Raw genomic sequence first — 57,671 nt, 5'->3', positions numbered from 1 at the left:
CGGATATCATCATTGCCGTCGCCGCCGTTGATCAGATCCGCGCCGATGTCGCCAAAGATCAGGTCGTCGCCCGTGTCGCCCGTGATCGTGTCGTTGCCGCCGGAGCCGTCCAGCGTGTCGTCGCCTTCCAGCCCGCGCAGGATATCGCCGCCGAGCCAGCCGTTCAGCTCTTCCGGGGCTGCGGTGCCGATATGGGCCTCATGCGGGGTGGCGACGTCGGACATGTCGAAGATTCCGTCCTCGATCCGGAGCTGCCAGACCCCGTCGATGCCGGTATTGCCCTCCAGGTCCTCCCATTGGGCGCCGACCGGCATGAGACGCACCGGCAGGGAATAGTTCCAGTCATCATAGCGGATATAGGACGCGACACCGGAGGGATATGTCGGGAAATCGAGCGCGTTGAACCGGTAGATCACCTCCGTATCGTTTTCGCCGCGGTCGATGATCTCGACCTGATAGGTGATCGTGTTCCACACATCGTTGGAATATTGCCCGACCGCGTTGAAGGTGATCAGGACGGAGTCGCGGGCGGTGTTTTCCTCGATCCAGACGCCCTGATTGACGACCCCGTCGGGAATTGCGCGGATATCGGTGGAAGTGCTGTAATAGGCGTTGATCGAGGTGTCCTGCCAGCCGTCGCTATTGCCGAGCTGGATCTCGCCAGATGTGAAGACACGCAGCCCGCGATAGGTCTGGTTGCCGAGGGTCAGGCCGTCCTCGAAGATATTGCCCAGGTCGAACCAGCTGGACCATGCGTGAGAGGACGAGGCGGAGATCGGGGGGACCTGAACCGCGCCGGGCTGGGCAAAGGGCAGCAGAGAGTTGTCGGCGACGGGGGAATGGGCAAGGGCCATGGTTGAAACCTTCAAAAGACTTGGATGCCCGAAGGGTAAGATATCCCCGGAAATCCGTCAAAAAACATGATTTTTCTGCGGGAAGGGGCGGGTTTTAGCCCAGCAGGTCGAAGCTCGTCCCGCCGGCCGTCACGGTGATCGAGGCCTGGGCATCGCCGTCGACCAGCGCCCAGAGCAGATCGCCGCTCGGGATATGGGTGATGAAGATTTCCTGCACGCCGGCCGCGCCGGCGCCGGGGGTCGTGGCGCGCTGCACCAGGAAATCGTCCGCCACCGCCGCGCCGCCGCCATAGACCAGGCGATCGCCTTCGGCGGCGCTGTAGTCCTGGATCCAGTCCGAGCCGTGGCCATTGGCGCCGAGATGGAAGAACCGGTCGGCCCCGGCCCCGCCATTGACCCGGTCATGACCGAAGCCGCCATTGATGAAATCATCGCCGTCGCCGCCGAAAATCGCGTCCGACCAGGCCTGGCCGGTCAGCGCATCGTCGCCGGTGCCGCCGATCACCGTATCGGCGCCGAACCCGCCGGTGATCGTATCGTTGCCGGCATCGCCGCGCAGCTCGTCATTGCCATAACCACCGTCGATGCTGTCGGCGCCGGCGCCGCCATAGATCACGTCGCGCGGGTCGTCTGCGCTGTCGCCGCCGAAGAGGAAATCGTCGCCCTCGCCGCCGATCACCGTATCGGCGCCGTCCAGTGCCCGGATCGTGTCGCCCGCCGCCGTGCCGGTCATGGAATCGCTGCCATCGGTGCCGAAGATCTCCGGCCCGCCCGCGGGATCGGCGGAGGTGCCGAACCAGACATGGTAGATGCGCCCGCCATAGGGGCCGCCGGAGGTATGATACTCGATCCCGACGCCGATTGCGCTCCAGTCGTTGTCTTCCCAGATCCCCTCGTTGAGGATCACCGCGTCATGCCCGGGCGAGCTCTGCCAGCCGGCCAGTGCCGCCTCGATCGAGGCGAAGCCCGCTGCGGTGATCTCGTAGCCATTGGACGGGTAGGAGGTGCCGAGCCGTGACGGCGCGTTCCACATGACCTCGGCGGCGCTGTGATCGGCGTAGTAATAGGCATCCGACCAGCTGTGCAGGTTGGCGCCGTCGGGCAGCGTCACGCCTTCGAGCCAGATATTTTGATAGGTGTCGACCGCGTGGCGACCGGCGGTCAGGGTCAGGCTGGCGGAGAGCGGGATGGCAGGCAACCCGTTCGCGGCCCTGTAATCCATGAGAAGATGATAGAGCGCGAGCTCCTGGGCGCTGAGGGCATCGTTGTCGGTCGGGGCGTAGATATCGATCGGCATGCGGTCCCTGTCGCTGTCGTGCTGGCCGCCCCGGAGGGCGGCCAGAAAAGTGTGATGCGTTCGCCGTCCCCGGTCAAGCGGCCATGAGATCGTAGGTCACGCCGTTGTGCAGCACCAGGTTGATCTCGCTCTGTGCCTCGCCATCGACCAGTGCCCAGAGGATCTGGCCGGTGGGACGGTAGATGACAAAGGCCTCCTCGACCCCGGCGGCGCCGGCAGAGGGGGTTTCGGCGTAGTTGATCTGGAACTGGTCGATGCTGGCGATGCCGCCATAGACCAGCAGATCGCCCTCGGCGGCGTCGTAATCCTGGATCCAGTCGGAGCCGTGGCCGAGCACGCCGAGGTGATAGAACCGGTCGGCCCCGTCGCCGCCGTTCACCCGGTCGTGGCCAAAGCCGCCATTGATGAAATCCATCCCGTCGCCGCCGAAGATGAGGTCGGACCAGGTCTGGCCGGTGAGCACGTCGTCGCCGGTGCCGCCGATGATCGTATCGGTGCCGTGACCGCCGATCATCGTGTCGTTGCCGGCGTCGCCGCGCATGGAGTCGTTGCCGAAGCCGCCATCCATGAAGTCGTCGCCCTCGCCGCCATAGAGCACGTCGAAGAGATCGTCATCGGTGCCGCCGTCGACGATCGAGTCGTTCCCGGGGCCGCCGTTCACCGTGTCCTGACCGCTGCCGCCGTCGAGCGAGTCCTCGCCCTCGTCACCGGAAAGGCTGTCATCGCCCTGGCCGCCGAAGAGGCTGTCATTGCCGTCGCCGCCCGAGGCGGTGTCGTTGCCCTGACCGCCGAGATAGTTGTTGTCGCCCTCGTCGCCGGTATAGGTGTCGTCCTCGGCGCCGCCGACGCCCTGGACATACCCGCCGGAGACGATGAACTGCCACACACCGGAGACGCTGAGGTTGCCCTGGGCGTTTTCGAGGTTGAGCATGGCGGCTTCGTTGCCTGAGGCGGGCAGCTCGAAATAGGTCTCGCCAAGCGAGAAGCCGGCGCGCGAGGTCACGCCGCCAAGTCCGCCCTCGCCGCCCGAGGCGTCGCCTGCGGTCCAGGAGATGTCTTCATAGCGGAAGATGATTTCGACATTGCCGCAGCCGCGATCAATGAGCTCCAGCTGGAAGGAGCTGAGCAGATCGACGTTGCGGTTGTAATAGCCGACATTGTCCCAGGTCACGATGATCGAGTCGCGATCCTCGTTGAAATCCCAGTAGACATTGCCGGGGTTGCTGCCCTCGTTGGGGTCGCGCGTATCGACATCGGCCCAGTAGGGCGCGATGATCTCGCGGCCGGCGCCGGTGATGCCGCTGGGAGTGTAGGTGGACAGCCCGCCGCCGAAGGTGATGTTGCCGTTGGTGTTGACGTAGACGTTCGTGTAGGTGACGCCATCGATCATGAGGCCTTCTTCGAAGATCGAGGTGATGTCGATCGCGCCGGAGTTGCCGTCATCGTTGCGGTAGAGCACATTCGCTCCATAGGGGAGGAAGGCGCTGCTGGACACTTCGGTGAAGTCCAGCTCCTCGGTGGCCAGGCTGACGCGCTCGTCGCTGAACTGGGCGAATTCCACGTTCTGCATGACATCGGTGCCATCGACGCCGCTGCCGCCGGTATGGGCGATGGTGACGGTGCCGTTGTCGTTCTCGGTAATGGTGTATTCCGAGGAGGCGCCGGAATAGGCGGCGGTGTCGCAGCCGTCGCCGCCGTCCAGCGTGTCGTTGCCGCCCGAGCCGATCATCGTGTCATTGCCGTCCAGCCCCGCCAGGGTATTGCCCTGCTCGTTGCCGATCAGCATGTCCCCGGCCTCGCCGCCGGTGGCGTTTTCGATCTGCACGCCATAGGCGATCGAATAGCCGCCGTCGATGCCGGAATAGGTGCCGCCCGATTCCGTCAGAACCCGCGAGAAGAAGCCGCCGGCGTGATAATTCTGGTCGATGGTCTCGGTGCGCAGATCCGCGGCCATGTTGCCGTAGAAGCTCGTGTGTTGCAGCGCGGTGATCGCGGGCGCGGCATCCGTGGCGATGCCGGAGCGGTCGAGCGTGGCGTCGTTGAGGTTGATCAGGACCGAATTGTCGGTATTGCCGTAGCGGATCGTGTCGGCGCCGCCGCTGTCCCAGATCGAGGCATAGGCACGGCCGATGGCCATCGCGCCCTCGGCCACCGACAGATCGCCGCCCTGCGCATCGAACAGCGTGTAGGTCGAGTTGCCGGTGGCATAGCTTTCGGTGCCGTATTGCTGTTGCAGCGCCGCGATGTCGAGCGCCATCATCGTCACCGCATGGCCATAGGTCGTGGCCGTGGCCGAGCCGGTATAGGACATGACCGTGTAGCGCTCGTTGTCCATGGCAGAGCCGACACTGACCGCCGCGTCGCCCTGGAACGGGTGGTAGAGCCCGATCCCGTGGCCGATCTCGTGGATGATGGTCCAGTTGCGGTACTCGCCGCCGCCACGCTCGGGATCGGCGGTCATCACCGCGAGATCGCTGGAGAAGACGCCGATGCTCCAGTAGTCATTGGCGGCGCGGGTGGCGTCGCCGGGGAAGCGGAAGAACCCTTCCAGCCCGGCCTCGTCGCTGTTGGAGGAGGACACGACCAGCAGATCCGCGCTGCTCTGGGCGGTGGCGGAAGTGGTGACGCGGCTGAAATCCGTCGCGATGACGCTGTCGATCATCTGGAAGGCGCGGACGGTCTGCGTTTCGAAGGCAAAGCTCGCATCCGGGCTGCCGCTGTAATAATCGGTCGGCGTTCCGTTGTAGTAGTTCAGGAACTCGGTGTCGAAGGTCAGAACCTCGGGTCCGCCGAGATAGAATTGCAGCGATGCGTCATCCCAGACGTGATCGTGGGTGATGTCTGCCAGCATGGTCTGGCCGGTGGCCGGCAGGCTTGTGCTAATGGCACTTTCGGGCGTTGTATTCGCCATGGTCGGGTCCCCCTCTGGTTTTCTGTATGGGTCTTGTCGAAATCAGTTTCCCGGGACGGCCGGCGTCAGCGCGCCGGCAATCCTCGGATTGGAAACATGTGCTGGATCATGGTGTGGGTACGCTCCTCCTCTCGTTGCCGCAGACGGTTTGCTTGATGGCACGCATCCGTCCCGGGGGGACCTGTCCGAGATGGGTCAGCGATACGACCGTCGCGCCGTCGGCGCCGGCGGCGAGGCAGTAGAGCGTCGCGGTGACCGGGGCGCCGGGCTGATCCGGGGCGATATAGGCATGGAAGAAGCCGGGCAGGGCGGTGCCGGCCTGCACCGCCAGAAGCGCGTTCGGCAGGGTGTATTTCCCCGATCCGAACCGCATCTCGGCCAGGGCGCGCAGATCGACCCCGAGCCGCTGCGCGGCGGCGGCCTGGTTGCTGAGATCCTCGGCCGCCGGCAGCCCCGCCAGCGGCGCGACGGCTTCGGCTTGCCGGCGCACAGAGGCGGGCAGGCCCTGCGCCGGACTGCCGGGCAGGCGGGTGCGGTAGACGCGGAGAAATCCGGGATCCAGGGCGGTGCCGTCATCCCGCGCGGCAAAGCCCCGCACGGATCCCCAGTTGCCGGGGATGCGGAGATCCTCGGTGGTTTGCGTGTGCTGGGCGAACCCCATGGCGCTCCCCTGAATGGCGGTGCCGGCCAGACAGAGCAAGATGAGCATCAGCCGTAAAACCGGCGACGGAACGCGCTTGGGCGCTTCGGAAAAAAACCGTGTTTTCAACATGAACACATCTCGGAGAATCGGGCCGGAGGTTGCGTTAGAGCTTACAATCCTAGCCCGGATTCTGTCTATTGCTTTGATTTTGAGCAAATTGGGTAAATTAATTCAAACGCCACCCGGCCGGTCCGCGATCATGCCAGGAGGTCGTGGATCTGTCCGGCCAGCACCAGGTTGATCTCGCTCTGTGCCTCGCCATCGACCAGTGCCCAGAGGATCTGGCCGGTGGGACGGTAGATGACGAAAGCCTCGCGGGCGCCGGCGCTGCCCGCATCGGGAGTGGCGGCGTAATTGACCTGAAAATCGGTCGCGGTGGCGCTGCCGCCGAAGACCAGGACATCGCCCTCCGCCGCCGTGTAGTCCTGGATCCAGTCGCTGCCGTGATTGGCGATGCCCAGGTGATAGAAGCGGTCGGCCCCGGCGCCGCCATTCACCCTGTCATGCCCGAAACCGCCATTGATGAAATCGTTGCCGTTGCCGCCAAAGATCGCATCCGACCAGGTCTGGCCGGCCAGCTGGTCGTCGCCATCGCCGCCGATGATCTCGTCGACGCCGTAACCGCCGAGGATGGTGTCGTTGCCGGCGTCGCCGCGCAGCTCGTCATTGCCGTAACCGCCGTCGATCTGGTCGTTGCCGGCGCCGCCATAGACCAGATCGCGCAGATCGTTGCCGGTGTCGCCGGCGCGGAGGCTGTCATTGCCGGCGCCGCCGATCAGGGTGTCGCGCCCGTCGCCGCCATACAGCGTGTCCTGGCCGTCATCGCCCTGCAAAAGATCGTCGCCGGTGCCGCCGTCGAGACTGTCGTTGCCGGCCAATCCCCGCAGCGTGTCCTGGCCGCCCAGCCCGGTCAGGAAATCGTTCCGCTCGGTGCCGGCCAGCCGCTCGGCCGCCCCGGTGCCGCGTGCGACCCGGCCGTCATAGCTGCCGATCCCGCTCACCGAGCCGTCGCGCATCTCATAGATCCAGAGCCCCGCCACGCCGGTATTGCCCGGGCTGGCGGGCAGCTGTGCCAGCCCTGCGGCATTGTCCACGGCAAACAGCCATTCGGCGCCGGAAAGGCGGCTGGAGGACAGCCCGGCGCGGGCGCCGGCATCGTCCTGACCGGTGCCGATGGTCCAGCCGATCTGCCCGTAGCGGAAGACGATATCGAAATCGCCGCCGCCTCGGTCGAACAGCTGTAGCTGGAAGAGATTGGTGGCATCGGCGTTGCGCCGGTAGACGCCGACATCGTCCCAGGTGAGGGTGACCACATCGGAGACCGGGTCGATATCGACCCAGATGGCGCCGCTTTCGCGGCCCTCGCCGTCGAGCCGTGTGTCGGCATCGCCCCAGTAGGGGGCGATCACGTCATAGCCGGCGGCGCGGTTGCCGGCGGTCGGATAGGCGGCCATGGGGGTGAGGAAGGTCAGGGTGCCATTGGTGTTGGCGTGCAGGGTACGGGCATCGTAGACCACGCCGAAATAGTTCAGGCCATCCTCGAACACGGCGGAGAGATCCAGCCGCAGCGATCCGTCGTCGCTGCGCGGGACCATGATCTCGCCATAGCCCGCCGGACCGCCGAGGCCGGCTTGTGGGGTTCCGTTTCCGGTGATCGGCATGAGCCCTCCTCGTTCCGCCGCAGGATCGGGGCGGGTGGTTGACAGGTGGTTACCGTGCGGGCGCGGAATGTCGCGGCTTTTAGACAATGGTGGGACATTCCGCCGGGGCCGGCTCAGAACAGGAAATCGTCCTGGCTCCACAGGGCCGGATCGAGCGACCCGCCGCCCTCGAGATAGATATCGACCTGCTGGTCCTGCCAGAAGATCCGCCCGCCCCAGTTCGTGGCGGTGAAGCGCAGGGCGCTGATGTCGTAGACCATGCCCCAGTCGTCCAGATCGATGCGGTCGGTTCCGGGCTGGAAATCGGTGATCCGGTCGACCTGGCCGTCGGCGGTCAGCACAAAGACATCCGCTCCCGCGCCGCCGGTCAGCCGGTCGGCGCCGGGCCCCGCGAACAGCGTGTCGTCGCCGGCGCCGCCGATCAGCGTGTCGTTGCCCCAGCGCCCCATCAGCAGATCGTCCGACGCGCCGCCGGAGAGCGCGTCATTGCCGCCGCCGCCCTGTTGCAGCGGCCCGATATCGGCCAGCGGCATGCTCAGCCGGACGATGCCCGGCGCCGCGGCACCGCTGACGAATAGTTGCAGCTCGTTACCCAGCACCTCGGCCTGCAATCCCTGGATCGCGCCGATATCCCAGCCCGCATCCTGCACGATGCTCTGGTGATGATAGAGCGCGCCGCCCGGCAGAAGCTCGATCAGCGCCAGGCCGCCATCATTGCCGCCGGCGACGATGAAGCTGCGCCCGGCGGCCTCGAACGTATCCATCGCCCGGGCGCCGCCGAAGCGGGTGTCGAGGCTGTCGTGAAGAATGTCCTCGACGAACAGCACCCCCATCGGGTTGATCCGCACCGCGCTCAGGGTGCCGCTCAGCGCCGAGAGGCCGATGGCGAAGGTCTGGCCGCCCGCCGAGAGCAGCGCGACATCCTCCAGCCCGTCGATCCACAGCCCGTCCTTGGGGCCCAGCGTGTCGCGCAGTTCCAGCTGGCCACCGGTCACCGCATAGACGCTGAGCCCGTCCTCGGTGCCCGAGGCGCTCAGCACGAAGCGGGTGCCGCCCTGTTCGAAGCTCAGCACGTCGGAGATGCCGGTGGCGGTGGATTTGGGCGTGTCGGTCACGCTGTCCAGCAGGGTCGCCCGGCTCATCCCCTCCGACAGCCGGTAAAGCGACAGGCCCTCGCGGGCGCCGGAGGCGGCGGCCATGTAGCTTTGTCCCTGCTGTTCGAAACAGGTGAATTCCGACACCGAGAGCGGCCGGTTCGCGGCATCGGTCAGGGCGCCGCTGCCGGTCAGCCCGCCGCCCGGACCCACCGTATAGAACTGTGCCCCGCCGGCGATGCCCGAGGAGATCAGCATCCTGTCCTGCCCCGCGGCCACACCGTCCTCGGTATAGCTCATATCCTGCAACAACAGGGTCGCACCGCCGCTGCCGGTCAGCCAGGTCGTGCTGCGCAGCTGGGGCGTGCTGCCGTCGCGCAGGGCAAGGCCGAGCAGGCCGCTGCCGGAGCTGCTGCCGGCCCAGAGATGCACGGCGTCGCCTGTGACGCTCGTCCATAGCTGGTCGAAGACCATCGTGCGGCCTTCGGTCAGAAAAGACTGGAAACTCAGCCGGTCCATGGGCGCCCCTGTTTCCTGCGCGCCCCCACGGTCAGGGATCTGCCTGTCCGGCGCGGCGGAAAGCGGTGGCATTTTGCGGCGGCACCTTGGTCTTTGGCTAAACTCCGTCTTAAATTCCATTGGGTTCGAATTGCGGAAGCCCCGTGCGAATACAGGTGTGCCTTCCGGAAATCGGTGATAGAACCCGACCCGACCCTGCAAATTCAGGTTGATGACGGAGACTTGGTTTTTATGACGGCACCGGACGCGCAGAACGACACCTCGACCGCCCCCGGCGAAAAGACCCCGGAACAAAGCCATGGCGAGATCCAGCAATTGCTGCGCGCCGAGATCGACGGGCTGCGGGAGATTCTCGAGACGCGCTTTCGCGAAGTGGCGGCCCTGACCGGCCGGCTGGAAGAGATCGCCGGGGAGGCGCGCCGCGAGGCCGATCAGGAGATCGCCCTGCTCAAGCGCCGTCACGAGGTCGAACTGGCGCTGGTGCATGTGCGCACCGCCAGCTGGCAGAACGGCCCTGCCGATGGCGTGCCCGCCTTTGCGCGGCAGATCGAGATTCTCGGCGAGAGCCCGCTATTCGACCCGTCCTGGTATCTTCAGACCTATCCCGACGTGGTCGAAAGCGGCATGAGCCCGAAAGAGCATTATGTGCGCGCCGGCGCCTTCGAGGGCCGCAACCCGGGGCCGGAGTTCGATACCATGGCCTATTACGTGGCCAATCCCGACATCGCCCATGCGGGCTGGCCGGCGCTGGTGCATTACGCCGCGTTCGGCAAGGCTGACGGCCGTCCGGTCGCCTGAGCGAAGTGTGCGTGCACGCCGCCGATAGGCTGCCGCCCGGGACGGCTCAGGATAGCTTCGATGCGGTCTGGTATCTTCAGGCCAATGCGGATGTGCGGGCCTCGGGGATGGACCCCTGGGATCACTACCGCCGCGTCGGACGGGCGGAGGGCCGACCGGGTGCGCCGGTGCGGGCGCTCGAGCTCGATCACCTGCTCTGGCGCGGCTACGAGGCGGAGGCGCTGCCCGAGCTGGAGCGGCTGCTGGCCGAGGGCGCACCGCGCGAGCGCAGCGTGGCGGGCTGGGTGCTGGCCCGCTGGTATCTCGAACAGGGGCGGGGCGATGCGGCATGGGCCGCGATTCAGGCCTTTCACGCCGTGCCTGAGGGCCGTGGCACCCTGCGCCATCCGGGCCCCTATCTGCTTGCGGTTCAGCTGGCGCTGTCCAATGGCGATCCGGTCGCGGCGGAGTGGCTGATCGGCGAGGGGCTGGCGCGGTTCGGTCCGCTGCCCGATTTCGACCTGGCGGCGATCCAGCTGGCGCGGGCCCGCTATGCCGACGACTGGGAGATCGCCGGACATCTGGCGCGGCTCTATATCCGTCAAGGCCTGCAACCGGTGGGGATCGCCGAAACGGCGGAGGGCGCGCGGTTCGACCGGCTCTGCCCGCCGGGGGCGCCGCCGCCGGTCGAGGCTGCCGGCGCGCTGCCGCTGGTCAGCGTGATCGTGCCGGTGTTCAACGGTGCCGCCGGGCTGGGCCACGCGCTGCGCGGTCTGCGCGGGCAGAGCTGGCGCAATCTGGAAATCCTCGTGGTCGATGACGGCTCCACCGATGACAGCCGGGCCATCGCCGAGGCGCAGGCGGCTGAGGACGGGCGCATCCGGGTCATCGCGCTCGGGCGCAACGAGGGCGCCTATCCGGCACGCAATGCCGGGATGGAGGCCGCGCGCGGGGCGTTCGTCACCGTGCACGATGCCGACGACTGGTCGCATCCGCAGAAGATCGAGATGCAGATGCGCCCGCTGCTGGCCGAGCCGGGGTTGCGGGCCAGCGTCTCGCACTGGGTGCGCGCGGGCGACGATCTGGAGATGACGCGCTGGCGGATGGAGGACCGCTGGGTTTATCGCAACGTCTCCTCGCTGATGATCCGGGCGGCGTTACGCGACGAAATCGGCTACTGGGACCGTGTGACGGTCAATGCCGATACCGAATATTACTACCGCATCATCGCCGCCTACGGGCCGCAGAGCATCCGCGAGGTCTGTCCCGGCGTGCCGCTGGCCTTCGGTCGCACTGCGCCGGGGTCGCTGACCAACCGCAGTGCCACCCATCTGCGCACCCAGTTCCGGGGGGTGCGGCGGGATTACATGGAGGCGGCGCATTACTGGCACGCGCAGGCCGGGGAACTGGGCGATTTCCACCTGCCGCAGCACCCGGACCGGCGCCCGTTCCGGGTGCCGCCGGAGATTGGTCTTGGCGATCCCGAGCCGGAGCCGTCGGATTTCGATATCGTCTCGGCCTCGCCGCTGTTCGACGCGGACTGGTACCGGCTGAGCTTTCCCGACGTGTTGCGCGCCGATATCAGCCCGGCACGGCACTACCTGACCGGCGGTGCCCGCGAGAACCGCGATCCCGGTCCGCTGTTCAGTTCGGGTGGCTACCGGCAGGCGCAAGGGCTGGACGGCGACACCGTGCCGCTGCTGCATTACGAGCGTCAGGGCCGGTCGGCGGGCGCCGTGCCGCTGCCTGGCTTTGCCGGGGCGCTGGCGGGACCGGAGGAGGAAGGGCCTGTCCGGCTGGTCTTTGCCCACACCTCCGGCAAGACGCTTTTCGGCGCCGAGCGCAGCCTGCTGGGGGTGGTCGGGCGCATGGCGCAGCGCGGCGACCGGCCGGTGGTGGTGCTGCCGGCGCTGCGCAACACCGCCTATCTCGAGGCGCTTCTGGAGATCACCGCCGCGGTCGAGATCGTGCCGCAGATCTGGCGCCACATGCAGCGCCCGCCGCTGCCGGCGACGGTCGGGGTGATGCGCGATCTGATCCGCAAATACCGCCCCGCGGAGGTGCATGTGAACACGATCGTGCTGGACGCGCCGCTGGCGGCGGCGCGCCAGGAGGGGGTGCCCAGCGTGGTCTATGTGCGTGAGCTCTTGGCGGAGGATGTCGGGCTTTGCCGCAATCTCGGCGGCAGCGCCGAAGCGCTGCGGGCGGCATTGCTGAAGGAGGCGGACCGGTTTGTCGCCACCTCGGCGCCGGTGGCCGACTGGCTGGCCTGTCCCGAGCGCACGGTGATCCGGCCCAACTCCGTCGATCCGGCGCTGTTCGACCTGCCCTTCACGCCGGGGCGGGCGCTGAACGTGGCGATGGTCTCGAGCAACACCGCCAAGAAAGGCATTTCGGATTTCCTTGCGGTGGCGCGGCTGGCCGAGGCCATGGGGCGGCCGCTGCGGTTCCGCCTGATCGGGCCGCCGACGCCGGATCTGCACCTGATGCGCCCCTGGCCGGAGAATGTCGAGTTTCGCGGCTATGCCGAGACCCCGGCCGAGGCGATGGCGCAGGCCGATATCGTCGTCAGCCTGTCGAAATTCGCCGAGAGCTTTGGACGTACGGTGGTGGAGGCGATGGCCGCGGGGCGACCGGTGATCTGCTATGATCGGGGGGCGCCGCCGACGCTGGTGGAGAGCGGTGTCAGCGGTTTTGTCGTGCCCGCCGACGACCGGGAGGGCGCGGCCAATGCGATCCTGGCGCTGGAGGCCGCGCGCGCTCAGCTCCTGCGGATGAGCGATGCGGCGCGGCGCCGGGCCCGGGCGCTTCAGGCGCAGGCCTTCGGCACTCTGCCCTGAGCCGCGAACCTTCCCCGTGACCGACGATAGCTCTCCCCAGATCGCGATCCTGCTGGCAACCTATAACGGGGCCGACGGGCTGCGGGCCCAGCTCGACAGCCATGCGGCGCAGACCGTGCCTCCGTCGCTGATCCTGATCAGCGACGACGGTTCCACGGATGGCACACGCGCGGTCATCGGCGCCTTTGCCGAGGCCCATCCCGGGCTGCGCGTCGTGCTTTTGGACGGGCCCGGCACGGGTGCTGCGCAGAACTTCCTCAACCTGCTGCGGCACTGTCCGGACTGGGTCGACTTCGCGGCGTTTTCCGATCAGGACGACGTCTGGCTCGAGGACAAGCTGGCGCGCGGCCTGGCGGCGCTGCGGGCGGCGGGGGCGGGGGATGCCCGGCCGCGGCTGTTCTGCGGGCGCAGCTGGGAATGCGATGCCACGCTGCGCCGGCGCCGGCTGTCGCCGGGGCTGCGCCGCCCGCCGGGTTTTCGCCATGCGCTGGTGCAGAACCTGGCGAGCGGCAACACGATGATGCTCGACCGGGCCGGGCTGGCGCTGCTGCGCGGAGCGAGCCGCGAGGCGGGGGAGCTGGTGGTGCATGACTGGTGGGTCTACCAGATGGTCGCCGGCGCCGGCGGCGAGGTGATCTTCGATCCGCGTCCGCTGCTGCTCTACCGTCAACATGGCGGCAACCTGATCGGCGCCAATCGCGGGCTGCGGGCCAAGCGCCGGCGGCTGCGGATGCTGTTCGCCGGGCGCTTCCGCCGCTGGAACACGATCAATATCGCCGCGCTGCGCGCTTCTGCACACCGCCTGACGGCGGAAAACCGGGAGATATTGCAGCGCTTTGCCGACGGGCGCGACGGGCCGCTGCCGGCGCGGCTGGCGATGCTCCGCCGCACCGGGCTTTACCGGCAGGGCTGGCAGGCGCAGCTGTCGCTCTATCTCGCGGCGCTGCTGCGGCGGATCTGAACGCGGCGATTACCAAAAGATGAACGCCGCGGACGCTGCGGCAACACATCGCTCATCCCCGCGTCCTAGAACCTTGGGCGGTTCAAGGCCCGCCCGGGCCGTCACTCAGGGATGATGTCTCATGTCGCAACTCTCTCCCCGCATCGGTCTGCCCTTCCTCGCGCCGTCCCAGGCGCAGAAACACGTCACCCATAACGAGGCGTTGCAGCGGCTCGACGCGGTGACGCAGCTCTGCCTGGAGGGGTTTTCCGACACCACACCACCGGCGCTGCCGGCGGAGGGCGATATTCACGGGCTCGGCGCCGGGGCGACCGGGGCCTGGGCGGGCCATGACGGCGAGCTGGCCTATTGGGACGGCAGCGCCTGGCTGTTTCTGCCGCCGCAGGAGGGCTGGCGCGGCTGGGGCCGGACCGAGCAGGCGCTGCGGATCTGGCACGACGGGGCCTGGCAGGGGGTGACCGACGGGATCGACCGGCTGGGGGTCAACACCGCGGCGGACGGGGTGAACCGGCTGGCGGTGGCCTCCGAGGCCAGCCTGCTGAGCCATGACGGCGCCGGCCATCAGCTTAAGCTCAACAAGGCCACGAGCGGCGACACCGCGTCGCTGCTGTTCCAGTCGGGCTGGACCGGCCATGCGGAGATGGGGCTGGCCGGGCAGAACGGCTGGTCGCTCAAGGTCAGCCCCGACGGCAGCGCCTGGACCACCGCCCTACAGGCCGACGCGGCCAGCGGGATCCTGGACGGGGCGGCGGTGCAGCAGACGGCGGCGGATGTCACGCCGGGGCGGCTGATGCGTGCCGATTACGGCTATGGGCCGGGCAATCTGCTGGGCACGGTGGCGCAGAGCGGCGGGCTGCCCACGGGGGCGGTGATCGAGCGCGGTGGCAACGCCAATGGCGATTACGTGCGCTTTGCCGACGGGATGCAGATCTGCACCTTCGCGACCACGACCGGCAGCGTGACCGCCCATGGCAGCGGCACGGCGGGCGATCCTTACCGCAGCGCTTCGCTGACCTGGACCTTTCCCGCCGCATTCACCGGCACGCCGATCATCAGCGGCACGGCGGCACTGCCAGCGGCGGTCTCGGCCAATAACGGGCGCCGGTCGCTGAGCGTCAGCCCGTCGACCTCGATCTACAGCAGCGTGGCCTATTCCATCTTCATCACCCGCCACGGCTCGGATGCGAACCCGGACGTTCCGGAACTGTGGCTGACCGCCACGGGGCGATGGGACTGAGCCGATGGCGGTCTACAGTGCGATCCGGCGCGCCGCCCGGACCCGGTCCTCGGGGCAGGCGATGCAGACATTGGCGCGTTGCAGCAGCTCGAAGAACGGCTCGGGGAATTCCATCGCATAGCCGATCCGCCGCTCGGTGAAGCCGGGGTCGGGGCGATGGGCGAGACCGATGCGCCCGGGATCGCGCTCCGCCGCGATGCGCGCCATCTCCGCCAGAACCCGCGGATCGCAGCAATCGCCCAGCAGCAGCGTGTCGACCCGGTCGCTCCCGTCCTGTCCGGGCAGGATGGCGGCGGGCAGCATGGTCCATTTGCCGGCCTGCTGTTCCGGCGACAGGCCCTGCGGCGCCCGGGCGTGCCAGTAGCGGCAGATTTCGCGGTAATAGTGACGCAATCCGCCATAGGTGCTGCGCACATGGGTCAGCGGGTTGCGGGTCAGCGACCCGGCGTCATCGGCGGCGAAGGCCAGCGGCACATCGGGCAGGATGCGCCGCACCGAGTCCGGGCCGAAGGCGGCCTGGACACGCCAGATATATTCCATGTCGCCAGACACCCGGACCGCGTCCCAGCCGCCCAGCCGCTCGGCGACGCCGCGTCGGAACAGGAAGGAGGAGTGGCTCCACTGCATGAGCTGCGCGCCGAGCCGCCAGTTGGTGGTGATCTCCAGCCCCGGGCGCACCCGTGCCCAGTGCGCGATCACGCCGGTCAGCGCCGGATCGCCGGCCAGCTCGGCCACCTGGAGGGCCAGCTTCTGCGGATGCGACCAGTCGTCGGCGTCGTGGGTGGCGATGAAGTCGCCGCGCGCCTGCGCCAGACCGAGATTGCGCGCCGCGTAGGGTCCGCCGTTCTCTGCCTGCCGCAGCGGCACGATGCGATCGTCCTCCCGCGCCATGGCCGTCACCAGATCGAAGGTGCCGTCGGTGCTGGCATCGTCCACCACGATGATCTCGAGATTGCGGTAGCTCTGTGCCTGAAGGCTGCCGATCGCGGTGGCGATGCGGTCCGCCGCCTGCCAGGCCGGCAGGATCACCGAGACCCTGCCGTGATCGGTGGCCGGCTCGCAGGGATCGGCGGTGAGATTGGCCAGTCCGGCTCCCGCCGCGGGATCGCGCAGCCGCAGGGCCGCCAGATCCCGGGCGCTGAAGATGCCGTTGATCCGGTCGATGCGCGCCTGGCCCTCCTCGAGATCGGCCAGCGCCAGCACCCGGTGATTGTCGTGCTCTTCGGGGTGGATTGCGTCGAGCGCCTGTCGCGCGGCCCGGCGGCGGCCGTCCTTCAGGTAGAGCATGGCCAGCGGGATCAGCCGCGCGGCGGTGCGGGCGAAGCGCTCCGGCAGGCTTTCCATGCTTTCCAGAACCGCCCGGGCGCGGGCGTCGCGACCGGTGAAATCGTACCAGGCCGCGAGCTGGGTGCCGGCCTCCAGCCGGACGCTGTCGGGCTGCCCGAAATCGTCATGCAGCGCGGCCAGCTCCGTCTCCGCGCTGTCCTCCAGGCCGCCCCAGAGCAGGGCCTGCAACTGCCGGATCCGGGTCAGGCCGCGGCGGACCTGCGCGGCCTGCCGGGTGGGCTGCCGGCCCTCCTGCGCGCCATGCGACAGGAAATGCCACAGCGCGGCCGGTTCGCCGCCGGCCACATCCGGATATTCGGCCGCATAGAAGATCGGGTCGAACCCGGGGCCGGGCCGGCGCCCCAGCGCCATGCCATAGCGCAGGAAATGCCGCAGCGGATCAATCCCGGTCTGCGCGACATCGGGGTATTCGGCGGTGTAGAACGCCGGATCGAAGAGACCCGACCGTTGCAGCCGCGACCTCAGCCAATCGCGTTGTATTACATCCATCGCGGGGCTCAGGGCAATTCGTCGATCAGGTGATCGAGTCCGAGATTGCCGAAATCCGTGCGCACCTGCCGGGCCGAAGCGGCGTGATCGATCGGCTGGCGCGGATCGAGGCGGATCCGGATCCAGTTGCGGATCGCCCGGTCGCGCGCCTCGAGATAGGCCCGCTCGTCCCAGACCCGCGACAGCGGGATCCCCAGCGCTTCGAAGGCGCCGATCAGCGTCTCGGTGTCGTAAAGCGAGATCGCCCGCACGATCCAGGGCTTGCCACTGGGCCAGAGCACCGAGGCGGTGCCGCGGGTGGCCTCGACATAGATCAGTTTGGACACCCGCGGCTGCAAGGCCGACAGGCCGATCCGCATCCCGGGGCGGCGGTTCAGCACCACGACGGTCTGGTCGCGCCGGCCCAGAAGCTGACGCCCGTGCATCGCCGAGCCTTCGGCGAAGATCAGCAGATCGGCGCCCTGGTAATAGGCCAGCTGCTCGGCCAGCGGCATCGCCTCCGGGCGGATCACCGTCACCCCCAGTTGCTCCAGCGCCTGGTTGAGATACGGCTCCCCCGCACCATGGCCTTCGGCGGTGGCCTCCATCGCCGCGCGCGAGACATAAACGACGGAGTTCGGCTTCGGTGTCAGCCCCCGCGCCTCGGTATTGGCGTCCAGAAGATCAAGATAACCCTGGCTGGTGGGGACATGCGCCCATTGCTCGGCCATCGGCGCGGCCCAGAGTTCGGCGACGCGCAGCGGCTGGTGCACAAAGCGGACCTGTTCGCCCGCCACCCCGTACCAGGAGAGGGTCTGCCAGAAGAAGCGCGGCAGCTGCGCTGCGGTCTTGCCCCGTTCCAGGGTGAAGAGCATCACCTTGTCGCCATGGCTGCTGCGGGCCTGGAGGATCCGGGTGCCGTGCTCGGCGACGAAATGGCCGAAATGATCGACGCAATGCCCGCCCCAAGTGGCCGGTGCATCGAAGTCCGCCTGCTGGCCGGGCAGCGCGGGGGGGAAGCGGTCGACCGGCTGACCCGAGCGGTTGTGGCGCAGCGGGCCGGCGGCGCGCCAGTCGGGCCAGACCGGCCCGCCGCGCAGCACCATGCCGTTGTTTTCGGTCACCGGCACCACCGGGATGTCGGCGAACCGGGTCATCTCGGGCAGACCCTGGTTATGATAGGTAAAGATCCGCGGTCCACCGGAGATGGCTGGAGAAGAGCCCGGCCGGTCGGTCGCGCCGTCGCCGGCGGATTTTGTCATACGCATCGTGTCGACCCAGCTCATCCGAAATGTCCTGTCTGCCTGTCCGGCCCGCATTATGCGTCCGCCCGGTTTCCGATCCATGTGTTTGACCATATCCGGCCCCGGTTCGGCAAGCTGGCGCAGCACGCTCTTTTTTAATCGTTCCTGAAAGTCACAGGGTGAAATAAAGGCTTAAGATTAAAACGGTAAGTATTTTTTCCTAGGGCGGGTGGGGGATAACCTATATACAGCACGCGGGTTTTCCCGGGGCATAAAAAAGACTGAAAATCAGAGGGCAGTATGGCGGTAATCGGCGGAACGGGCGGCAACGACCCGCTGGCAGGCACGAACAATCCGGACACGATAAACGGTCTTGGCGGCAATGACCAACTTGTCGGACATGGCGGAAATGACGCCCTGTCCGGCGGGGCCGGGGGCGATACGCTGGTTGGCGGCGCGGGCAACGACACGCTCGACGGTGGCACGGGGTCCGACCGGGTCTTTTACTTCCGTGAGACTGGGCCTTCCGGGATATTGGCGGATCTGGAGACGGGTCGGGTCACGGATACCTGGGGCGATACGGACACGCTGATCGGGATCGAATGGCTTTACGGCTCGGCGCTGAACGACACGATCCGGGGGTTCAGCAGCGGCAACGACCTGATTTTCGGCAATAGCGGCAACGATTCCATCGACGGGCGCGGCGGCGACGATGTGCTGATCGGCGACCAGGGCAACGATACGCTGCAGGGCGGGGCGGGCTCCGACCAGGCGGCCTATTTCTTCGAGACCGGGTCGCTGGGGATCTCGGTGAACCTGATCGCCGGCACGGCGACGGATACCTGGGGCCACACCGACACGCTGTTCAATATCGAGCGGATCATCGGGTCGGACCATGCCGACACGCTGCGCGGTTCGGCGGCGGCGGATTATTTCCACGGCCATGCCGGTGCGGACCTGCTGGAGACCTATAGCGGCGAGGACACGCTGGTCGGCGGCGCCGGGGCCGACACGCTGCGCGGCGGCGGCGGCGCCGACATGGTGGGCTATTTCCTGGAGGGCGGCGGCAGCGGGGTCACTGTGGATCTGCGCGCCGGCACCGCCACCGACAGCTGGGGCGACAGCGACACGCTGGAGGGGATCGAATACGTCCACGGCACCGATCACGGCGACACGCTGCTGGGCTCTGACGCGCATGGCGACCGGTTCTTCGGCTATGCCGGCGACGATTACATGGACGGTCGCGACGGCAACGATCTCTATTACACCGGCGCCGGCAACGACACGATCGTCGTCGGCGGCACCATCGCCGATGCCCGCGACACGATCGTGGTCAACGGGGCGGGGCACAACACCGTCATCGGCGGCGATTCCGAGGGCACGCAATACGGCCATCACATCGTCTTCACGCTGAACGAGGCGGTGACGGTCAACCTGGCCACCGGTCTGGCCAGCTCGGCCAGCATGACCACGGATTTCAGCGCGGCGCTGTATTTCCTCGAGGTCAACGGCACGATGCATGACGACCTCCTGGTCGGTGGCAACCCGCGCTTCGACTATCTGGAATGGTATACCGGCAACCAGGGCAACGACACGATCGACGGTGGCAGCGGCACCGCCGACACGGTGGTCTATCAGCCCGAGGAAGAGATCGGGTCGTATAATTTCGATCTCGGCCGGGTCGAATACGGCACCATGGGGGTGGTGGTGAACCTGGCCACCGGGGTGGCACGGGACACGTTCGGCGACACCGACACGCTGATCAATATCGACCATGTGCGCGGCACGCGCTTTGCCGACGCGATCACCGGCAGCGCCGAGGGCAATGCCTTCTGGGGTCTGCAGGGCAACGACACGTTCAACGGCGGTGCCGGCGAGGACACCGTGCATTACGGCGAGGATTACCTGCGCGGCGGCACCGCCGGGGTCACCGTCAATCTGTTCAACCAGACCGGCATCGACGGCTATGGCAACACCGACACGCTGATCAGCATCGAACATGTCCATGCCACCGCGCGCAACGATTTCCTGACCGGGGACAATGCCGGCAACCGGCTGTTCGGCGAGGAGGGCAACGACACGCTGGTGGGCCATGGCGGCCGGGATGTGCTGGTGGCGGGCGCCGGCAACGACGCGCTACGCGGCGGCGCCGAGCATGACGAGCTGGTGGGCGACGCGGGCAATGACACGCTAGATGGCGGCGAGGGCGACGATCTGGCGCGCTACCGCGACGACCCTGCCGGGATCTCGGCGGATCTGCTGACCGGGCGGGTCGCCGACGGTTATGGCGGCACCGACACGCTGATCAATATCGAGGGGATCCACGGCTCGGATCACGGCGACACGCTGTCGGGGGATGCCGGGGCGAACGAGTTTTCCGGCTTCGGCGGCAACGATCTGATCGAGAGCCGCACCGGGGCCGACACGCTGCTGGGCGGCGACGGGCGCGACACGCTGCGCGGCGGCGGCGGCAATGACGAGCTCTGGGGCCAGGCCGGCACCGACACGCTGGACGGCGGCGCCGGGGTCGATCTGGTACGCTATCGCGACAGCGCGGCGGGGGTTTCGGCGAGCCTGGCCTCGGGCAGCGCGCAGGACGGGTTCGGGGGCACCGACACGCTGCTGAATATCGAGGGCATTCACGGCTCCGATCACGGCGACACGCTGACCGGCGATGCCGGCGGCAACGAGCTGTCGGGCTTCGGCGGAAACGATCTGCTCGACGGCCAGGGCGGCGACGACACGCTGCTGGGCGGGGCGGGGCGCGACACGCTTCTGGGCGGCACCGGCGCCGACGAGATCTGGGGCGAGGCGGGCGACGACACGCTGGACGGGCGCGGCGGGTTCGACCTTGCGCGCTACGGCAACTCGGCCTCCGGGGTGACGGCGGATCTGGCGGCGGGCAGCGCGCAGGACGGGTTCGGCGGCACCGATGCGCTGAGCAATATCGAGGGTCTGCACGGCTCCGATCACGGCGACGTGCTGCGCGGCGACGCCGGCGGCAACGAGCTGTCGGGTTTTGCCGGCAACGACACGCTGCAAGGCCAGGGCGGCGCCGACACCATCCTCGGCGGCGACGGAAACGACAGCATCCAGGGCGGAGCCGGAAATGACGAGATCTGGGGCCAGGGCGGCTTCGACACGATCGACGGCGGCAGCGGCAGCGACCTGATCCGCTATCGCCAGGACAGCGCGGGCGTCACCGTGGACCTGAGCGCCAGCTCGGCCCAGGACGGCGCCGGCAACACCGATGTGTTGCAGAATATCGAGAATGTCGACGGCTCCGATTACGGCGACGTGCTGAGCGGCGATAGCGGCGGCAACCGGATCTTCGGTTATGCCGGCAATGATACGGTGTCGGGCTTTGGCGGTGCCGACACGATCCGCGGCGGGGCGGGGCATGACAGCCTGTCCGGCGGCGACGGCAATGACGAGCTCTGGGGCGAGGCGGGCAACGATACCCTGTCCGGCGGCGCCGGCACCGACCTCGCGCGCTACCGCGCCACCACCGGCGGGGTCACGGTCGATCTCAATGCCGGCCAGGCACTGGACGGCTACGGCACGCAGGACAGCCTGACCGGTATCGAGAACGTGCACGGCTCGGATTACGGCGATGTGCTGCGCGGCACGTCGGGCGAGAACGAGCTGCGCGGCTTCGCGGGCAACGATAATATCTCCGGCTTTGGCGGGCACGACACATTGCTGGGCGATACCGGCAATGACACGCTGTCCGGCGGCGCCGGCGAGGACGAGCTCTGGGGTGGTGCCGGCAACGACACGCTCGACGGTGGTGCCGGGCGCGACCTGGCGCGTTACCGCGACGACACGTCCGGGGTCACGGTCGATCTGGCTGCGGGCCAGGCTCTGGACGGGTTCGGCGGCAGTGATGCGCTGACCGGAATCGAGGGCGCTCATGGCTCCGATTACGGCGACACGCTGCGTGGCGATGGCGGCGACAACGAACTCTTCGGCTTTGGCGGCGGCGACCTTTTGCAGGGCGGTACGGGCAATGACACGCTCACCGGTGGCGACGGCTCGGACACGCTCCAGGGCGGTGCCGGCACCGACCTGCTGAGCGGCGACGGCGGCTCCGACACGATCGACGGCGGCGACGGTACCGATGTGGTGCGCTACCGCGACGACAGCACAGGGGTCACGGTCAACCTGATCTCGGGCCAGGCGCTGCAAGGCGGTTCGGCGCTCGATACGCTCTTCAATATCGAAAATGCACATGGTTCCGATCACGGCGACCGGCTGACCGGTGACGTCGCGGCGAACGAATTGTCTGGCTTTGCCGGCAACGATACGATCACCGGCAATGGCGGCAATGACACGATCCTCGGCGGCGCCGGCAATGACAGCCTCTCGGGCGGCAGCAACAATGACGAGATCTGGGGCGAGGCAGGCGACGATACGATCGATGGCGGCGCCGGCAGCGACCTGATCCGCTACCGCAGCGCCGGGGCCGGGGTTGTCGCGGATCTGGCCGCAGGGACAGCGCAGGACGGCGATGGCGGCACCGACAGCCTGCTCAATATCGAGAACGCGCATGGCTCGGATCACGGCGACCGGCTCAGCGGCGATGCCGACGACAACGAGCTTTCGGGCTTTGCCGGCCGCGACACGCTCACCGGCAATGGCGGCAATGACACGATCCTTGGCGGCACCGGCAATGACAGCCTCTCGGGCGGCAGCGGCGATGACGAGATCTGGGGCGAGGCGGGCGACGATACGATCGATGGCGGCGTCGGCAGCGACCTGATCCGCTACCGGTCCGACACGGGCGGCGTCAGCGTCGATCTGACCGCAGGCAGCGCCACCGACGGCTCCGGCGGCAGCGATGTCATCTCGGGGGTCGAGAACGTCCACACCTCCGATTACGGCGATGTGGTGCGCGGATCCGCCGGAGCGAACCGGATCTTCGGCTTTGCCGGCGACGACACGCTGCGCGGTGAGGCGGGCAGCGACACGCTGCTCGGCGATGGCGGCAGCGATGTGATCGAGGGGGGCGATGGCGATGACGAGATCTGGGGCGGTGGCGGCGATGACACGCTGAGCGGCGGCAGCGGCGCCGACCTCGTGCGCTATCGCGACGCGATCGGCTCGGTCTCGGTGAACCTGGTCACAGGCGATGCGCAGGACGGGTTCGGTAGCGCCGATGTGCTGAGCGGGCTCGAGCATGTCGATGGTTCGGATTTCTCCGACAATATCACCGGCGACGGGGCCGGTAACCGGCTCTTCGGATTTGACGGCAACGATACGATCTCCGGCAATGGCGGCGCCGACACGATCCTCGGCGGGGCCGGAAATGACAGCCTGTCCGGCGGCAGCGGCAATGACCAGATCTGGGGTGAGGCGGGCGACGACACCATCGACGGCGGCGCCGGCACCGATCTGGTGCGTTACCGCGGCGCCACCTCCGGGCTGGTGGTCGATCTGATCCTAGGCACGGTCAGCGGCGAGGGCCGCGATCTGCTTTCCGGGATCGAGAATATCGACGGCTCCGACCAGGCCGACCTGTTCATCGGATCCAGCGCGGTCAATGTGCTGTCCGGTTTCGGCGGGGCCGATACCTTTATCGGCGGGGCCGGCAACGATGTGCTGTCGGGCCGCCAGGGCGGCGACCGGTATGAATTCAGTGCCGGCGACGGCTATGACGTGGTCAACGACCTCGGCGACGGCAGCGGCACGGACCGGGTCGTGTTCCACGATTACTATGCGCGCAATGCCACGATCATCCGCCAGAACCCCGCCAACGAGGCGATCCTGATCAGCTTCGGCGCCACCGGAGATGCGGTGGTTCTGGCCAACACGCTGAACGCCGGGCACAGCGGCGCGATCGAGCAGATCGAATGGGCCGACGGCACCGTCTGGACCCATGCGGATCTGATCGCCGCGCTGGGACAGCAGGGTGTGGTCGACAGCACCGGTCCGACCCATCAGGACAACCTGCTCAACCGCACGTCGGGCGACGATGTCACCGATGCGCTCGGCGGCAACGACCTGGTGCGCGGTCTGGGCGGTGACGACAGCCTGTCGGGCAGCGACGGCAACGACACGCTGATTGGCGGCGAGGGCAACGATACCCTGCGCGGCGGCGACGGCAACGACCGGCTCGAAGGCGGCCCCGGCGACGACGTCAAGGATGGCGGCGCCGGCACCGATACCGCGGTCTACGGGGTGACGCTTTCGGATGCGGTGGTCACGCTGTCCGGCGGGGTCTTCACCATCTCTTCGCATCTGGGCACCGACCGGGTCAGCAATGTCGAAAATTTCGTCTTCGAGGACGTGACCCTCGACACCGCGCAGATGACCGCCATCGCGCGGAACGCGGCGCCGGTCTCCTCCCTGCCCGCGACAATGACCAGCACGGAAGGCAGCATCAGCGTCGATTTCGCGCAGTTCTTCAGCGATCCGGAAGGCGCGGCGCTGAGCTGGGAGATCCAGGGCCTGCCGGACGGGCTAAGCGCCTCCGGCTCCGGGCTGACCGTGAGCGGCACCGCCGAGGGCAGCCTGACCCCCTATCTGGTCACCGTCACGGCGAGCGACCCGCTGAACGGACGGGTCAGCGCCACGGTGGAATGGACCATCCGCAACGTCAACGCCGCCCCGACCGGCGGGGTGCGCATCCTTGGCAACGCGGTCGAAGGCGAGATCCTGACCGCCGATACCGGCACCCTGGCCGATATCGACGGGCTCGGCGACCTGACCTATGTCTGGACCCGCGACGGCGTGGCGGTCTCCGGCGCCACCACCGCCAGCTATCAGCTGACCGCCGCCGATATCGGCCACGCGATCGGGGTCCGGGTGCGCTATACCGACGGCTTCGGCACGACCGAAACCGTGTCGGCGCCGGCCACCGCCGCGGTGGAAAACGTCAACGCCGCCCCGGCAGGCGGGGTCTCGATCTCCGGCACCTCCACCGAGGGGCAGGTCCTGACCGCGATGACCGGCAGCCTGAGCGACGGCGACGGGCTCGGCGCGCTGCGCTACCAGTGGCTGCGCGACGGGGCGGAGATCGAGGGGGCCAACGGCACCACGTATACGCTGACCGATGCCGATATCGGTGCGCGGATCACCCTGCGGGTGAGCTATACCGATGGCCAGGGCACTGCGGAAAGCGTGACCAGCCCCGCCACCAGCGCGGTACGCAATGTCAATGACAGCCCCACCGGCGGGGTGACGGTCGATGGCACCGCGGCCGAGGGCGAAACCCTCAGCGCCAACACAACGACCCTGGCCGATGGCGACGGGCTCGGGGTGCTGAGCTATCAGTGGCTGCGCGACGGGGCCGGGATTTCCGGCGCCACCGGGGCCTCCTATACGCTGGTGGCCGACGATATCGGCAGCCAGATCAGCGTCCGGATCCGCTATACCGACGGGCACGGCACGGCAGAGGGCCTGACCAGCGCCAGCACCGCGACAGTGACCAATACCAATGACGCCCCCGGCGGCGAGGTGGTGATCACAGGCGATGTGGAGCAGGGCGCCACGCTGACCGCCGATACCAGCACGCTCTCCGATGGCGACGGGGTCGGGCCGCTGAGCTATCAGTGGTTGCGCGACGGCACTGCCATCCAGGGCGCCACCGCGGTTTCCTATCATCTCGGGGTCGCCGATATCGGTGCCGAGATCAGCGTCCGGATCCGCTATACCGATGGTGGGGACACCGAGGAAACGGTGACCAGTGACGTCACCGCCCCGGTGATCAGCGGCAACGACCTGCCCACCGGCACGCCGGTGATCTCGGGCACCGCGGCGCAGGGGCAGACGCTCGGGGTGAACACCTCCAGCATCGCCGATGCGGACGGGCTCGGCGGCTTCAGCTATCAATGGCTGCGCGACGGCAGCGCCATCCAGGGCGCCACCGGTGCGACCTACACGCTGGTCACCGCCGATATCGGCGCCATGATCCGCGTCCGGGTCAGCTATACCGACGGCATCGGCACGGCAGAGAGCCTGACCAGCGCCAGCACCGCGACAGTGGCCAATTCTAACGATGCGCCGACGGGCCGGCCGGTGGTCACCGGCACTGCCACCCAAGGCCAGACCCTGACCGCCGATACCTCGGCGATCGCCGACGAGGACGGGCTGGGCAGCTTCAGCTACCAGTGGCTGCGCGACGGGGCGGCGATTTCCGGCGCCACCGGTGCGAGCTATACGCTGGCTCAGGCCGATGTCGGGCGGAGCCTGTCGGTCCGGGTCGGCTATACCGATGGCGGCGGCGCCGCCGAGAGCCTGACCAGTGCCGGCACCGCCGCGGTGGAGAATGTCAACGATCCGGTCAGCGGCGCACCCGTTATCACCGGCACCGCGACCCGTGGTGCGGTGCTGGGGGTCGACACCGGTGCGATCACCGATCCCGACGGCTTTGCCACGCCGTTCTTCTACGAATGGTACCGCGACGGCAGCTTTGTCATGGGCCAGCGGGGCGAGACCTATACGGTCACCGCTGCCGATGACGGCGCCGCGATCAGCGTCAGTGTCTATTACACCGACGCAGGCGGCACGGTCGAACGGGTCAGCAGCGCCGCGGTCACCTCCGGCGGCGGCAACCGCGCGCCCACCGGCGCGCCGGTGATCTCCGGCACGCCACGCCCGGGCGAGACCCTGACTATGGCAACCGGCAGCATCGCCGATGCGGACGGGCTGGGCACGCTCTATTACGAATGGTGGCAGGACGGCACGCGCATCGCCGGGGCCTTCTCGCAGAGTTACACGGTAGGAGCCGACGACCTCGGCAGCGCGATCATCGCCCGCGTCGTCTATACCGACGGCTACGGTACGGTGGAGCGGGTCGACAGCGCCGCAGTCACCATCACCGCCAGCGGCGGCACCGGAGTGACGCGCAGCGGCGATGCCGGCAACAACCGTCTCGAAGGCACGGACGGGGCCGACAGCCTGAGCGGGCTGGCCGGCAACGACACGCTGATCGGCCTGGCGGACAACGACACGCTCAGCGGCGGCGATGGCAGCGATACGCTCAATGGCGGCGATGGCGACGATTTCATCTTCGGCGGCGCCTCCGAGGCCGATCTGCGCGACGTGGTCTATGGCGGTGCCGGCAACGACTCGATCGACGGCGGTTACGGCAATGACGAGCTTCGCGGCGACGCCGGCAACGACACCATCCTCGGCGGTTACGGGGTCGACAACGTGCTGGGTGGCGATGGCGACGACCAGCTGACCGGCCAGACCTGGTCGGATGCGATCTTTGGCGGCAACGGCAACGATTTCATCAATGGCGGCTTCGGCCATGACCGGGTGAATGGCGGCGCCGGGGCGGACCGGTTCTATCACCTCGGCGTGGAAGGGCATGGCTCCGACTGGATCCAGGACTTCTCCGATGCCGAGGGCGACACGCTCTATTTCGGCGGAACCGCGACGGTCGACGACTTCCAGGTCAATTTCACCGAGACCGCCAATGCCGGCACCGCCGGGGTCGAGGAAGCCTTTGTCGTCTACCGCCCCACCGGGCAGATCCTCTGGGCGCTGGTGGATGGCGGCGCGCAGGATCATATCGATCTGCTGATCGGCGGGGTGAGCTACGACCTGCTGGCGGCCTGATCCGCCCCTGCTCTCCCGGTCGTCCAGGCATGGCCTTTGTGCGGCGCGGGACCGCCCGGAAACCGGTTTCCCCCCCGCGCATTGCGGTCTAGGGTCGGCGCACAAGTGTTACCAACGGATTTGACATGTCTGCTCCGCTCCCCCGGGATCTTTCCGACCTCCAGTCCGCCCTGCGGGCCAAGCTGGAAGAGGCCGAGCTGCTGGCGATGACCAGCCTGGACGAGATCGAGACCCTGACAACCCTTCTGGGTCAGCTCACCGCGCCCGGTTCGGGGACGGAGGATAAGTCCGGCGCGGAGTCTGCCGCGCGCGAGGAGATGCGGCACCGTCTCGCCGGGGCGCTGCAGCGCCCGGCATCGCCGCAGGTCGCAGCCCCCGAACGGCAGAAGGCGGCTCTGATGGCCGATCCGCTCTTCGATGCCACATGGTATCTTCAGACCTATCCGGATGTGGCGGAGAGCGGCATGGATCCGGCAGCGCATTATCTGAGCGCCGGCGCCTTCGAGGGCCGCGATCCGGGGCCGGCATTCGACACCATCGCCTATTACCTGGCCAATCCCGACATCGCCGATGCCGGCTGGCCGGCCCTGTCGCATTATCTGATGTTCGGCCGCGCCGCCGGACGGCGCCTAGCCTAGGGTCAGGACCCATTGATTTCCGACTGGCAGCGTGATTCACGGTTCGGAAAACGAGCGGTGAACATGTCTGATCTTTTCTGGTTGAGCGACGCGCAGATGGCGCGCCTTGCGCCTTTCTTTCCTAAATCCCACGGCAAGCCTCGCGTAGACGATCGGCGCGTCCTGAGCGGGATTATCTTCGTCAACCGCAATGGGTTAAGATGGCGTGATGCACCCGCCGCTTATGGCCCGCACAAGACGCTCTACAACCGTTGGAAGCGGTGGAGCGACAAGGGCGTCTTTGCCCGGATGATGGCGGGTCTGGCTGCCGAACACGGCGAACAGAAGACCGTCATGATCGACGCGACCTATCTCAAGGCCCACCGAACAGCGACCAGCATGGGCGTGAAAAAGGGGGGCGTGGACGCCTGATTGGTCGGACCAAGGGCGGCATGAACACGAAGTTGCACGCCGTCTGCGACAGCCAGGGCCGACCGCTCGACCTCTTCGTCACGGCAGGACAAGTCAGCGATTACATCGGTGCCCGCGCTTTGGTGGGCAGTTTGCCAAAGGTGGAATGGCTGCTGGGAGACCGCGGCTACGATGCCGACTGGTTCAGAGAAACGTTGAAAGACAAAGGGATACGGGCCTGCATCCCAGGCCGGAAACAGCGGAAGAAACCGGTGAAGTACGACAAGCGCCGCTACAAACGCCGCAACCGGATTGAGATCATGTTCGGCAGGCTGAAAGACTGGCGACGCGTGGCAACTCGATACGACAGATGCCCGAAGGTCTTCCTCTCAGCCATCGCCCTTGCTGCAACCGTCATCTATTGGCTATGAGTCCTGACCCTAGCACCGCGGCGAATTCCGCCACCAGCGCCGCGCGCAGCCGGTCGAGCTCCGCGTCCAGCGTGGCGCGGTCGCGGAACAGCTCCGCCAGGCGCTGCTGCTGGGCGGTATAGGCATCGCAGAAGGCCGGCCCGAAGGCCACCGCCGACAGCCGTTCCGGCACCCGTTCCGGCGCCGTGTCCCAGAGATTGACCCAGCTCTCCGGATCCGGCGCCAACTCGCGCACCCGGTGATCCGGCCCGGCCATATAGAGCGGCACCGACCCCAGCGCATAGGCATCGAAGAGTTTTTCGGTCACATAGGCCGGCTCATGGGTGTTCTCGATCGCCGAAACGAAGCGGAACCGCCCGCGCAACGCGAGATATTTTTCCAGATGCCAGTCGACCAGGGCCTGGCGGATGGTGTTGTCCGGCCAGCCCTTGCCCATATGGGCAAAGCCCGGGCCCTGGCAGGCCTCGGCGATCGCGCTGCGCTGGTTGCACAGCGACCGCAGCGAGCTGCCCGGAAAGGCGACCTCGTAGCGCGGCGAGACCCGCCGCGCCATCATGAAGGCCGCCTGCCCGGGCAGGGCGGCGAAATGCGCCTGCCAGTCGCGCGGCGATTTCCGCGCGTTGCGGCCGAACCAGAGCGCGTAGCGGGTCCGGAAATGGCCGTCGGTCAACAGGAAATAGGGGATGCGATCGAAGGCATAGAGCCGCGAGGTCCGATGGTTGAGCTGGGTGACAGGCAGCGGCCCGTCCGGCGCCGGGTGCCGCAGGTCGCGGCGCAGCGGATCGTGCCCCCAGATCGTGTCCCAGAACGGCTCCTCGGAAAGCAGCACCAGCCGCTGATCCGCCGAGAGCTGGCGCAGCGCGGGGGCGTGGCGGTCGAGATCCTTGCTATGGGCCACGGCCACGATATCGGCCCGCGCCGGATCCGCGACCACCCGGATATCGCCCAGGCAGCGGGCACGGATCTGGGCATAGGCCAGCGGCTGGCGGTGGGCGTAATCCCCCAGAGCGGCGAAGGTGATCATGCCGGCCTCTCCGCGGGCGCCGCCGCCTCAGTCCGCGCCAAACAGGTCGCGGGTAAAGACCTTGTCGGCGACCCGGGCCAGCTCCTCGGTCTGACGGTTGGCGATGATCACGTCGCAGCTCCGCAGGAACCCGTCGAGATCGTGGCTCACCTCCGACCCGAAGAAGTTCTCCTCCTCAAGCGCCGGCTCGTAGACCACCACTTCGATGCCCTTGGCCTTGATGCGCTTCATCACCCCCTGGATCGAGCTCTGGCGGAAATTGTCCGAACCCGCCTTCATCACCAAGCGATAGATGCCCACGCGCCGTGGATTGCGGGCCAGAACCTGCTCGGCGATGAAATCCTTGCGCGTGCGGTTGGCATCGACAATGGCGCGGATGAGGTTCTGCGGCACCTCGGAATAGTTCGCCAGCAGCTGCTTGGTGTCCTTGGGCAGGCAGTAACCGCCATAGCCGAAGGAGGGGTTGTTGTAATGGCCGCCGATGCGCGGGTCGAGGCTGACCCCGTCGATGATCTGCCGGGTGCTGAGCCCGTGGCTGAGCGCGTAGCTGTCCAGCTCGTTGAAGAACGCCACCCGCATGGCGAGATAGGTATTGGCGAAAAGCTTGATCGCCTCCGCCTCGGAGGACTCGGTGAACAGCACCGGGATGTCCTCCTCCTCGGCGCCTTCGACCAGCAGATGCGCAAACCGCTCGGCGCGTTCCGAGCGCTCGCCCACGACGATCCGGCTGGGATGCAGGTTGTCGTAAAGCGCCCGCCCCTCGCGCAGGAATTCCGGGCTGAAGATCACCTGACCGGTGCCCATCTTCTCCGACAGCCCGCGGGTATAGCCCACCGGGATGGTGGATTTGATGATGATCGTGGCATCCGGGTTCAGCCGGGTCACCGTCTCGATCACCGTCTCCACGCTCGAGGTGTCGAAGAAATTGGTCTCCGGATCGTAATTGGTCGGCGTCGCCACGATCACGAATTCGGCCTCCGCGAACGCCTCCTCGGGATCGGTGGTGGCGGTCAGACCGAGCGGCTTCTCGGCCAGATAGGCCTCGAGCTCGGCATCGATGATCGGGCATTGGCGGGCATTGAGCATATCGACCCGCTCCTGGCTGATATCGAGGGCACGGACCTCGTTATGCTGGGCCAGCAGGACAGCGTTGGAGAGACCGACATAACCGATCCCTGCAACGGCGATTTTCGTTCCGGACATGAGGCGCCTTCTTCGTTGCGGCGTTTCGGAAGGCGGGCCGCCCTCGGGGGCCGGCCCGCGCATGTTCAACTGCGGGCGTAGACATCCTCGTAGCGGATGATGTCGTCCTCGCCGAGATAGGAGCCGGTCTGGACCTCGATCAGCACCATCGGCACCTTGCCGGGGTTCTCCATCCGGTGCACCGCGCCCAACGGGATATAGACGGACTGGTTCTCGGTGACCAGCCGCACGTCCTCGTCCACGGTGACCTGCGCCGTGCCCTCCACCACGATCCAGTGTTCGGACCGGTGGTGATGCGATTGCAGCGACAGCGCCGCGCCGGGATGCACCACGATGCGCTTGACCTGAAAGCGCCCGCCGACGATCAGGCTTTCATACCAGCCCCAGGGCCGGTAATCGCGCGGCAGCTGCACCGCCTGGCTGACCCCCTTGGCCTTCAGTGCCGAGACCGCTTCCTTGACCCGCTGGGCCTCGGCCTTCGGCGCCACGAGCACGGCGTCGGACATGGCGACGACCATCATGTCCTCGAGCCCGATGCCGACCACCTCCTGGCCCTCGGTCTCGGACCGCAGCAGCGTGCCGGAACAGTCGATGGCGGTGGCATGCTGCGAGCAGGCATTGCCGGTCTCGTCCTGCGGGCTTTCCATCCAGACCGCGTCCCAGCCGCCCAGGTCGGACCAGGCGTGGCCATAGGGCATGACCGCGAGGTTGTCGGCCTTTTCCATGATGGCATAGTCGATGGAGATGTCCTCGGCCCCGGCCCAGGCCTCCGGCGCGAGACGGGTGAAGCCGAGATCGGCCGTGGCGCCGGCCAGCGCCGCCTCCACCGCGGTCAGCAGCGCCGGGGCATGGGCGCCATAGGCCGAGATCAGGGTCTTGGCGGTGAACAGGAAAATGCCCGCGTTCCACAGGAAGTTGCCCGCCGCCAGCATCTCGGCGGCGCGCTCCGCGTCCGGTTTCTCGACAAAGCGGGCGAGGCTCTGCGGGGCCTCCGCCGCCGTATCGGCCCCCGCGGCCAGTTCGAGATAGCCATAGCCGGTCTCGGGCCGGGTCGGGGTGATGCCGAAGGTCACCAGATCGCCCGCCAGCGCGCGCGGCGCCGCCGCCTGCACCGCCGCGCGGAAGCGCTCGGCCTCGGGGATGACGTGATCGGAGGGCGCCACCAGCATCAGCGCCTCGGGATCCTGCTCCGCCAGCCACAGCGCCGCGGCAAGGATCGCGGGGGCGGTGTTGCGGCCCTCGGGCTCGATCAGGATGCCCTGCGGCCCCATCTCGACCGCGGCGAGCTGTTCGGTCACGATGAAACGGAACGGATCCCCGGTCAGCACCACCGGTGCCGAAAAGCCCGGACCGGACAGCCGCCGCGCGGACGCCTGAAACAGGCTTTCGTCGCTCATCAGCTTGGCGAATTGCTTGGGGTAGGACTTCCGGCTGAGCGGCCAGAGCCGGGTGCCGGAGCCGCCGCAGAGGAGGATGGGGGTGATCATCAGGCTGGTCCCTCGGTTATCGGATTTTTAAAAACCATGACATGGAACGGGAAGAAGCAACACTGCTTATCTTATCGATAAAATATCCGCATGACAGGCGGGATTGCGCAACATTGGCCGGTATGCGGGGCATCATGGCGATGACGGTGTAAGGGGCGCGGAACATCGCCCGCCCATCGGGCGATGCGACCGATCCGCCGCGCGGTTTCAGAAGCTTTCAGGAAACGCGAGATTGTAGACCCCGAAATTTTCAGGCCAGTTGTCCTTGGCGGAAACCCGCTGCATCGCAATAAGCTTTTTATTGTTCCTGATGCTGTCCTCAAAGGACTGGCGGTCCGCCATGCCATTCATGAACTGATTGGCGAGGTTGCCGCCATGAATGCATTGCATCCACCTGGCGCTTTCGATCGGAAAATACGCATATTGCAAGACGTCCTCGTGATTGATGTCATAAATATTCTTTCCGTCCCACTCTTCTCGGAACAGGCTCAGATAAGGCGAGCAGCTATAGTAAATCTCCTGGATGACATCGCCGTCTGTCCGGTAACCATGGGTAGCGACAATATAATCGAACGGCTGGCCGGCCTCGACCAGCCTGGTGACTTCGGCATTAACCTTTTCGATATAGTCGTCGGAAATAATATCATCGGAATCCGCGCGCGAAATCACGATATTCTTCAGGCCGGTGCTCCGTATGTATTCGACACCAGCTTCATACGGGGCGCCTTTCTTGGCAAAAACCGGCTGAACAAGATCGCTGTCGAAAGCGAAATGCTTTTCGTATGTCTCCGCATCACCCTCATCCAAAAGCAACACGAGCTTACGAGGGCGAACTGTCTGCCGGAGCGCGGATGTATAAATCGTATCACGGAGAATGCGATACCGGTGGATAAGCCACTTTTCCCGGTTTTCTTCGTCTCCATAGGCTTTCTTTTGCCATCCCGCCGATATTTTTAGGGAAAACCTCACAACAATAAAATTATTTATTTCCATTTCGTCACCTCTTCCCTTGGCGGGAAATATTATTGAATGCGGAGCTCTTCATCACACCGGCCCTGTCCGAAATCACGCGGGAACCTTGTGGAACCCGTCGGGCCAGAATTCCGCGACGGGGCAGCGTTTCATACTGGTCCGTTTCGGAGCTTGCCTGATCGCAGCTTCGAAGGCCTCCCGGTCAGCATCGACAGCACTGAAACTGTTGGCGATGTTCGTGCCGTGGATGTATTGCATCCAGCGTGCGTCGCTGACCGCAATATGCGAATGCTTGACCACATTTTCATGACCGATGCCGTAGACATTCGCGCCGTTCCACTCTTTCTCGAAGATGGTCAGGAACGGCGAGCAGCTATAGTAGGTCTCCTGGATATTGACGCCATCGCTTATGAACCCCCTCGTGGCGACGACATATTCGAAGCTTTCGCCCTTCTCCGTCGCCGTGCGGATGGCCGCGTTCACCTTCTCGAAGTAGTCCGTCGCCACAAGATCGTCGGAATCGCAGCGGGACACGGCGATATTCGTGAGGCCGCTTGCGGAAATACGATCGGCAACCTGCTCGTAATGGTTCCAGTTCTTCGAGAAGATCGGTTCGATCATCTCGTCGAGATCGTTCAGGCAGGCATGATAGAATTCCTCATCCCGTACATCGAGAAGCAGGAAAACCCTCTTCGGGCGAACGCTCTGCTCAAGAAGCGAGCGGTAGAGGGTCTCTTTGAAGATCCGCCCCCTCATTTCGAGCCAGCCATACCGGTTTTCTTCATCGCCATAGGCTTTTCTCAGCCACTCCTCCTTGAGGCGCAGAGAGAACCTTATGACGAGAAAATTGTTTATCTGCATGGTGGCCCTTTCAGAATCGTCTTGAATTTTGGCTGCCCCGGCGGATGACGCGCGCCGCGCGGGTCTCAGCCCTTCCTGCGGCGCGGTTGTCCGGTCCCCGGCATGGAGGTTTTATTTTCCGTCATGCCAGCTTACCAAGAGTTTTTCCGCAGGAAACTCCAACATTTTCCGAAGCTGCTCAGGTTTTCCGTTCCACTGACCGGCATCGATATATTCACCCGGCGGTGTGGAAAGAACTTTCAGCGCGCCGATATTGGACAGGCCGCCGTATTTCGCCATGCCGAACACGTGCACGCTCGCGAAATTTTCGGCCAGCAGACAGATGCCGTAGCCGAAGGTTCCGAACCCGAAGACCACATGCGTCGCTCCGAGAAGATAGCCGACATCCTCGGCCAGCGTTCCGCTCTGCATGCGCAATGGCAGCCCCTGCGCCGCCACATGTGCTTCGAGCGCGCCGATGCAGGGGTTGAGCCTGTCCTCGGAAACGATGCAGACGCGATCGATCAGCCCGCGCGCCCGCAGGTCGTCGAGAATGGTCGTATAATAGCTCAGAGGCGGCTGCACATAGCCCGGATGCGGGTTGGGAGAGAAGATATCCCCGGACCGGATGTGAAATACCAGTTCTGAGCTTCGCGACCGCCGCTCTTCGTCCGGAGTGTCCAGCAGCCCGAGATACGGGACGATGTATTTCTGGGCGATCTCGTATTGCCGGACGTTGGTCAGGCCTGCCTTGAGCTCCTGCCCGAAGACCTCCAGGCGGAAGAAATCCCCCTCCAGATAGAGACCGTCGGCTGCGGGCGAGCTGTCCGATATCAGCCGGATGCCGTCCTTCTCCACATCCGTCAGCGCGCCGCCCAGGCCGATCTCCGGAGCGACGATGTCGCGAACCCCGAGGTGCCGCGCCAGATATATGGCATTCACGATCTGGATCAGGTTGTTTCCAAACCGCCCGTAGCGGCGGATTTTCAGCCCGGCGATGCTGTCGTCGCGGGGCGAGCCCGCGGTCGTGAGACCATAGGGCGGCTTGCCGGGCGCCGCGCCCGCCGTTTCCGGCAGCAGCCGGGCCTCCTTCTCTCGGGCGAAATCGCTCAGGATCACATCGCGCCGGGTGGCCAAAAGCGCCACCGAATCCAGCGCCAGCCCATCCTGACCGGCCCCGCTCAGCCGCACATGCCGGGCGATGAGGGGGCCTGTTGCTGCCAGCCCAGACGGCGCGGTCCCGCAGGTGACCGTGTGCCAGTTCTGTGCGTCAAGAGACACGTCCAGCTGCGGCATCCGGTCGGGCGCCGGCCCCGCCATGGCGATCGCGATGGACTGCAGCGTCAGCGGCTGCAACAAGTCGATCTGCCACAGCGCGTGCTCCGCCCCTTCGCCGGCCGCCGCCGTGTGGATCCGGCCCCGTGCCGCCACGTCTATGAGGTCATCCATATCGAGCATGTCGCGTTCTGGCGAGCCGGCGACGGTCAAAGCCGCAGCCCTTCGGCCTCTTTGAACCATTCATAGGTTTCCCGAACGCCCTCCTCGAGCGGGATGCGGGCGCTCCAGCCCATATCCGCCAGCCGGGTGACATCCATCAGCTTGCGCATGGTGCCGTCGGGCTTGCTCGGATCGTTGGCGATGCGCCCCGTATAGCCCGTGACCTTCGCCACCATCCGCGCCAGATCCATGATCGAGATATCGGTGCCGGTGCCGACATTGATATGGCTCAGCATCGGCTCGGTATTGGCCTCGTAGGTCGCCTTGTCGAGATCGAGCACGAAGAGCGAGGCCTCGGCCATGTCATCGACATGCAGGAATTCGCGCATCGGCTTGCCCGAGCCCCAGATCACCACCTCTTCGGTGCCGTTCTGCGCCGCCTCGTGGAAACGGCGGATCAGCGCGGGCAGCACATGGCTGTTCTCGGGGTGGAAGTTGTCGCCCGGCCCGTAGAGGTTGGTCGGCATGACCGAGCGATAATCGACCCCGTATTGCCGGTTGTAGCTCTCGCAGAGCTTGATGCCGGCGATCTTGGCGATGGCATAGGGCTCGTTGGTGGGTTCCAGCGTGCCGGTGAGCAGCGCATCTTCCTTCATCGGCTGCGGCACCGCCTTGGGATAGATGCAGGAGGAGCCGAGCTGCAGGAGCCGCGTGACCCCGGCGGCGAAGGCCTGATGGATCACGTTGCACTCGATCATCAGGTTTTCGTAGATGAATTCCGCCGGATAGGTGTTGTTGGCATGGATGCCGCCCACCTTGGCGGCGGCGAGGATCACCACATCGGGCGTTTCGGCCTCCATGAAGCCGCGCACCGCGTCCTGGCTGGTCAGATCGAGCTCCGCATGGGTGCGGGTGATCAGGGTCAGGTCCTCACCGGCCTCCTTACGGGCCTGAAGACGGCGCAGGATCGCGCCGCCGACCATGCCCCGATGTCCTGCGATATATATTTTCATTGCAATGGCCCGTTTCATGAATGCGGCCCGGCGGGCCGCGATATTGCGTTCAATGCGACTGGAAATCCCGCTGCAACGGATACTCGTCGACGGCAGCTGTGTATCCCAGTCTCGAACAGACTGTGTGATAAAGCTCGGAATCGGCCGCCTCGGCGGCGAGGTCGGGGGCGATGCTGCGCCGCGTCCTGAGATGGATGTCTGCGCTCCTGCGACCGGAATCCCCCGACAGCTTGATGTTCTGGAAGTCCTCCAGGAAATTCTCGTTGAACGGCAGGGCCAGCCTCTCGCAGATCTGACCGAGGGTTTCCGCCGGTTTCAGGCAGAAATCCTCGTATCGCCAGAGGCCGACCTCGCGGCGCTCGCAGTAATCGAGAAAGGCCATCAGCTTCGTGCAATAGATCTCGAAGGAATTCTGTATCCCCCCGGCCCATTTGTTCTTGAGCATCGCCGCAAAGGCATCGACGGGATGCCGCACCGTGGCAACGCTCAGGGTGTCGTAGCCCAGCACCTTCAGCGCCTCCAGCAACTCGGATTCATGCACTCCGCCGGGGCGGAAGAAGCTGCTATGGGTATGATCCCGGAGGCAGATCGGCCGCTTCGCCTGATCGGAGATCCTGGCCAGCAGACGCATCTGGTCGCCGAAGAACTCCATCCGGTACTGCTTGGTCATGTTCCGGTACTGCGCCTGAAGCTGGCTGAGCAGGTCCAGCGGCGCGAACTTGATATCGTTATACGGCGCCAGCGGGTTGACCTCGGACAGGAAAAAGCTGTCGCCGCAGACCGCGATACATTTGGAGACCACCGTTCCGCCCGAGCAGGCGAAATGATGGATCGTGCGTACCGGAGAGTGATGGACTTCCATGCGGCGCCCTTCCTAGTGCTCGACCGAGATCGGCAGCTCGAAACCGCTCTCTTTCAGCAGCGCGTGGCGTTTGGCGGTCTTGAGATCCTCCGCCACCATCTCGGCGCACATTTCCTGGGCGGTGATCTCGGGCACCCAGCCGAGCTTTTCCTTGGCCTTGGCCGGATCGCCCAGCAGCGTTTCCACCTCGGCGGGGCGGAAATAGCGCGGATCGATGCGCATGATCACATCGCCCGGCTTCACCGCCGGCGCGATCGCGTTGTCCACCGATTTCACCGTGGCGATCTCGTCCACACCCTCGCCGGAGAATTCCAGCTCGATGCCCAGCTCCTTCGCGGTCCAGTCGATGAACTCGCGCACGGAATACTGCACGCCGGTGCCGATGACGAAATCCACCGCCTCGTCCTGTTGCAGCATCATCCACTGCATGCGGACGTAATCCTTGGCGTGGCCCCAGTCGCGCAGGGAGTCGATATTGCCCATGAACAGGCAGGGTTCGAGACCCATGGCGATATTGCTGAGACCGCGGGTGATCTTGCGGGTCACGAAGGTCTCGCCACGGCGCGGGGACTCGTGGTTGAAGAGGATGCCGTTGCAGGCATAGATGCCATAGCTCTCACGGTAGTTCACCGTGATCCAGTAGGCGTACATCTTGGCCACCGCGTAGGGCGAGCGCGGGTAGAAGGGGGTGGTTTCCTTCTGCGGGATCTCCTGAACGAGCCCGAAGAGTTCGGAGGTCGAGGCCTGGTAGAACCGGGTCTTTTTCTCGAGGCCGAGGAAGCGGATCGACTCCAGCAGGCGCAGCGTGCCGATGCCGTCCACGTCGGCGGTGTATTCCGGCGCCTCGAAGCTGACCGCCACATGGCTCTGGGCCCCGAGGTTGTAGACCTCGTCGGGCTCCACCTCGCGCATGATGCGCGTCAGGTTGGAGGTGTCGGTCAGATCGCCGTAATGCAGCTTGAAATTCTGGTTGGTGACATGCGGATCCTGATAGATGTGGTCCACCCGGCCGGTGTTGAACAGCGAGGCCCGGCGCTTGATGCCGTGCACCTCATAGCCTTTTTCCAGCAGGAACTCTGCGAGATAGGAACCGTCCTGCCCGGTCACCCCGGTGATCAATGCTTTTTTGGTCATCTTATGCCCATCAATTCCTGTCGCCGGCCAGCGCGCGCGGCGCGTGCACGTCATCGCGACGCTTGTTTTTAGATATTCGGCGGCAATGAAACGAAACTTCGCCACATACGCGCAGCGATGACTACAAAAGCAAAACGCACAAGACAAGCAAGGCTGTCGTTTCGCAGGCGGGTTGTTGCGGGGCGGGCGCCCCGGCGGGGGCCGGCAAGCGCCCCGAAACCCGGCATCCCGGGGGCCGCAGAGCGCCCTTCTGCCGGCCCGCTAGCCGCGTCGCAGAAACCCGTTGCGGCGTCATTGATTCGATGTATAACGACCGGGTGTTTCCTTTCGGTTCCTCTTCTGGCCCTCAGGCGGGTGCCTTAGTTCGGTCTTGTTTTCCTTTATTTTGCAATTGGTTGAGGTTTTCCCCCTCGACCGTTTATACCCCGGCTCTGGAACCGTCAGCAAGTTTATCGCGCAGCATTCGGACAGGCCCAAAACCGTCATGAAAAAAGCCATTCATCTTTATACGCCCTACTATCTTTCCGACGATCACGAGCGCCAGAAAGAGCTCGATCTCTGCCTGAAGAAGAACGTCGAAACCAAGGAAGTGGACCGCATCTTCCTGATGGTCGATGACGGCCACGAACCGCCGATCAAATCCGACAAGATCACCGTCCTGCCGATCCCGGCGCGCCCGACCTATCGCGACTGGCTGGACCTGACCGAGCGCCACAGCACCGGCGCGCTCTCGGTACTGGCCAATTCCGACATCTATCTCGACAAGACCGTGACCGAGCTGCACAAGGTCTTCGACGCCTCCGGCCATGCCCTCGCCGCGATCAGCCGCTACGAGATCGAAGGCGACAAGATCACCATGCACAAGAACCCGCAATGGTCGCAGGACGTGTGGGTGGTGGACGGCACCGTGCCCGTGCCCGACCAGATCAAGCAGAAGATGACGATCCCGCTGGGCGTGCCGCGCTGCGACAACAAGATCGGCTATGTGTTTTCGGTGCATGGCTACGACATCTTCAACCCCTGCAAGTTCGTGCGCACCTATCACCTGCACGAGACCCAGCTGCGCGCCTATGACAACCATGTCGACAAGCGTATCCTCGGCGGCATCGCCTGGGTGTACCCCTCCGAGACGATCACCGAACCGTCCAAGATGGTGTTCGACGTCTGGACGCTGAAGCCCGAGCCGGTGGAGCGGATCAAGGTCAACGACACGATCATCGTCAAGGAGAAGCAGGGTCTCGGCCAGCCCAAGCGCAAGAAAAGCGATCTGATCGTCGCCTACGACCACAACTGGCAGTTCCCCGCGATCACCGAGCAGCATGCCTTCAACATGCTCAGCGAACGGCTGGACGCCCGCCACGCCGATGGCCGGGTGCTGTATTTCGCCTTTCCCTGGGCGACGCTGATCGACAACCTGCTGCACAACAAGAAGAACCCGGAGAAGACCGCCTTCCTCAAGCAGAAGCTGCTCTCCTTCAAGCCGCGGCTCGCAGCGGCCGAGACCGTCGTGACCACCTGCCAGCACATCCACATGCTGCGTTTTCAGAGCCTCTTCGACGAGATGGGGATCACCGACATCTTCTGGTCCCACGCGGTCAAGACCCAGCCGGCCCTGCCCGAACACAAGGGCATCGCGCTGCATCCTTTCCCGCTCTACCCGGTGCAGGCCAAGGACATCTGGAACGAGCCGCCGCTGCGCAAGAAGCACCTCTATTCCTTCGTCGGCGCCAAGGCGAACCAGTATTACCTGACCCAGTCGCGCAACATCATCATCGACGAGCTGACCAAGACCAATACCGGCCTGATCGTCGGCAACGACACCTGGCATTACAACAAGGTGGTCTACGATTATCAGGTGCGCGGGCTGGCCGACAAACCCGACGCGCTGGTCGACAACAAAGCCTCGGACAATTTCAAGCAGATCCTGCGCGAAAGCGTCTTCTCGCTCTGCCCCTCCGGCACCGGGCCGAACTCGATCCGGCTTTGGGAATCCATCGGTCTGGGCTCGATTCCGGTGATCCTCGCCGACAATCTCGCGCTGCCGGGCAATCCCGCGCTCTGGGAGCAGGCGGCGGTGTTCTGCAAGGAGGACAAGGCCAGCATTCTCAAGCTGCCCGGGGTCCTCAAGAAGATCCATGCCGATCCCCAGATGCTGCAGCGCAAGCGCCATGCCATGGCGCAGATCTGGAAACTCTACGGAATCGAGAATTTCGTTCACGACATCCAGAAGCTGATCCTCGAAAGATCCCAGGACGCGGCGCAGCGCCCCGCGCGCGCCGCAGCCGCCGCGGCTCCCGCGCCGGCCTCCGGACCGCTGAGCCTCAACAGCATCACCACGGATATCCTGCTGACGCCGGAAAAGGCCAAGGCCCGGCTCAAAAAGGAAAAGCCGCTGATCCAGGACCTGCTGGGAAAGGCCAGCGCGGCGCAGAAGGATATCTTTGCGCGCGCGCTGGAGACACGCAATCTGAAGACCGATTGGGACCAGGCCTAACACCATGCGCATTCACATTATGGGCCGGCATGCGCATCGCACGCCGTTCGCCTACGAGCCCTACAAACGCCTGTTCCGGCAGCGCTTCGACTATGTCGACACGCCCGAAAAGGCGGATGTCATCCTGTTCGGCTATGTGCTGAACATCGACGAGAACGCCGAGGAGCTGGCCAGGCTGGTCAAGGCCAACCCCGCCCTGCGGCTGGTGGTGGTCTCCGAGGAGCCGCTCTGGGACACGACCAACAGCGGCGATTTCCGCAAGCGGCACAATATCCGCAAGACCGGCGACCACGCCTTTGCGTTCTCCGCCATCAACCACCACACCTCGAAGGTCTACGAGTTCCGCTCGCTGCCCTATTTCCTGACCACCGAAGACGAATACTACCTGCGCTACGCCTATGAGTTCGGCCGCAATGCCGCCATGGCACCCGGGGCCTTCGCCGAGATCTGGAAACAGGCCGGCATCCGCTATGCGTTCTTTGCCGAGAACCGCGATCTGGTGAAGAAATACAGCATCGCCCACCCCGATATCGAGACCTACGGCCTCTCGGTCTACCGCACCGACGTCGCCAAGGCGATGCCCGACAAGGGCACCATGCGGGTCGGTCAGGGCTGGGGCGCCAAGGTCACCCGCCAGGAGCTGCCCGACTGGCATCTGGACAAGCTGCTGACGCTTCAGGGCAAGAGCTATATCGTCTCGGCCATCGAGAACACCAGCCAGCGCAACTACATCTCGGAAAAGATCTTCGACGCCTATGCCTGTCGCGGCCTGCCGCTGATCTGGGCCCCGGCCTCGCATCGCATCCACGAATTCGCGCCGGCGGGCTCCTGCCTCAACCTCTTCGAGCTCTCCCCCGCCGATGCGGCCAAGAAGATCACCGGATTCAAGCCGACCGCCGCCACGTTCGAGGCCTATGCCGAGGCGCAGGCCGGGCTGTACGAGCGCTTCCGCAAATTCGACGATTTCCTCGACGAACGCATCGGATTTTACGAGCGGTTGTCCGACGAGCTGACGGCGATCGTCGAGGAGAAACCCGCCCCCCTGCCCTGACGTGACTCGGCGCATGCAGCACTGGCGCAAGGGTTTTTAACCCGGTAGGAAGGTCTTCAGGCGACCGTTCCGCCCAGAAAGACCTTGTTTAAGAGAGACGACGCTTCATGTGCCCACCGTCCGATCAGGCGCCGTCCCGGCCCGGCACCAAGCCCCTCCGGATCGCGTACATGGCCGGCATAGACCGAGAGCGCTGCCAGGCCCGGTTCCGGCAGAGCGCCGACCGGGCGCTCGATGTCTTCGCCTTTTCGCCGGAGCGCTGCGCCGAGGCGCTGGCGGCAGGCGAGCCGCTGGTCATCCTGCACCGCAACGCGCGGCATTTCCTGCAATCCGCCCTGAGGGACGGGCGCTCCGCGAGCGACGGTCTGGCGGAATGGCAGGAGGCCTGCTCCCAGATCCTCGCAACCTGGCGCCAGGCGCGCCGCAACGTGCTGCTGCTCGAGGAGGCGGCGCTGCTGCGGAGCGAGGCCGGGGCGCTGACCCGGCTCACCGCGCTGCTCGGAGCCGAGGCGCTGACCGAACCGGCGGAGATGCCGGAGGCCGCCTCCGACATCTTCGCCCTGCTGGCGGACCAGGCCCTCGCCGCCGCGCCGGAGGCCGCCGCGCTGGACATGGATCTGGAGGCCAGCAGCCTGCCCGCGCCACAGCGCGTGCCCTCGCTTGCGGAGGTCGACGCCGCGGTCCGGGCCTGGCAGGCGCTGAACGAGACGACCGCCATGCTTCAGGCCGGCAAGGCCGATGCGGAGGGCCGGGCGGATGCGATCGCCGCCGAACGCGACCTGCTGCTCGGCCATGTCGCAGAGCTGCATGACGAGGTGCTCGGCCAGTCCGGCACCGCCGACACCCTGCGCCGCCAGCTGCTGGAGGCCAACGGGTCGGTGGAGACCTGGAAAAAGACCCTCGCCAAGGCAGAGACGCGCTTTGCCGAAGCCCTCGCCCAACAGGAGCGCAGCCAGGCGCAGCTGAGCGCCGAGCGCGACCTGCTGCTCGGTCATATCGCCGAACTGCATGCCGAGGTGCTCGGCCAGTCCGGCACCGCCGACACCCTGCGCCGCCAGTTGCTGGAGGCCAACGGGTCGGTGGAGACCTGGAAAAAGACCCTCGCCAAGGCAGAGACACGCTTTGCCGAAACCCTCGCCCAACAGGAGCGCAGCCAGGCGCAACTGAGCGCCGAGCGCGACCTGCTGCTCGGTCATATCGCCGAGCTGCAACGCGAAACCGAGGCAAAGGAGCAGCAGCTGCGCGACCGGGCGGAGGACATCGCCGGGCTGACGGCGGAGCGCGCCGCCCTGCGCGAGAGCGGCGACCGGCAGCGTCGCGACATGGCCGACGACATGACCCGGAAACTGCACGCCGCGCGGCAGACCGTTGCCCGGCAGGAGACCGAGCTCACCGAGCTGTCTGCCGAACTGGCGAAACTGCGGCAGGACGGCGCCCAACAGCGTCAGGTACAGTCCGACGAGATGGTGCGCAGGATCCAGAACGCACAGAGCGAAGCCGAGACCGCCCGGCAGACCGTCGCGGAGCTGGAATCGGCGCTGGCATCGCTCACCGCGCAAAACGCCCATCATGCCGCGCAGGCCGCCGCGCTTGCAAAAGAGCTGGACAGCGCCCGCGACCATTGGGACGGGATCCTGAAACAGGCCGAGCAGCGCGAACTGGCGCTGCGCCAGAGCCTCGAGGATCTCTCGAAGGAATATGGCAAGCTGCTCGCCTCGCGGTCCTGGAAGATCACGGAACCGCTGCGTGCCGCCAACACTCTGCTGGGCCGCACCAAACACAAGGAACACTGATCCCGTGGCCGTTTCTCCGGACGACGCTCCTTTCGGGAGCATCCTGCATCTGGGCTCCGGCCCGCTCCTGGACCTGGCCGATTGCAAGGCCCGGACGGACACGCAGATCGCCATCGTCGAGGCCGATCCGGCGCGGGTGCGGGATCTCGAGCGGCAGACCGGCGATGCGGCGCATATCCGGATCCTGCACGCCGCCCTGGCCGCGGAGGACGGAGAGGCCGATCTCCGGGTCTTCAATATCCCCGCCCTGTCCAGCACCGCCGACCCGACCGGCCTGCAAGAGCTGTATCCCGGCTTCCGCATCCTGCGCCGCCCCTCGGTGCCGGCGATGACGGCGCAGAGCCTGATAGACAGCCTGGCCCCCCTGCCCGAGCCGCGCCGGCTGGTTCTCGATGCCCCGGGCGCCGATGCCGGGTTTCTCGCCGCGTTGCAGGCGCTGGATCTTCTGGCGGGCTTCTCCCGGATCGACATCCGCACCAGCCAGGAGGCGCTGTTTGCCGATGGTCAGACCATGGCCGCGCTGAGCGAGCAGCTGACCGGCCAGGGGTTCACCGTTCTGGAAACGGATCTGTCCGATCCGGACTGGCCGGTCCGGCGCTTCGGGATCGACCGTCAGGCGCGTGCCGCCGCCGCCCTGGAACAGCAGCTCGCGGAGCAGCGGGAGCATGTGGCGGCGCTCGAGGCCGCCGCCGCGAAACGCGACAAAGATGTCGACACGCTGGAAACCGCCCTCAAGGATCTGACCGCAACCGCGGACTGGCGCGCCAAGCGCATCAAGGAACTCGAAGAAGACGCCGCCCGGGCGGCCAAGGAGGCCAAAACCCGCATCGATACGCTGGAAACATCCCTCAGGGATCTGACCGCCACCGCGGACGCGCGCGCCAAACGCATCAAAGAGCTGGAAGCTGGCGCCACCGAGACCGCCCAGACACTTGCGGATCGCGAACAGGCCCTCAAGGATCTGACCGCCACCGCGGACTGGCGTTCCAATCGCATCAAGGAGCTCGAGGACGACGCTGCCCGGACGGCCAAGGAGGCCGAGGGCCGCGAGGCCGCACTCGCGGCGCGGATCGACGAGCTGACCGGGGATGCGGAAGCCCGCGCCACCCGGATCGCCGAGCTCGAGGCGGCCGCCGTCACCGCCGCCGCGGAGACCGAAACCCGCGAGACCGCGCTCACGGCACAGATCGACGAGCTGACCCAGACGGCCGAGACCCGCACCAAGAGGATCGCCGAGCTCGAGGCCGCCGCCAGCGACCGGCAGAAACGTCTCGACACGCTCGAAGCCGAGCACCGGACGCTCACCGAGACCGCGGAAACCCGCGCCAAGCGCATCAAGGAGCTGGAACAGAAGGCCACCGAGACCGCCAAGACGCTTGCGGACCGCGAGCAGTCCCTCAAGGACCTGACCGCCACCGCGGACTGGCGCGCCAAGCGCATCAAGGAGATCGAAGACGAGGCCAGCCGCGCCGCCAAGGACGCCGAGACCCGCGAACAGACGCTCGGCGACAAGATCGCAGCACTGGAAAAGCAGGCACAGCAGCGCGAAGCACAGTACCGTCAGGGCAAGACCGATCTGAGCCTGGCGCTGCGGATGCAGACGATCTGCGGCAACGATCTGCGCGACTTGCAGCAAAGTCATGCCGCCTTGCAGGAACAAAAGGCCCAGCAGGACCGGCTGATCGCCCTGCTCGCCGCACGGCTCGAAGACGCCTCGCAGCATCTCAAGGCGCTGTCGCTCACGGAGCCGCCCGCGCAAGAGACCGGCACCGCGCCGCAGATCCCGGAGGAGCGCAAAACCGCGCCGAAACGCAAGAGCGCCGCCAAGCGCAAACCCGCGACACGGGCGAAAAAGGCGAAATGACCGCGAGCGACAGTCAATATGACAGGCTCCGCCAGGAGCTAGACGAGGCGGCGCAGCTGATCCGCAGCCATGCGGGCCCGCAGGAGCGCGGCACCGGCACCGCCCCTGCCCTGCCGTTGCAGAGCCTGCTCGACCAGCTGCACCAGCTCCAGGCACAGACCGAGGCGCAGAATGCCGCCCCGATCCGGTTGCTCAAGCATTTCGCCTGCACCGGCGGCACGATCATCTCGAAATGCCTGGCGGCGATGCCCAATGCGGTGCTGCTCAGCGAGATCGATCCGCTGAGCGTGAACCATATGACGACCCCGTCGAAATTCGCCCCCACCGATCTCATCAAGCAGATGCGCTACGGGCGCCAGGGGATTTCCGACGCGTTGGCCGTCGAGATCTTTCTCGGCGGGCTGGCGCCGCTGCACGCGGCGCTGAAGCGCGCGGGCCAGCGCCTGATCCTGCGCGAGCATTCCCATTCGCATTATTGCACCGCCGCCGACTGGCGCGCGCGGCCCGCCGTGCAGGAGATGCTGTCACGGGACTATGCCGTGCTGCCGCTGATCAGCGTGCGCCATCCGATGAGCTCGTTCCTGTCGCTGAAAGCCGCCGGCTGGATCCAGTTCGCGCCGGCGACCCTGGAGGAATATGCCCGGCGCTACCTCGCTTTCCTCGACGACAACGCCACCTGCCCGATCGTCTATTACGAGGATTTCGTCGATACGCCGGAAACCGTGCTGGAAAATATCTGCCGCAGCCTCGAGCTGCGCTACGACGCGCAGAGTTCGGCGCTGGTCATGGCGATCCACATGTCCGGCGACAGCGGCCGCTCCAGCGACGAGATCGCCGCCCGCCCGGCACGGGACATCCCCGATGAGATTGCCGAGCAGAGCGCCACCAGCCCGGCCTATGCCGAGCTGTGCAAGCGCCTGCGTTACCCGCCGCTGCCCGGCTGAGCCTAGCCCTTCAGCAGCCCCAGAAGATACTCGCCATAGGCGTTCTTGCGGAACTTCGCGGCCCGCTCCTCCAGCGCGGCGGCGCTGATCCAGCCCTGATCGAAGGCGATCTCGTCGGGGCTGCCGGTCTGGAGACCCTGGCGATGCTCCAGCGTGCGTACGAAATTGCCCGCATCGAGCAGCGAGCCATGGGTGCCGGTGTCGAGCCAGGCATAGCCGCGGCCCATCTGCTGCACGGTCAGTGCGCCCTCGGCCAGATACATTTCCAGCAGCGTGGTGATCTCCAGCTCGCCGCGCGCCGAGGGCGTGACCTCCCGCGCCCGGTGCGGCGCCGTGCCGTCGAGGAAATACAGCCCCGTCACCGCATAGGAGGACGGCGGCACCTCGGGCTTTTCGATGATCTCGGTCACCTGCCCATCGGCATCGAAGGCCACCACACCGTAGCGTTCCGGATCGGCGACCCGGTAGCCGAAGACGGTGCCGCCCGCGCCCTGCACATCGGCATCGCGCAGCAGCGCCGACAGGCCGTGGCCGAAGAAGATATTGTCGCCGAGCACCATGGCGCTCGGGGCGCCGGCCAGGAACTCTTCCGCCAGGAGATAGGCCTGGGCCAGGCCATCGGGGCTGGGCTGCACGATATAGGTCAGCGACAGCCCCCATTGCGAGCCGTCGCCCAGCGTGCGCTGGAACTGTTCCTGATCCTGCGGCGTGGTGATCACCGCAATCTCGCGGATCCCGGCCAGCATCAGCACGCTCAGCGGATAATAGATCATCGGCTTGTCGTAGACCGGCAGCAGCTGCTTCGAGACGCCGATGGTGATCGGGTAAAGCCGGGTGCCCGAGCCGCCCGCCAGAATGATGCCCTTGCGTTGGGTCATGGGTCTGTCCTTCTTTGTTGCGGTCAGGAAGTCTTCAGTGCGCCCAGCTCGTCGAGGATCGACCGCAGCCCGGACCGCCAGTCCGGACGGGCGATGCCGAAAACGGACTCGGTCAGGCTGTTGTCCATGCGCGAGTTCAGCGGTCGCGCCGCCGGGGTGGGATAGGCGCTGGTGGGAATGTCCTCCACCGCGCAATCCAGCCCGGCCAGGGCGAAGATCTCGCGCGCGAACCCGGCCCAGCTCACATCCGGCGCACCGGAGAAATGATAGCTGCCGCTCTTGTCCGGATCGGCCGCGAGCTGCCCGGCGATCTCCAGGCAGGCGGCGGCGATATCGGCGGCGCAGGTCGGCCCGCCCACCTGATCGGCCACGATGGTGAGCCGGTCGCGCTCGGCGCCGAGCCGCAGCATGGTCTTCACGAAATTATGGCCATGGGCAGAGACCACCCAGGAGGTGCGCAGGATCGCATGTGCCCCGCCGGCGGCGCGGATCGCCTCTTCGCCGGCACGTTTCGTCCGGCCATAGGCGCCGAGCGGACCGGTGGGGTGATCCGGCGCGAAGGGGGTCTCTCCGGTCCCGTCGAAAACGTAATCGGTGGAGATATGCACCAGCGGGATGCCCTTGGCCGCCGCCGCGCGGGCGATGGCGCCGGGGGTGTCGCCATTGACCAGCCGCGCGCGCGGCTCGTCCTCCTCGGCCTTGTCCACCGCGGTATAGGCCACCGCATTGATCACCGCCCGCGCATCGCTGGCGGCGACGAGGGCCGCGCAGGCCTCAGGGTCGGTGAAATCCGCCGTGTCGCGGCCGTGCACTTCGAGCGTCTGCCCGGCCGCATCTGCGGCCCGGCGCAGCTCGCGGCCGACCTGTCCGGTCTCTCCGAAGACGAGAAACGTCATCGCATACTCCCTGCCTGTCAGGCCTTGGTGCCGATCCGCGTCCCGACGCCGTCACGGCTTTGCAGCGGGCGCCACCAGGCTTCGTTGTCCAGATACCAGCGCACGGTGCGCTCCAGCCCCTCCTCGATGGTGACGCTGGGCCGCCAGCCCAGTTCCGTGCGGATCCGGGTCGGGTCGATCGCGTAGCGCGCATCATGACCCGGGCGGTCGGTGACGAAGGTGATCTGCGCCGTGTAGGACGCGCCGTCGGCGCGCGGGCGCAGCCGGTCGAGAATGGCGCAAAGCGTCTCGACCAGCTCGAGATTGCTGCGTTCGTTCTCGCCGCCGATATTGTAGGAGCGGCCCACCGCGCCGCGGCCGAGCACGGTCAGCAGCGCATCGGCGTGATCCTCGACATACAGCCAGTCGCGCACGTTGGAGCCGTCGCCGTAGATCGGCAGCGACTTGCCCGCCAGCGCGTTGAGGATGATCACCGGGATCAGCTTTTCGGGGAAATGGTAGGGGCCGTAATTGTTCGAGCAATTGGTCAGCACCACCGGCAGCCCGTAGGTCTCGTGCCAGGCGCGCACCAGATGGTCCGAGCTGGCCTTGGAGGCGGAATAGGGAGACCGCGGATCGTAGGGGGTGTCTTCGGTGAACTGCACCTCCGGATCGGCGGGCAGCGAGCCGAAGACCTCGTCCGTGGAGATATGATGGAAGCGGAAGCTCTCCGGACGGCCCTTGCGCTCCCAGAGCGCGCGGGCCGATTGCAGCAGGTTGTAGGTGCCCATCACATTGGTCTCGATGAACACGCCCGGCCCGTCGATCGAGCGGTCGACATGGGATTCCGCGGCCAGATGCATCACGGCATCGGGCGCATGGCGGGCCAGGCAGGCCTCGACCGCCGCCGCATCGCGGATATCGGCCTGTTCGAAACTGTAGAGCGGGCTGTCGGCGACCGAGGCCACATTGTCCAGACAGGCGGCATAGGTCAGCGCGTCGAGATTGACCACCTCATGTCCCTGCGCCACCGCCTGGCGCACCACAGCCGATCCGATGAACCCGGCCCCGCCGGTGACCAGAAGCTTCATGCCGCGCGCCCCTCATAGAGGAACGGGCTTTCGAACCCGTCCAGCGCCGGGGCCCGCTCGTCCTTTTCCGACAGTACCGGAGTGATGCCGTCCAGCGGCCAGTCGATGCCGCAGCTGTCCCAGCGCACCGCGCCGTCGCAGTCGGGCGCGTAATAATCGGTACATTTGTAGATGATCTCGGTATCGGGCTCGAGCGTCATGAACCCGTGCAGGAACCCCGCCGGCACCCAGAGCTGGCGGCCGTTCTCGAAGCTCAGCTCGGCGCCGGTCCACTGCCCGTAGGTCGGCGAGCCGCGGCGGATATCGACGGCGACGTCGTAAAGCCGGCCCTTGCCGCAGCGCACCAGCTTGCCCTGCGCATGCGGCGGCGACTGGAAATGCAGCCCGCGCACCGTGCCGACCGTGGCCGAGAAGGAATGGTTGTCCTGGACGAATTCCGGCATGTCCAGCCCGGCATCGGCCAACCGCTTCTTGTTCCAGCTTTCAGAAAAAAACCCCCGGTGATCACCAAAGCGCGCGGGGGTCAGGAGGAGCACCCCCTCGAGGGCGGTCTGTTCGATCTGCAAAGCCTGTCTCGCTATGTTTGATTTGGCATAAATTCGCCTTCGGCTTAGCAATCCGGCCCCTTAATGTCACCCCTGCATTTTCCCCCTCAGGCGGAACCGCGCTTGGCCAGCCAGCCCAGAAATGCCTTGTCCGGCGACTGCAGACGGAGCGCGCCGCGGGCGCGCCAATGTGCCAGCCATTCGGCTTGCAGGGCATAGACATCCGCCCCCGGATTGCGCTCCCGCGCCGTGTCCAGCGCCGCGGGGCTGAGCTGCGGCGCCTCCCCCGGCAGAATCACCGTGTCGCGGCGGGAAAAGCGGATCAGATCCCCCGGCGCCTCGGAAAGCGCGTAATCGGGCAGGAGATCGGCGGCAATCATGTCGCGCAGCATCTTGCGGAAGACCCGGCGCGGCGAGGCGCTGCCGGATTTCTTCAGCAGCGTCTCGACCGAGACGGTCCATTCCGCCTGCCGGCCGCAATGTTTGCGCGCCAGCTCGTAGATCCGCCGCTCCAGCGGTTTGCGCAGGCGGAAATAATCGCGGCTGAGAGTGAGCACCGATTTCGCCTGAACCGCGCGGAACAGCCATTCCGACAGCGTGACCATGACGCTGATCATCCGCCCGCCGCGGCTGCGCCGCACGATCTGCCAGCTCTCGATCAGACCGAAGCCCGAGGTCACCTCTTGGCCGCCGGTCTCGTAATTGGTGGTGATGCGGGTGCCCGCCAGCCGTTCCAGCGCGTCGCGCAGCCGCTTGTAGCCATCCCCCGAGGTCTCGCGGTTGGTGGCCACCAGAAGGTCATGCGCCTTGAGATGCACCTGGCGGGAAATCTCGCGCCCCGCATTGAGCGCCGCCATCAGCTGGCTGATGCAGTAGATCAGCACATCCTTGTCATGGATGGTCGCCAGACCGCGCAGCGAGGGGATGACCTGAATCGCCACGCCATTATGCAGATAGGACAGGATACGGCGGTCGGGCCGGGTCGACAGCGAGAACATCGGATGTTCCATCGAGCCCATGTCGTCCTTCGGCGCCGCGTCGAAGATATCGCAGACGAAAAAATCCGCCGTGGGATGGTGATCGGGCAAAAGCCCCCCTGCCGCCATGTCAGCCCAATTCCGTTTGCCTGCTGCCTGCCTGTCATCGCCGCGCCCCGGGTTGGCTCCCGTATTCTGCAACGAATCCGCTTCGTGGTTTCAGTGACGCCCAACATAGATTTATCCACAGGCTGCGTCCAGCAGCGCGCCCGGTCAGCGCGTGGTTTCGGAATCGCTCTGGCGTGGTTTCAGAGTCGCTGCAACGTGGTTTCAGAGTCGGCTTCTCCGCATCCGGCCCTCGAATGACCTTGAAATACAGGGGGTTTCCGCCGCAGGCTCATCCCGTAACGTAAAAATAACAGAACATAACAACAAAAAAATTCCAGGATCGCAGCATCAGGACACAAAGCCCCGCTCGGCACGCTGCATTTAACACATTGATTTAAAAACGTAATTTCTGATATCAGAAAAGAATGTGCGCAAAATTCTTTTATGTCACGCGTTTCACGGTATAATGCTGAAAAAGCGGTACATGAGGCAGAGAATGGCGCAGGATCCAATCGACCTTCCCCCCTATTTCAACATCCGCCCAGACACCGCGCTCGACGAGTTGACCGCGCCGGTGGGTGCAGGGGATTTCGCGCAGATCGCGGGGCGCTGTCATCAGGGCTGTGCCGATCTTGCCAGCCGTGGGCTCGACGAAGGCGGAGAAAAGACGCTGCGTCGTTTTTCCACCTGGGAGATCACCCGCTATCTTATCCCCGTGGCCCAGGCGCATTTCCGGCGCGTGCTACGCCAGAACCCGCATCTGCCCCAGGGGATGTCGGAAACCGAGGGCGGGGCAAAATGGTTCACTCTCGACGAGGTGCTGACCCTGCGCGCGCATTTCGCCGCCGAAGGATCCAAGGCCAAGGAATACCGTCCCTACCGGCCCGAGACCCTGCCCGCCAAGATGGTCGCCGTGGCGAATTTCAAAGGCGGGGTCGGCAAGACCTCGACCTGCGCGCATCTTGCGATGAGCGCCGCGCTCGACGGCTACAAGGTTCTGGTGATCGACCTCGACAGCCAGGGCTCGATGACCTCGATCATGGGCGGCAGGATCGAGGATGAGTGGCAGACCGTATTCCCGCTGCTCGCACGTCATTACGCCGCCACGCTTCAGGCGGAGAACCGCGTCCGCATCGAGCGCGGCGAAGACCCCAAACCGCTGGACGAGACCTTGTCGGAAGCGCGGGACATCTCCGCCAACGACCTGATCCGCGGCACGCACTGGCCCAATATCGATCTGATCGGCGCACAGCTCAATCTTTACTGGGCAGAGTTTCAGATCCCGGTCTGGCGGATGCAGAGCCGTCGCTGGAAACTCTGGGACGCGCTGGCGGACACGCTGAGCGCCGACGGGGTGCTCGAGCGCTACGACCTGATCTTCATCGACACCCCCCCGGCCCTGGGCTATCTGACGATCAACGGGCTGGCGGCAGCCGATATCCTTCTGGTGCCGGTCGGTGCCTCCTATCTGGAATTCGATTCCACCGGCCGGTTCTTCGACATGCTGCACTCCACCTTTGCCAGCATCGAGGAGGGCGAGAACATGGCCGCCCGCGCCCTGGGCCATCCCGAACTGAGCTTCGAATGGGATGCGGTCCGGGCGGTGATCACCCGTTTCGATGCTGCCCAGCAGGCCGAGCTGGCGGGGCTGATGCAGGCCTATCTCGGTGAAACCCTGTCTCCGCACCGGCAGGATTTCACCGCGCTGATCGGGCAGGCCGGGGAACAGGCGGTGGGAATCTACGAGGCCGATTACCGCGACTTCAACCGCGAGACCTATGTCCGGGGCCGGGCGACCTTCGACCAGACCTATGCCGCCTTCAAGCGGCTGCTGGTGGGGATCTGGCGGCGCGAGGAACGCGCGGCCGAAGACCGTGTCGCCCAGGCAGGTTAACCGGCCCCCTGCCCCGGTGGGCAGGGCCGTTCAGGAAAGGACAGGATATGGCCAAACGCAAACGTCTCAGCCCGCCGCGCCTGGACATGTTTTCCGCCGCGCCGGCGGAGCAGGCGCAGGTGACCGGTGCGCGGGTACCGATCGCGCAGATGGCCGGGGATGCGGCGGTGGCCGCGGCCTTTGGCGAGGTGCAGGCCGAGTTGCAGGCCGCGCAGCGCGAGGGCCGCATGGTGCTCTCGCTGCCGCTGGGCGCCATCGTCGAAGACCACCTGATCCGTGATCGGCTGGCCTGTGACGCGGAGGCGCAGCAGGCCTTGCAGGACAGCCTGCGCCAGCGCGGGCAGCAGACCCCTGTCGAGGTGACCGATCTGGGCGACGGACGCTATGGGCTGATCTCGGGCTGGCGGCGCCTGCGGGCGCTGCGGACCCTGCTGGACGAGACCGGCGAGACGGAGCGGTTCGGCTCTGTTCTGGCCCTGGTGCGCCTGCCACGGGACCGGCCTGCCGCCTATGTGGCGATGGTCGAGGAAAACGAGATCCGTGCCGATTTGTCGTTTTACGAACGCGCGCGCATCGTGGCCCAGGCGGTGCATGCGGGTGTGTATGACAGCGAAAAGGCGGCGTTGCAGGGTCTGTTCGCCTCGGCCTCCTTTTCGAAGCGCTCGAAAATCAAGAGCTTCCTTCCGCTGGTGGCGGCGCTGGACGGGGCGCTGCGCTATCCCGGACAGATCCCGGAGCGGCTGGGGCTGGCGCTGTCCAGAGCGCTGACGGAAGATCCGGGGGTCGCAAGCGAGCTGACCGCGCAGCTTGCGGCGGCGCCGGAACGCGATGCCGCCGGGGAACGCGCCCTGCTCGAGGCGGCGCTGCGCCCTGCCCCGGCAAAGACGGCCGCGCCGGAGGCGGTCCCGGCGGTGGCGCTGTCGCTGCCCGGCGGGGTGCGGCTGAAGGGCGGCGCGGGACGGATCGCGCTCGATGGCGAAGGGGTTACCGAGGCACTGATCGCCGATCTCGCCGAGTGGTTGCGCCAGCGCTGACCGACCCGGACCTTTCGCATGCGAAAGGTTTGGCTCAGCGCATCCAGGGCGGCAGGATGCCCTTCATCGTGTGCTGGTAATGCTCGATGGCCTTCTGGACGCGCGCGTAATAAAAGAACCGCCCGTTTTGCAGCACGATTCCCGATTGGCACAGCCGCTCCATCTGGGGCAGCGAATGCGAGACGAAAATCGCGCCGCTTGTTTCCAGCCGTTCCAGCAAGATGGCCTCGCTCTTGGCCTTGAAGGCACCGTCGCCCACTGCGGTGACCTCGTCGATCAGATAGGTGTCGAACTTGACGGCCATGGACATGGCGAAGGCCAGGCGCGAGCGCATCCCCGAGGAATAGGTTCGCACCGGCAGGTAAAAATGTGCGCCGAGCTGGGAAAAATCGCGGGCGAACTCGGTCATCTCGTCGGTGTCGATGCCATAGAGACGGGCGACGAATTTCACGTTCTGCGCCCCGGTCATGTCTCCGTGGAAACTGCCGGCGAAACCGACCGGCCAGGAAACCGATCCGTGCCGGATGATCTCGCCGCTGTCGGGCTGGATCGTGCCCGCGATCAGTTTCAGCATGGTCGATTTGCCGGCCCCGTTCGGCCCCATCAGACCGACGCATTCGCCGCGGGGAAAGGTGAAGGTGAGATCCCGGGCGATGGGTTTGGCGACGCCGTTCAACCGGTAGATCTTGGTCAGGTTGCGCAGTTCGATCATGGCGGTCCCTGGACTCAGCGCCGGTCCCTGAGGCTGTAATAGATCAGCACGCCGACCGCCCAGCTCAGCAGCAGTATCGTCGTGGCGATGAGCAACAGCTCGCCACGCTCGGGGTATTGCGAGGAGGCGGGCAGGGACGGCTGCATGTAGGTGGCCAGATAGCGGCTCTGGCGCTGCGCCTCGGCCTGTGCCGCGTCCAGCGCCGCCTGGGTCGCGAGATAGCGCTCCTCGGCATATTCCAGATCGACGGTGAGGCGTTCGAACTCGCCCACGATGGTGGAATAGTCCCGCGCACCTTCGATTGCCGGGGCGGAAGTGTCTCCGCCCATGGTGCCGCCGAGGCCGAACTTGCGGCGCTCCTCCTCGATGAGCTTGTTGATCACCGGGATCCGGTTGCGCAGCTGCACCACCCGGGGGTCGTTCTCGCGGGCGGTTTCCAGCTGGACGTTCAGCTCGATGATCACCTCGGCCAGTTTCGCCTCCAGCGAGTTGAGCAGGCCGAGCTGGCCCTGGAGATCGGCGCTCGGGTCGATGATGCGGTTGACCGAGCGGAACCGGGTCAGGGCCTCGCGGGCGGTTTTCAGCTGCGTGACCGCCTGGTCGAGATCCTCGCGCGCATAGCGCGTGGCGTCAGCCCGGGCGATGGTGGACAGCTCGTTGATCATCACGGTGGATTCCGAGACGATCGCCTCGGCGATGGCCAGCGCGTCCCCGGGGGTGAAGGCCTTGATCGTGACTTCGAGCAGGCCGGTGCCGCTCGAGGCGTAGCTGACATGCACCATGCGCTGCCAATACGCGACGAGATCCTCGAACGACCCCTCCGGATCGTAGGAGAAATACGGGTCGTATTCCGGGCGCGAAAAGATGCTGGTGAGATCCAGCCGCTCATCCACTTTTTCGACCAGGGTGCGGCTCTGGATGAATTCGTAGAGGATATCGCTGTCGGATGAGCTGCTTCCGCCCGACAGGCTGCTCAGCCCGCCCAGCAGCGAATTGGCCAGCGTGGTTTCCTCCGAGCGCACGGCAAAGCCGAAGCTGGTGGCATATTGATCCTCGGCGATGGCAAACAGATAGAAGATCGCCAGGGTCAGCGGCAACACGACAACCAGCACGAAACTGGCGAGCACGCCGTAATGGCGTTTCTGTGGCCGCGCCTTTCTGGCGTTTTTCGGAATCTGTCCCGCCAGGGTCGCGGGTTTGTTGGCAGGTTGTGCTGCGGGTGCTGCGGTGGACACGGGGGCCTGTGTAATGGGTCCGCCCTCCAACTCTTGAATTTTCTGCCGCCAGATGTCGGGCTTTCTCTCTCGCAATGCAAGGGAAAATCCCTTAAGCCGGCGGCAGGGCCCTTGAGGCCGGATTGTCACCACGGGGCGAGCGGTGTGTCGGACGCAGCGATAGCCAAACCAAGATTCCTGTTTTTCCGCTCGGTCATGGCGCTGATGCTGCGCGAGATGAGCACATCCTACGGGCGTTCGCCGGGGGGCTACATCTGGGCCTTCGCCGAACCGGTCGGGGGGATTCTCGTGCTCACCCTGGTCTTCGGCATGATTGCGCGCAGCCCGGCGCTGGGGTCGAACTTTCCGCTCTTTTTCGCCAGCGGGATGGTTCCCTTCCTGCTGTACCAGAGCACCACGGCCAATGTCGGCGGTGCGATCCGTTACTCCCGGCCGCTGCTGGCCTATCCCGGGGTGACCTTTGTCGATGCGATCCTGGCACGACTGATCCTGAACGGGCTGACCCAGATCCTGGTCGGAATCATCCTGTTCGGCATGATCATCCTGCTGTACGGGCTGAAGCTGGAGATTCATTTCCTCGACTGCGTCCGCGCCGTCGGCATGCTCCTGGCTCTGGGGCTGGGGGTCGGGCTGGTGAACTGCTATCTGATGAGCATGTTTCCGATCTGGCAGTTCATCTGGTCGGTCCTGAACCGGCCGCTCTTCATCATTTCGGGGGTGTTCTTCCTGATCGACCGGCTGCCGGAGACGATCCGGTCAGGGCTGCTGTGGAACCCGATGGCGCATCCGATCATGATGCTGCGCCGGGGAATCTATGACACCTATGACGCGGTTTATGTGTCCGAGCTTTATGTCTATACGGTCGCGCTGCTGCTGGGCGCGCTCGGCATGCTGCTGCTGTACCGCTTTCACCGGGTCATCCTGGACGAGGGTATTTGAAGCATAAGGGGCGCGGGCGCGCGGCGTAAAAGCATTGTTTCCGGTTGGGCGCATTGCTATGGCTCAGCCGATCATCCAGGCAGGACCTTTTTGGAATGAATGAAGATTTGAACAGCCCCTGGGCGCGGCTTTCCCGGTTTGCCCGGGTTTTGTTTCTGTCCCGCCAGGAACGGAAGTTCCTGAAAGCGGCGCGTGCCTCGGGGATGTTCGACCCGGTCTTCTACAAAGGCGCCTATCCGGCGATCCACCGCTGGTTTCACAAGATGCCGCTGCGCCACTATATCGTCTTCGGCGAGAAGCGTGGCTACCGGCCGAACGCCGATTTC

Annotated in this window: 39 protein-coding genes (1 of these 39 running past the window's edge); 15 read left to right on the top strand and 24 right to left on the bottom strand. The window is 66.0% G+C overall.

What is annotated here, in order from left to right; translation table 11 throughout:
- The 6 genes from Ga0080574_RS24460 to Ga0080574_RS26770 form a co-directional block, all read right to left on the bottom strand.
- Nucleotides 1–854, bottom strand: the beginning of a protein-coding gene (locus Ga0080574_RS24460; RefSeq protein WP_076706159.1) for a calcium-binding protein. It extends 1,180 nt beyond the left edge of the window; 854 of the gene's 2,034 nt are visible here — the first part of the coding sequence; the start codon lies at nt 852–854; its stop codon lies beyond the left edge, outside the window.
- Between the two features lie 94 nt (nt 855–948).
- Nucleotides 949–2,151: a hypothetical protein gene (locus Ga0080574_RS26775; protein WP_076706158.1), complete on the bottom strand. Its 1,203-nt coding sequence runs from the start codon at nt 2,149–2,151 to the stop codon at nt 949–951.
- Between the two features lie 73 nt (nt 2,152–2,224).
- The gene (locus Ga0080574_RS26640) at nt 2,225–5,062 is read right to left on the bottom strand and encodes a nidogen-like domain-containing protein (protein WP_156876476.1); all 2,838 of its coding nucleotides are present in this window, start codon (nt 5,060–5,062) and stop codon (nt 2,225–2,227) included.
- A 106-nt stretch (nt 5,063–5,168) separates the two neighbouring features.
- Nucleotides 5,169–5,771, bottom strand: coding sequence for a hypothetical protein (locus Ga0080574_RS24445; protein ID WP_156876475.1), 603 nt, complete (start codon nt 5,769–5,771; stop codon nt 5,169–5,171).
- Between the two features lie 191 nt (nt 5,772–5,962).
- The gene (locus Ga0080574_RS24440) at nt 5,963–7,426 is read right to left on the bottom strand and encodes a nidogen-like domain-containing protein (RefSeq protein ID WP_076706156.1); all 1,464 of its coding nucleotides are present in this window, start codon (nt 7,424–7,426) and stop codon (nt 5,963–5,965) included.
- A gap of 113 nt (nt 7,427–7,539) precedes the next feature.
- On the bottom strand, nt 7,540–9,039 hold the full coding sequence (locus Ga0080574_RS26770) for a M10 family metallopeptidase C-terminal domain-containing protein (protein WP_076706155.1): 1,500 nt from the start codon (nt 9,037–9,039) through the stop codon (nt 7,540–7,542).
- Between the two features lie 231 nt (nt 9,040–9,270).
- Here Ga0080574_RS26770 and Ga0080574_RS26340 point away from each other — a divergent pair, with 231 nt between their 5' ends.
- The 4 genes from Ga0080574_RS26340 to Ga0080574_RS24415 all read left to right on the top strand — a co-directional run bounded on the left by Ga0080574_RS26340 (nt 9,271) and on the right by Ga0080574_RS24415 (nt 14,854).
- The gene (locus Ga0080574_RS26340) at nt 9,271–9,837 is read left to right on the top strand and encodes a hypothetical protein (protein ID WP_076706154.1); all 567 of its coding nucleotides are present in this window, start codon (nt 9,271–9,273) and stop codon (nt 9,835–9,837) included.
- Nucleotides 9,838–9,848: 11 nt separating this feature from the next.
- Nucleotides 9,849–12,656 carry a glycosyltransferase gene (locus tag Ga0080574_RS24425; RefSeq protein WP_076706153.1) on the top strand — a complete coding sequence of 936 codons (2,808 nt, stop codon included), beginning with the start codon at nt 9,849–9,851 and terminating at the stop codon, nt 12,654–12,656.
- A 16-nt stretch (nt 12,657–12,672) separates the two neighbouring features.
- On the top strand, nt 12,673–13,617 hold the full coding sequence (locus Ga0080574_RS24420; RefSeq protein WP_076706169.1) for a glycosyltransferase: 945 nt from the start codon (nt 12,673–12,675) through the stop codon (nt 13,615–13,617).
- 121 nt (nt 13,618–13,738) lie between these two features.
- Nucleotides 13,739–14,854: a DUF2793 domain-containing protein gene (locus Ga0080574_RS24415; protein ID WP_076706152.1), complete on the top strand. Its 1,116-nt coding sequence runs from the start codon at nt 13,739–13,741 to the stop codon at nt 14,852–14,854.
- 12 nt (nt 14,855–14,866) lie between these two features.
- Here the strand turns inward: Ga0080574_RS24415 and Ga0080574_RS24410 are convergent, their stop codons facing one another.
- Both Ga0080574_RS24410 and Ga0080574_RS24405 read right to left on the bottom strand, forming a co-directional pair.
- Nucleotides 14,867–16,690 (bottom strand): glycosyltransferase family 2 protein, encoded by a 1,824-nt coding sequence (locus Ga0080574_RS24410; RefSeq protein ID WP_076706151.1) that lies wholly within the window; start codon nt 16,688–16,690, stop codon nt 14,867–14,869.
- An 8-nt stretch (nt 16,691–16,698) separates the two neighbouring features.
- A complete protein-coding gene (locus Ga0080574_RS24405) occupies nt 16,699–17,955 on the bottom strand; it encodes a glycosyltransferase 61 family protein (protein WP_076706150.1) in 1,257 nt (418 codons plus the stop codon).
- Nucleotides 17,956–18,213: 258 nt separating this feature from the next.
- On the opposite strand from Ga0080574_RS24405, the gene Ga0080574_RS26765 reads away from it, so the two are divergent.
- The 3 genes from Ga0080574_RS26765 (at nt 18,214) to Ga0080574_RS24355 (ending at nt 28,939) form a co-directional block, all read left to right on the top strand.
- Nucleotides 18,214–27,480 (top strand): calcium-binding protein, encoded by a 9,267-nt coding sequence (locus Ga0080574_RS26765; protein ID WP_083716987.1) that lies wholly within the window; start codon nt 18,214–18,216, stop codon nt 27,478–27,480.
- A 125-nt stretch (nt 27,481–27,605) separates the two neighbouring features.
- The gene (locus tag Ga0080574_RS24365) at nt 27,606–28,118 is read left to right on the top strand and encodes a hypothetical protein (RefSeq protein WP_076706149.1); all 513 of its coding nucleotides are present in this window, start codon (nt 27,606–27,608) and stop codon (nt 28,116–28,118) included.
- Nucleotides 28,119–28,181: 63 nt separating this feature from the next.
- Nucleotides 28,182–28,939 (top strand): IS5 family transposase gene (locus tag Ga0080574_RS24355; protein WP_156876251.1). Its coding sequence is split into 2 segments (ribosomal slippage): nt 28,182–28,503 and nt 28,503–28,939, totalling 759 coding nucleotides; the frame shifts between segments, so codons are not numbered across the junction.
- On the opposite strand, the gene Ga0080574_RS24350 is transcribed toward Ga0080574_RS24355, so the two are convergent.
- The 9 genes from Ga0080574_RS24350 to gmd form a co-directional block, all read right to left on the bottom strand.
- Nucleotides 28,923–29,963, bottom strand: a complete 1,041-nt coding sequence (locus tag Ga0080574_RS24350) for a glycosyltransferase family 10 domain-containing protein (RefSeq protein ID WP_076706147.1) — start codon at nt 29,961–29,963, stop codon at nt 28,923–28,925. The genes Ga0080574_RS24355 and Ga0080574_RS24350 overlap by 17 nt on opposite strands.
- A gap of 27 nt (nt 29,964–29,990) precedes the next feature.
- Nucleotides 29,991–31,166 (bottom strand): nucleotide sugar dehydrogenase, encoded by a 1,176-nt coding sequence (locus tag Ga0080574_RS24345; protein ID WP_076706146.1) that lies wholly within the window; start codon nt 31,164–31,166, stop codon nt 29,991–29,993.
- A gap of 65 nt (nt 31,167–31,231) precedes the next feature.
- Nucleotides 31,232–32,653: a mannose-1-phosphate guanylyltransferase/mannose-6-phosphate isomerase gene (locus Ga0080574_RS24340; protein WP_076706145.1), complete on the bottom strand. Its 1,422-nt coding sequence runs from the start codon at nt 32,651–32,653 to the stop codon at nt 31,232–31,234.
- A 207-nt stretch (nt 32,654–32,860) separates the two neighbouring features.
- Nucleotides 32,861–33,646, bottom strand: coding sequence for a glycosyltransferase (locus tag Ga0080574_RS24335; protein WP_076706144.1), 786 nt, complete (start codon nt 33,644–33,646; stop codon nt 32,861–32,863).
- A gap of 72 nt (nt 33,647–33,718) precedes the next feature.
- Nucleotides 33,719–34,486, bottom strand: a complete 768-nt coding sequence (locus tag Ga0080574_RS24330; RefSeq protein ID WP_076706143.1) for a glycosyltransferase — start codon at nt 34,484–34,486, stop codon at nt 33,719–33,721.
- A 111-nt stretch (nt 34,487–34,597) separates the two neighbouring features.
- Entirely contained in the window at nt 34,598–35,953 is a 1,356-nt protein-coding gene (locus tag Ga0080574_RS24325; protein ID WP_076706142.1) for a discoidin domain-containing protein, read from the bottom strand.
- Nucleotides 35,950–36,915, bottom strand: a complete 966-nt coding sequence (gene fcl / locus Ga0080574_RS24320) for a GDP-L-fucose synthase (RefSeq protein WP_076706141.1) — start codon at nt 36,913–36,915, stop codon at nt 35,950–35,952. Before fcl ends, Ga0080574_RS24325 begins: the two co-directional genes overlap by 4 nt.
- A 49-nt stretch (nt 36,916–36,964) precedes the next feature.
- Complete coding sequence (locus tag Ga0080574_RS24315) at nt 36,965–37,777, bottom strand: sulfotransferase family protein (protein ID WP_076706140.1); 813 nt, start codon at nt 37,775–37,777, stop codon at nt 36,965–36,967.
- Nucleotides 37,778–37,789: 12 nt separating this feature from the next.
- A complete protein-coding gene (gene gmd, locus Ga0080574_RS24310; RefSeq protein ID WP_076706139.1) occupies nt 37,790–38,911 on the bottom strand; it encodes a GDP-mannose 4,6-dehydratase in 1,122 nt (373 codons plus the stop codon).
- Between the two features lie 484 nt (nt 38,912–39,395).
- Between gmd and Ga0080574_RS24305 the strand changes: the two genes are divergently transcribed.
- From Ga0080574_RS24305 to Ga0080574_RS24285, 5 genes are all read left to right on the top strand, one after another.
- Nucleotides 39,396–41,405 (top strand): exostosin domain-containing protein, encoded by a 2,010-nt coding sequence (locus Ga0080574_RS24305; protein WP_076706138.1) that lies wholly within the window; start codon nt 39,396–39,398, stop codon nt 41,403–41,405.
- Between the two features lie 4 nt (nt 41,406–41,409).
- Nucleotides 41,410–42,456: a glycosyltransferase family 10 domain-containing protein gene (locus Ga0080574_RS24300; protein WP_076706137.1), complete on the top strand. Its 1,047-nt coding sequence runs from the start codon at nt 41,410–41,412 to the stop codon at nt 42,454–42,456.
- 170 nt (nt 42,457–42,626) lie between these two features.
- On the top strand, nt 42,627–44,249 hold the full coding sequence (locus Ga0080574_RS24295) for a coiled-coil domain-containing protein (RefSeq protein ID WP_076706136.1): 1,623 nt from the start codon (nt 42,627–42,629) through the stop codon (nt 44,247–44,249).
- Nucleotides 44,250–44,253: 4 nt separating this feature from the next.
- Nucleotides 44,254–46,113 (top strand): coiled-coil domain-containing protein, encoded by a 1,860-nt coding sequence (locus Ga0080574_RS24290; RefSeq protein WP_076706135.1) that lies wholly within the window; start codon nt 44,254–44,256, stop codon nt 46,111–46,113.
- The gene (locus tag Ga0080574_RS24285) at nt 46,110–47,057 is read left to right on the top strand and encodes a sulfotransferase family protein (RefSeq protein ID WP_076706134.1); all 948 of its coding nucleotides are present in this window, start codon (nt 46,110–46,112) and stop codon (nt 47,055–47,057) included. The genes Ga0080574_RS24290 and Ga0080574_RS24285 overlap by 4 nt, the downstream gene beginning before the upstream one ends.
- A gap of 2 nt (nt 47,058–47,059) precedes the next feature.
- Here Ga0080574_RS24285 and rfbA read toward each other — a convergent pair whose 3' ends face one another.
- The 5 genes from rfbA to Ga0080574_RS24260 form a co-directional block, all read right to left on the bottom strand.
- Entirely contained in the window at nt 47,060–47,935 is an 876-nt protein-coding gene (rfbA, locus tag Ga0080574_RS24280) for a glucose-1-phosphate thymidylyltransferase RfbA (protein WP_076706133.1), read from the bottom strand.
- Between the two features lie 23 nt (nt 47,936–47,958).
- Nucleotides 47,959–48,831, bottom strand: a complete 873-nt coding sequence (gene rfbD / locus Ga0080574_RS24275; RefSeq protein ID WP_076706132.1) for a dTDP-4-dehydrorhamnose reductase — start codon at nt 48,829–48,831, stop codon at nt 47,959–47,961.
- 17 nt (nt 48,832–48,848) lie between these two features.
- A complete protein-coding gene (gene rfbB / locus Ga0080574_RS24270; protein ID WP_076706131.1) occupies nt 48,849–49,901 on the bottom strand; it encodes a dTDP-glucose 4,6-dehydratase in 1,053 nt (350 codons plus the stop codon).
- Complete coding sequence (gene rfbC / locus Ga0080574_RS24265) at nt 49,898–50,467, bottom strand: dTDP-4-dehydrorhamnose 3,5-epimerase (RefSeq protein ID WP_076706130.1); 570 nt, start codon at nt 50,465–50,467, stop codon at nt 49,898–49,900. Before rfbC ends, rfbB begins: the two co-directional genes overlap by 4 nt.
- An 86-nt stretch (nt 50,468–50,553) precedes the next feature.
- The gene (locus Ga0080574_RS24260) at nt 50,554–51,552 is read right to left on the bottom strand and encodes a replication initiator protein A (protein WP_076706129.1); all 999 of its coding nucleotides are present in this window, start codon (nt 51,550–51,552) and stop codon (nt 50,554–50,556) included.
- 475 nt (nt 51,553–52,027) lie between these two features.
- Between Ga0080574_RS24260 and Ga0080574_RS24255 the strand changes: the two genes are divergently transcribed.
- Together Ga0080574_RS24255 and Ga0080574_RS24250 are read left to right on the top strand one after the other, a co-directional pair.
- Complete coding sequence (locus Ga0080574_RS24255) at nt 52,028–53,425, top strand: AAA family ATPase (protein WP_076706128.1); 1,398 nt, start codon at nt 52,028–52,030, stop codon at nt 53,423–53,425.
- 47 nt (nt 53,426–53,472) lie between these two features.
- Complete coding sequence (locus tag Ga0080574_RS24250; RefSeq protein WP_076706127.1) at nt 53,473–54,459, top strand: ParB/RepB/Spo0J family partition protein; 987 nt, start codon at nt 53,473–53,475, stop codon at nt 54,457–54,459.
- A gap of 34 nt (nt 54,460–54,493) precedes the next feature.
- Here Ga0080574_RS24250 and Ga0080574_RS24245 read toward each other — a convergent pair whose 3' ends face one another.
- Both Ga0080574_RS24245 and Ga0080574_RS24240 read right to left on the bottom strand, forming a co-directional pair.
- Entirely contained in the window at nt 54,494–55,171 is a 678-nt protein-coding gene (locus Ga0080574_RS24245) for an ABC transporter ATP-binding protein (RefSeq protein ID WP_076706126.1), read from the bottom strand.
- 14 nt (nt 55,172–55,185) lie between these two features.
- Nucleotides 55,186–56,406 carry a KpsE/RkpR family capsule polysaccharide export protein gene (locus Ga0080574_RS24240; RefSeq protein ID WP_237219430.1) on the bottom strand — a complete coding sequence of 407 codons (1,221 nt, stop codon included), beginning with the start codon at nt 56,404–56,406 and terminating at the stop codon, nt 55,186–55,188.
- Nucleotides 56,407–56,550: 144 nt separating this feature from the next.
- Here Ga0080574_RS24240 and Ga0080574_RS24235 point away from each other — a divergent pair, with 144 nt between their 5' ends.
- The gene (locus Ga0080574_RS24235) at nt 56,551–57,345 is read left to right on the top strand and encodes an ABC transporter permease (RefSeq protein ID WP_237219429.1); all 795 of its coding nucleotides are present in this window, start codon (nt 56,551–56,553) and stop codon (nt 57,343–57,345) included.
- The last annotated feature ends 326 nt before the right edge of the window (nt 57,346–57,671 follow it).

Origin of the sequence: Salipiger abyssi, from assembly GCF_001975705.1 — a bacterium.
Classification (GTDB): domain Bacteria; phylum Pseudomonadota; class Alphaproteobacteria; order Rhodobacterales; family Rhodobacteraceae; genus Salipiger; species Salipiger abyssi.
Note: the sequence above shows the minus strand (reverse complement) of the source record. Positions and strands in the feature narration are given on the sequence as shown.

Coding starts and splice junctions, on each gene's coding strand:
- Ga0080574_RS24305 (WP_076706138.1), top strand. CDS start 39,396: ATGAAAAAAGCCATTCATCTTTATACGCCCTACTATCTTTCCGACGAT.
- Ga0080574_RS24415 (WP_076706152.1), top strand. CDS start 13,739: ATGTCGCAACTCTCTCCCCGCATCGGTCTGCCCTTCCTCGCGCCGTCC.
- Ga0080574_RS24345 (WP_076706146.1), bottom strand. CDS start 31,166: ATGTCCGGAACGAAAATCGCCGTTGCAGGGATCGGTTATGTCGGTCTC.
- Ga0080574_RS24410 (WP_076706151.1), bottom strand. CDS start 16,690: ATGGATGTAATACAACGCGATTGGCTGAGGTCGCGGCTGCAACGGTCG.
- Ga0080574_RS24445 (WP_156876475.1), bottom strand. CDS start 5,771: ATGCTCATCTTGCTCTGTCTGGCCGGCACCGCCATTCAGGGGAGCGCC.
- Ga0080574_RS24260 (WP_076706129.1), bottom strand. CDS start 51,552: ATGGCGGCAGGGGGGCTTTTGCCCGATCACCATCCCACGGCGGATTTT.
- Ga0080574_RS26765 (WP_083716987.1), top strand. CDS start 18,214: ATGGCGGTAATCGGCGGAACGGGCGGCAACGACCCGCTGGCAGGCACG.
- rfbD (WP_076706132.1), bottom strand. CDS start 48,831: ATGACGTTTCTCGTCTTCGGAGAGACCGGACAGGTCGGCCGCGAGCTG.
- Ga0080574_RS26640 (WP_156876476.1), bottom strand. CDS start 5,062: ATGGCGAATACAACGCCCGAAAGTGCCATTAGCACAAGCCTGCCGGCC.
- Ga0080574_RS24440 (WP_076706156.1), bottom strand. CDS start 7,426: ATGCCGATCACCGGAAACGGAACCCCACAAGCCGGCCTCGGCGGTCCG.
- Ga0080574_RS24315 (WP_076706140.1), bottom strand. CDS start 37,777: ATGGAAGTCCATCACTCTCCGGTACGCACGATCCATCATTTCGCCTGC.
- Ga0080574_RS24255 (WP_076706128.1), top strand. CDS start 52,028: ATGGCGCAGGATCCAATCGACCTTCCCCCCTATTTCAACATCCGCCCA.
- Ga0080574_RS24245 (WP_076706126.1), bottom strand. CDS start 55,171: ATGATCGAACTGCGCAACCTGACCAAGATCTACCGGTTGAACGGCGTC.
- rfbB (WP_076706131.1), bottom strand. CDS start 49,901: ATGAAGCTTCTGGTCACCGGCGGGGCCGGGTTCATCGGATCGGCTGTG.
- fcl (WP_076706141.1), bottom strand. CDS start 36,915: ATGAAAATATATATCGCAGGACATCGGGGCATGGTCGGCGGCGCGATC.
- Ga0080574_RS24335 (WP_076706144.1), bottom strand. CDS start 33,646: ATGGAAATAAATAATTTTATTGTTGTGAGGTTTTCCCTAAAAATATCG.
- Ga0080574_RS26775 (WP_076706158.1), bottom strand. CDS start 2,151: ATGCCGATCGATATCTACGCCCCGACCGACAACGATGCCCTCAGCGCC.
- Ga0080574_RS24300 (WP_076706137.1), top strand. CDS start 41,410: ATGCGCATTCACATTATGGGCCGGCATGCGCATCGCACGCCGTTCGCC.
- gmd (WP_076706139.1), bottom strand. CDS start 38,911: ATGACCAAAAAAGCATTGATCACCGGGGTGACCGGGCAGGACGGTTCC.
- Ga0080574_RS26770 (WP_076706155.1), bottom strand. CDS start 9,039: ATGGACCGGCTGAGTTTCCAGTCTTTTCTGACCGAAGGCCGCACGATG.
- Ga0080574_RS24295 (WP_076706136.1), top strand. CDS start 42,627: ATGGCCGGCATAGACCGAGAGCGCTGCCAGGCCCGGTTCCGGCAGAGC.
- rfbA (WP_076706133.1), bottom strand. CDS start 47,935: ATGACCCAACGCAAGGGCATCATTCTGGCGGGCGGCTCGGGCACCCGG.
- Ga0080574_RS24285 (WP_076706134.1), top strand. CDS start 46,110: ATGACCGCGAGCGACAGTCAATATGACAGGCTCCGCCAGGAGCTAGAC.
- Ga0080574_RS24365 (WP_076706149.1), top strand. CDS start 27,606: ATGTCTGCTCCGCTCCCCCGGGATCTTTCCGACCTCCAGTCCGCCCTG.
- Ga0080574_RS24250 (WP_076706127.1), top strand. CDS start 53,473: ATGGCCAAACGCAAACGTCTCAGCCCGCCGCGCCTGGACATGTTTTCC.
- Ga0080574_RS24350 (WP_076706147.1), bottom strand. CDS start 29,963: ATGATCACCTTCGCCGCTCTGGGGGATTACGCCCACCGCCAGCCGCTG.
- Ga0080574_RS26340 (WP_076706154.1), top strand. CDS start 9,271: ATGACGGCACCGGACGCGCAGAACGACACCTCGACCGCCCCCGGCGAA.
- Ga0080574_RS24340 (WP_076706145.1), bottom strand. CDS start 32,653: ATGATCACCCCCATCCTCCTCTGCGGCGGCTCCGGCACCCGGCTCTGG.
- Ga0080574_RS24405 (WP_076706150.1), bottom strand. CDS start 17,955: ATGAGCTGGGTCGACACGATGCGTATGACAAAATCCGCCGGCGACGGC.
- Ga0080574_RS24330 (WP_076706143.1), bottom strand. CDS start 34,486: ATGCAGATAAACAATTTTCTCGTCATAAGGTTCTCTCTGCGCCTCAAG.